Here is a 57,671-nt window from a genome sequence, read left to right as displayed (position 1 = left end):
AGAGATTAAAACTCTTATATAGCGTTTCTTTGAGTAATCCACTTAGACAAACATTTGAAGAATAAATAATTCGAGATTTTTAATGCAGCTTTATCAAACCCAAGCACAGTCATTAGTAGAACTTACAGAAGATCCTTTTCGTTTGGAAAGAGAAATTCAAACCCTGTTTGAAAACAATCTTTACAGTTTTACAGGTCTGGAATTCATCAAGTCTGAATTCACCATTAAAAATAACCGTATTGATACACTGGCTTTCGATCCCGAAAGTCAGGCCTTCGTAATTATCGAATACAAGCGTGAACGCAATTATAGCGTGATTGATCAAGGCGTTTCTTATCTGAATCTGATGCTCGACTATAAGGCAGATTTTATCGTTGAGTACAATGAGAGCCAGAGCAAACAGCTTAAACGTCAGGATGTGGATTGGTCACAGAGCCGAATCATCTTTGTTTCACCGAGCTTTACCGACTTTCAAAAGCAGTCTACCAACTTTAAAGATTTAGGCATTGAGCTGTGGGAAATCAAACGTTATCAAGGCGGAATTGTTTCAGTCAATCCATTGCAGAAAGCCAAATCAGCGCCTTCAATCAAGCAAGTGCAAAAGGTTGAGTCTGAAGATATTCAAAAGATTGCCAAAGAAATCCAGCAATATGATGAAGCCTATCACTTGGCGGAGAAGTCCGATGACATCAAAGAGCTATATGAGCAATTCAGGGACTCAATTCTGGGCTTAACCACCGATTTAGATATTCATCCCAAGAAAATGTATATCGCCTTCCGTAAGGGTAAGCGTAACTATGTCTATATGAGTATTGGGACAAAGCAAATTCGCATCTGGCTGAATATGCCTTTTAATCAACTGGATGACCCGAAACAGCTCGCGAAAGATGTGACCAATATTGGACATTGGGGAAATGGTGATTGTGAGGTGATCGTCTCAGATACAGAAAATTTAGAATATATCTTGAGTTTAATTAAACAAACATTGAAGTGAATAATTTAAGATTTTAGAGGGAAAGGAAATGACAGTACAAAGCGAATATCAACTTGAAAATGAACTGATCGGCCAACTGCAACAATTAGGTTATGCCTCAGTCACGCTCAAGGATGAAAGCCAACTACTGTCTAACCTAAAAACCCAAGTCGAACGTGCCAATGGACTTGCGCCACTGTCAGAAACTGAATGGAAACAAGTCATCAGTTTTTTAAACACAGGCACAGTGTTTGAGCGAGCCAAGAATCTGCGTGATCTGTTCCCAGTCAAATTTGATGATGGCAGCAGCAAGCACATCTTTTTCCTGTCCGATGATCCTAGCAAGAATATTTATCAAGTCACCAATCAGATTACGATAGATCACCGCGACTATAACGGCCGTACCAGCCGTTTTGATGTGACCTTGTTGGTCAATGGTCTGCCGCTTGTACAGATCGAGCTGAAAAAGCGCGGCATGGAAATTGCTGAAGCCTTCAATCAGACTCAGCGTTATACCCGTGAAGCCTATTGGGCTGGACAGGGCCTGTTTAGTTTTATTCAGCTTTTTGTGATTAGTAATGGTGCCAATACCCGTTATTACTCCAACGGCACCACAGGCATCGAGTTTGCCTTTCCGTGGGCGGATGTTGCCAACAAACATATCAATGAAATTGTTGATTTTGCTGATGCATTTTTAAATCATCAGCATCTTACAGACATGCTGACCCAGTACATGGTGATGTTGGAAACTACCAAAAGCCTGATGGTGCTGCGTCCCTATCAGATTTATGCAGTACAGAAAATTGTGGAGCATGTGCAAAACTCCAATCAGAACGGCTATATCTGGCACACTACAGGTTCAGGCAAGACCCTGACCTCGTTTAAAGCCAGCCAGATCATCATGCAAATGCCGGACGTGGAAAAAGTCCTGTTTGTGGTGGACAGGAACGACCTGGACACGCAAACCTCACGCGAATTTAATGCCTTTAAAGCCGAAAGTGTCGACAGCACCGATAGCACGCATACTTTGGTCAAGCAGCTGGATCAACGCCATGACAAACTGATTGTCACCACCATCCAGAAGCTAAACCGGGCCATCAGCACGGATCGCTATCTGGAATACATTGATTATCTCAAAGACCAGAAAGTGGTGTTTATCTTTGATGAATGTCATCGCAGCCAGTTTGGTGAGACCCATCAGAATATCAAGAAGTTCTTTGGCAATGCCCAGATGTTTGGCTTTACCGGAACGCCAATTTTTGAGGAAAATAGCCAGTCTAAAGCCGGCCTGAAACTCACTACAGATTACCTGTTCAATGAATGCCTGCACCAATATGTGATCGTGGATGCCATCCGTGATCGTAACGTACTGCAATTCCAGATTGATTACCGGGGTAAATATACGGCTAAGGGTATGCAGCACAACCTCGACTATGATGATGAGGTCGAAGGCATTGATACCCGGGAACTCTACGACAATCCACAGCGCCTGGAAATGATTGCCCGCTATATTGTCGAGACGCATGATACCAAAACCCGTAATCGTGAATTCACGGCGATGTTCTGTGTCAGTTCGGTCGATATGTTGACCCAGTACTATGAACTGTTTGAAAAGATTCAGGCTGAGAAACAGCAACAGGATGAAGAGCAGGGCAGGTTATTTAAGCCGCTGACGATTGCGACGATTTTCTCCTATGCCGCCAATGAAGCCGTGCCGGTGGATGAACAGAACGGGCTGATCCATGAAGAAGCGGCAGATATCCCGAGCCAGATCAATCCGTCCAGCCGTGACAAGCTGGATCGCTATATTGCCCAGTATAACCAGCAGTTTAAAACCAATTACAATTCTGGCGACCAGTTCTATGCCTATTACCGCGACATTGCCGATCGGGTCAAAAAGAAACAGATTGATATCCTGCTTGTGGTGAATATGTTTCTGACCGGTTTTGATTCCAAGCCCTTAAATACCCTGTATGTCGACAAGAACCTGAAATACCATGGCCTGATTCAGGCCTTCTCGCGAACCAACCGCGTCTTTAACGACAAAAAACCTTTCGGCAACATCATCTGTTTCCGTAACCTGAAACGCGCCACTGATGAAGCACTGGCATTATTTTCCAATAAAGAAGCGCAAAAAGTGGTACTGGTGCCAAGTTATGAAGAAATTCAGCAGGACTATGAAGTGGCAGTACAGAAGCTACTAAATATTACCCCTGATTATCAAAGTGTCGACGAACTCATCACTGAAGATCAGCAGCTGGCGTTCATTAAAGCCTTTCGAGAAGTGATGCGTTACAACGCCCAGCTGCAAACCTTTATTGAATATGATCAGGACCAGACTGCACTGGATAAACAGCATTTTGCCAACTTTGCGTCCAAGTATGCCGATCTATGTCGTGATGTACGCAAGACCACTAAAAAAGAAAAAGTATCGGTACTGGACGATGTCGATTTTCAGCTGGACTTACTGCACAGTGACCGGATCAATGTTGGTTATATCATCAACCTGCTACAACTGGCTGTGAATAGTGATGATGAAGACAAACGTAAGAAGTATGAAGCTCAGGTCTATGACCTGATTGGCAATGAAATCACCCTGTATGACAAGCAGGCGCTGATCCAGAAGTTTATTGAAGAAAACCTGCCCAAGATGATCAATGGCCAGAGCGTACAAACGGCCTTTGCTCAGTTCTGGGATGCTGAAAAAGAACAGGCCTATCAGTACCTCTGTACAGAAGAAAACCTGAAACCAGAAGCAATGAAGCAAGTTCTGGAACATTACGAGTTCACCAAACGTTTACCACGTAAGGAAGAATTGAAAGACTTGCTGAACTTTAAAGTGAAGCTGTTTGAACGGGAAAATGTGTTGAGTAATCTGCTGGTCAAGACCCGAAAGCTGATTGAAAAGTTTTATGTGGGGTTTTAACAGCAGCCCGTGAAGTGATCCAATAATCTAGAGCTAGAAGAGACTATTCATTTTGAAACTGCTTCAAATGATTTTGGACTTCTCATATCAGGTTACATCTGAAAAACACATATATTTTATATTGCGAATATGCGTATATTCATATATAAAGCTATGATTCATTGATAAGAGTAAAGCTCATGGATCAAATGCCAAAAGTCCAAATTTATCATAATCCAGCCTGTGGTACCTCACGCAATACGCTGGCTTTAATTCGCAATGCGGGAATTGAGCCTGAAGTGATCGAATATCTAGTTACGCCTCCTTCTCGTGATGAGCTGATTCAACTGATTTCTGATGCAGGTTTATCGGTAAGAGATGCGCTCCGTAAAAATGTCGATCCCTATACCGAGCTGAATCTAGATGATGCCGGCTGGAGCGATGAGAAACTGCTTGATGCCATGCTGCAACATCCGATCCTGATCAACCGCCCGTTGGTGGTTACCGAGCTTGGAACCCGATTATGCCGCCCATCGGAAGTGGTACTGGATATTCTGCCTTCGCCACAATTAAAAGCCTTTGCCAAAGAAGACGGTGAAATCATCGTGGATCAACAGGGCAATCGGGTAAAATAAAGTGTCCCCCCTACGAAAAAGCTTCAACTTGATTGGAGCTTTTTTATCTGAAAAACACATGGACGATGATCCATATCATTTACATACTGAATGAAATAGGTTCTTGAAGGATAAAGGAATTGGATCATCAGCAGGCAGTTTCCCCGTATCAGGTTTTGACAGAGAGTACCATTTTTCAAATCTTACACAGGCTACCGACTGGAAACTGTTGCGCAGGTCAATGGTTCAAAAATCTGCCGATGAGTGCATCGACCTGATCTCATCCCCCTAAAACCAGGAGCTTTAAATGGAAAGCATAATCGCGATTTTTGCCTGGCTGAATGATGTGCTGCTTAAAATGACCTGGCTCTCGGAAGGCGTGCGCTGGCTGGTCGAAAATGTCTTCGGTTTATAGGTGGTGACCCGGCTCGGTGGCAGTATTCACTTCTTTATTTATGATGTTTTTAAGATCTTTATTCTGCTCTCAGTCCTGATCTATAGCCTGTCGTATATCCAGAGTTATTTTCCGCCTGAACGCACCCGGCAGATTCTGGGACGCATGACCGGGATCAAAGCCAATATCATGGGGGCCTTGCTCGGCACCATTACCCCATTTTGTTCCTGTTCTTCCATTCCGCTGTTTATCGGTTTTACCCGTGCCGGACTGCCTGTGGGGGTGACCTTTTCCTTTCTGATTTCATCTCCCTTAGTCGATCTGGCTTCGATTATTTTATTGGCCAGTATTTTTAACTGGAAAATTGCCATGATCTATGTGGTTCTTGGTCTGATTTTGGCAGTTATTGGTGGATCACTCATCAGCTTTTTCAAAATGGAAAAGTATGTCGCTGAATTTGTTACGCAAAATAGTACAGCTCAGGGTGATGAAGATTTTAAAATGTCTGCGAAAGAGTGCCGGGAATTTGCCTGGGAACAGGTGGTGGAAATCTTTAGCAAGGTCTGGATGTATGTGTTGATTGGCGTAGGGATTGGCGCGGCAATTCATAACTGGATTCCTGAACAGTGGATTACCGCCTTGCTTGGTCAGGATCACTGGTATTCCGTACTGATTGCTACAATCATAGGCATACCGATGTATGCAGATATTTTTGGCACTTTGCCGATTGCAGAAGCTTTGGTGGTGAAAGGTGTGGGGTTGGGGACGGTATTGGCCTTTATGATGGCGGTAACAGCACTTTCCCTGCCATCCCTGATCCTGTTAAAACAGGTGGTGAAAACCCGCTTATTGAGCCTGTTTATAGGGATCGTTTTTGTGGGAATCTTGATTATTGGCTATAGCCTGAATACTTTGGGTGACTGGTTTTTATAAAATGTATGGAGAATAAAAGATGAAAATTAAAGTTTTGGGTACAGGCTGCCGTAAATGTAAGGCCCTGTTGGCTGCAACTGAAGAAGCAGTGAAAAGCACCGGTGTCAAAGCGGACATTGAGTATGTCACGGATATGATGCAGATTGCCGAAACCGGACTGTTAAGCACACCGGGTCTGATGATTGACAGTAAAATCGTATCGAGTGGTAAAATTCTGGAAGCTCAGGCTATCGCGGAACTGATCGAGAAAAATAAATAACTTCAAAATTAAAGTTGTAGCGAAGAAAAGCAGTGGTTCAAGTCGCTGGTTTTTCTATATTGGAAGAAGAGGGAAACTGTTAAATCCAGCGCTTTCTGGCTGTGATATCCTGATCCAGATATAATTTTTCACTTGTACTATTTACTATATATATGGATATGTATATATTTGCATAATAGAAGGGGAGCAGCTATGGACCACGTTCAGTTTTTTAAATGTTTATCTGATGAAACACGTCTCAGTATTGTCCTGCTGATTGCGGAAAATAAAGAGCAATGCGTCTGTGATCTGACCGATAAACTGCAGTTAAGCCAACCAAAAATTTCACGGCATTTGGCCTTGTTGCGGTCTTGCGGTCTGCTCAACGATCGTCGGCAAAGCCAGTGGGTGTACTACAGCCTCAATCCGCAATTACCGGCCTGGTGCTTTGAAATTCTGGACGTACTGAAACGTAGTGACGTTCCGGTTTTATTTGATTCTTCCGCTCTATCGATTCAGAGCCATTGCGAGTAAGTTTTCATGAAATTTTTGTTTTTATGCACGGGGAACAGTTGCCGCAGCATTCTATCTGAAGTGTTGTTCAATAGCCGTGCGCCAGAAGGCTGGGTCGCTTACAGTGCTGGCAGCAAACCTTCCGGTCAGGTGCATCCCTTGACGCTTGAAACCCTGCACAATCTGGGCTTGTCGACTAAAGGCTTATCCAGCAAGACGATTGATGCCTGTGAACAGTATCAGCCAGACGTGGTGATTACCGTCTGTGATGCGGCTGCACAGGAAGCGTGTCCTCTTTATCTTGGCGGAGCGATCAAGGCGCACTGGGGCCTGTCTGATCCGTCACATTTAGAGGTGGATAAAGAAGAAAAAATGCAAGCCTTTATGAACACTGTTGAACATATCAATCGTCGCCTGGATACTTTGTTTAAACTTAACGTAGATGAACTTTCTCGCTCACAATTGATTGCAGCGATTAATCAAATTTCGAATGTTGAGTAAGTCACATGTCTGAAAAACGCATGTCCTTTTTAGATCGCAACCTGACGCTGTGGATTTTTATTGCCATGGCGTTAGGCATCGCAATAGGAAACTTTTTTCCTCAAGCATCGGTTGCTCTGGATCAATTCAGTATTAATTCAGTCAATATTCCAATCGCGATTGGTCTGATTCTGATGATGTATCCACCCCTGGCAAAAGTGGATTATGCGACCTTGCCACAAGTGTTTAAGGATAAAAAAACCCTGACGCTATCTTTAATTCAAAACTGGTTGATTGCTCCGGTACTGATGTTTGCGTTGGCTGTGATTTTTTTGCATAGCTATCCAGAGTATATGACAGGCGTGATCCTGATTGGTTTAGCTCGATGTATCGCCATGGTACTGGTGTGGAATGGTCTGGCCTGTGGTGATAACCAATATGTTGCAGCATTGGTGGCGTTTAACAGTATTTTCCAGATTTTATTCTTCAGTACCTACGCCTGGTTATTCCTGACCTTCCTTCCGCCATATTTTGGTATTGAAGCTCAAGTGATCAATGTTAGCTTCTGGACCATTACCCATGCTGTTCTGATTTATCTTGGAATTCCGTTCTTATTGGGTTTCTTAACGCGCTTAATTTTGGTGAAACAAAAAGGCGTGGAATGGTATCAAACCAGGTTCATTCCAAAAATCAGCCCGCTGAGTTTAATGGCTTTGCTGTTTACGATTTTGGCCATGTTTAGCTTAAAAGGGGGTGATGTTGTGAGTCTTCCACTGGAAGTTTTACGCATCGCGATTCCTTTAATCATTTACTTTGTGGCCATGTTCTTTATTAGCTTCTTTATGAGTAAATGGATGGGCAATGATTATCCAAAAACTGCTGCAATCTCATTTACTGCGGCTGGAAATAATTTTGAATTATCACTTGCAGTCGCCATTGCAACTTTTGGTATTGCTTCGCCGGTTGCTTTTACCACGATTATTGGGCCATTGGTTGAAGTACCTGTGTTAATTGCTTTAGTGAGTGTTTCACTGTGGCTAAGAAAGAAATATTTTAAAGAGGCTTGATATGATGAACCTGCCTAACGTAGATCCAAATCTTATTGAACAACCCACCTTTGAAAAAGTCCAAGCCAAAGAACTAGCTCATCCTCCTCGGATTTTACTGCTCTATGGGTCTAATCGGGAACGTTCTTACAGTCGCCTTGCAGTTCTTGAAGCTGGTCGAATCCTTGAATATTTTGGGGCAGAAGTAAAAATCTTTCATCCTAAAGGGCTTCCTTTACCTGAAGATGCGGATACTGAGCATCCAAAAGTAAAAGAGTTGCATGAACTTTTAGCATGGTCAGAAGGCATGGTGTGGTGTTCACCGGAACGACATGGTTCTATGAGTTCCATCTTTAAATCCCAGATTGACTGGATTCCACTGGCAGGGGGCGCAATTCGTGCCACTCAAGGAAAAACCCTTGCCTTGATGCAAGTCAGTGGGGGATCACAGTCCTTTAACAGTCTGAACCAGATGCGTGTTTTGGGGCGTTGGATGCGGATGATCACGATTCCAAATCAGTCTTCAATTCCAAAAGCATTCCTGGAATTTGAAGAAGATGGACGAATGAAGCCATCAGCATTCTATGACCGGATTGTGGATGTGATGGAAGAACTGTATAAATTTACCTTGCTGACTCGTGGTCAAAGCAAATACCTGACAGATCGTTATTCAGAACGCAAGGAATCGGCTGAAGAGCTTTCCAAACGGGTAAATCAGCGCAGTTTGTAAGACTGAATTTGCTTGATCAGGCTGTCCGGTCAATCAGAGAAATCAGCAGAAACCCGCTGAAAAAGCGGGATGCTGCATCAAGAACGACAGAAAAATGCAAGGGGAAAAGGCTTTGGACATAAAACAGATCGAAACAGATGTGATCATCATCGGTGCTGGACAGGCCGGTTTGTCCACGGCTTATTTCTTAAAGCGCAAGAATATTCCGTTTATCATCCTGGATGATCAGCCTCAGCCTGGAGGTGCCTGGCAGCATGCCTGGGAGTCCTTGCGTCTTTTCTCCCCCAATAGCTGGAGTTCGCTGTCGGGCTGGATGATGCCGGCGACCGAACAGACCTATCCGACCCGCAATGAGGTGATCGATTATTTGACCGCCTATGAGCAGCGCTATCACTTTCCTGTAGTTCGTCCGGTGCATGTGGAGCGCGTGGAAAACAAAGGGACATATTTAGAGGTCTATGCCGGGGAACAATCCTGGAAAGCCAAAGCGGTGGTAAGCGCTACAGGGACATGGAGCCAACCATTTATTCCCGAGTATGCAGGTCGTGAGCATTTTCAGGGTATACAACTTCATTCAGCAGATTATAAAAATGCTGAGTTATTTAAAAACAAGAAAGTCATGATCGTGGGTAGTGGCAACTCCGGTGCGCAAATCCTGGCCGAGGTTTCCCAGGTAGCTGAAACGCTTTGGATCACCCAGACACCGCCGCAATTTCTGGCAGATGATGTTGATGGCCGTGTCCTGTTCTTAAGGGCGACCGAGCGTTTGAAAGCCCAGCAGCAAGGTAGAAAGATCGAGCAGCCCATTGGTGGTCTGGGCGATATTGTCATGATTGATTCAGTCAAAGAGGCACGTGAGCGAGGCGTTTTACAGAGCAAGCGTCCATTTTCGGCTTTTACCGAACATGGCGTGATGTGGGAAGATGGCAGCACCGCGCAAGTGGATGCAGTGATCTGGTGTACCGGATTTAAGGCGGCGCTGAATCATCTTAGCAGCCTCGGGATTATCCAGCAGGACCAGACCATCGCAGTGAAGGATGGCCGCTCGGTTCAGCTGCCGAATTTATGGCTGGTCGGTTATGGGGAATGGACCGGTGCTGCTTCGGCGACGCTGGTCGGAGTTTCCCGGACATCCAGGGCAGTGGCCGATGAAATCGCTGCGTTTTTAGATTGAAATGACTTGATCCTGCTTCAAACGAAAAAATTGAGTGAATAGCATCTGCCTGCAACAAGTATCATATCCTATGGTCTGATGCTCGCGATGATCTGGCTACCTTTTAATCAGGTAACTTATGCCCACAATGCGGGCAGAAGAAATACTTGTTTTTTTCCTGCTCGAGTTGTTCTTTCTTGCGCTCATGAATAAGCTCTAACAGGATATCCTGCATTTGCTCTGTGCTCAGCCCGACTTCTTTACGTAAAGTTTCAATTTTTTCTTGATCTTCAATCAAGTCAATTTCTGCGTCATCAAGCAGTTCACGAAATCTTAATTCCAGCTTGTGTTTGCGTTGTCTCAGCTCATTGGCCAGGCCATTGGCCAGAATACCCGCAGGAAGTGCTGCCAGACCTACCCCTAAAATGGTAATTAAAGCCCCCAGAAAGCGGCCTAAGGGGGTGATTGGTGTCACATCGCCATAGCCGACTGTGGTCAGCGTCACCACCGCCCACCACATGGACGCAGGGATGGAGCTAAAGACTTCCGGTTGTGCCTTGTTTTCAACCACATATACCCCAGCCGCCGCAATGATGATCATGATCAGCAGGATAAAAATAACTGCCTGAAATGAGCCTTTTTCGCGCTTGATCACCCGCAATAAAATCTGCAGGGAGACAAAATAACGGGTTAATTTGAGTAATCTGAATAATCGAAGGATTCGCAGGTAGCGTAAATCCAGATGTACAAAGAAATTAATATAGGCCGGGAGAATTGCCAACAGGTCAATGATGGCACCGCCACTGCGGATCCATAACCATCGGTTTTTCCATGCTCCTTCAAAGGGGTCTTTTTCCGCAATGGCCCAAAATCTTAATAAATATTCCAGGGTAAAAATAAAGATCGAGAATAATTCAAAGGCATCAAACAGCAGCTGATAGGATTGATAGAGGTCATTGATCGATTCAAGTAAAACGGCAGCAGTATTCCCAATAATCAATACGATCAGAAATATATTGATGACGCGACTTAAGATGCTTTCGTGTTCTTCATTATGCAAATTGTCGTAAATAAATCTGTGAAGCTTATACCAGGCCTTGAATTCCATAACAGTGCATTACGGTGCGATAAGATGCTTTGAGTTTAGCGCAAGCCTGGGCATCGAAAGGAAATTTTTAAAAAATTAATCACAACTGTGGAGCGGTGATTATCCTGGATTTTTAGGGCTAAAGTGAGTGTGCACGACTCTAAAATCCCCAAAGCGTTCTGGTAAATCTCGCTACGGAATACCTGAACGATACCGATACAATACTGTTTCAACAATTTCCCAACCTTGGCAAGGTCACCGAGATTCATTACATCAAGTGATAATAATTATAAGCATATGATTTAAAAGGTAGTATATGAGTCTTTATGAATTAAAGTTTTGATCAATTTAGATCATTTAATGTTGTTTTGGTCACTTTTTTTAGATTTTTTATTTTATAAAAGTCACCTAGATTTTGGTTTCAATAAATTTAATTTAAAATAAAAATTTATCATATGGTAAAAATTTATATATCATCAAGTTGAACTGTACCAAGATTGTCGGAGAGGCACTGTTGCAAATAGAGATTTGAGTCGATGATGTTCCCTTTAAAAAGTGCTTAGAGACCGGAAACCCTGTTGATTAGACACACTTCACCCTGAGGCTGACCATAATAGAATGACGATGGTTGTCCTTTACGTAGTGCACGCATGACTTCAATACTTTTAAAAGTTTTACCATTCACTACTTTTGTTAATTTCTTCATTAATCCAGTTTAAAAAATGGTTCACTTTCATAATGTTTTCATGCGTGCGAGGATAAACTAAGTGATGAGCAGATATCGCTATAGAGAAATCATCAGAAAATACTTTAACCAACTTTCCTGATTCCAAATAATTCTGAGTAAGTATGTTGCTTTCTAAAACAAATCCTAGGCCATGCGTGGCTGCTTCAAGTGACATGTAAGAGCGATCAAAACTAAAAGTATAAGGAAATTCAGGAATACTTAGGCCTTGGTGTGCAAACCATTGAGGCCATGTCACCAGAGTGGATTTTGATAAAATTAGCTCTTTTTTTAATAAATCTTTGGGCTTAAATACTGGACTACGTTCAAGTAATTTTGGCGATGCAAGAACTTCTAATTTTTCACTCCGAACCGTTCTAATTTCGACACCTGTCCAATTCGAAATACCATGACGAATATCAATATCAATTTTATCACGCGTAAAATGAAGATTTTCATAAGAACAGGACAAGTTCACCTGAATGAGAGGGTATTTTTCTTTAAATGATTCAAGGCGTGGCATTAGCCACAATAGGCCAAAACTTGGAGAAGAATGGATATATAAGCTATCTTTTGGACTGTTATTTGATGCTTGTTCAGTAGCTAATACAAGGCTATGCAGGATATTAGTAACTTCTTGATAATAACGCTCCCCAGAAGGAGTTAATGTAACACCTCTTGCACCACGTATAAATAGACTTTGACCAATCATTTCTTCTAGTTTTGCTATTTGATGACTGACAGCAGATGGTGTAAGGCTCAAAACCTCTGCTGCTTTTGCCACACTTCCTAATCGAGCAGTTTGTTCAAACGCTTGTAAGGTTTTTATTGCAGGCACTTGGTTGTAATTTTTTTCACTATTATTCATTTAAAATTCCATTTTTCTTTCGAATATTAACTAAAAATATCATAGGCATGAATATTATTCATGCCTAGTTGAGTTTAACCTTATTGCTGCTCACTGTGAAAAAAGAGAATCTAGCGATGAATAAATATGTTGAAGAAAAGAGGAATAGACATGTTACTACAAGGAAAAGTAGCGTTAATCACAGGTGCAGCATCTGAACGTGGTATTGGTCGTGCAACAGCGGAAGTCTTTGCACAGCAAGGCGCCAAAGTAATTATTGTTGATCTAGATCTCGCGCAAAGCCAGCATACGGCTAAAGCATTGGGTGAAGGTCATTTAGGTCTAGCAGCAAATGTTGCTAATGAAGAACAAGCATACGCTGCTGTGGAACAAGCCCTTCAACACTACGGAAAAATTGATATTTTGGTCAATAACGCAGGCATTACCCAACCTGTAAAAACATTAGATATCAAGCGCAATGATTATGACCGTATTTTGGATGTCAGTCTGCGTGGAACGCTCATTATGTCTCAGGCTGTAATTCCCTCAATGAAAGAAAACGGTGGAGGAAGTATTGTGTGTTTATCATCCGTTTCGGCACAACGAGGTGGTGGTATTTTTGGAGGTCCACATTACAGTGCTGCCAAAGCTGGGGTTTTAGGATTAGGTAAAGCGATGGCACGTGAATTTGGTGCAGATAATATTCGTGTGAATTCACTTACACCAGGTCTGATTCAAACAGATATTACTGGTGGTCTAATGCAGGATGATCGTCGTCATGACATTCTTGCAGGTATTCCACTTGGTCGCTTAGGTAATGCTCAAGATGTTGCAAATGCAGCATTATTCTTAGCCAGTGATCTATCAGCCTATTTAACAGGTGTAACTTTAGATGTAAATGGCGGAATGCTGATTCACTAAAACTCAGTATTAGTATTAAAAAATTTGAAATAGAGACATGGCCACGAGAGGATATTGTGGCCCAATGTAAAGGGACTCGCATGATGGATACCGTATTTTCATCTGATACAGATGCTATTCGTAAATCTGCATATCGAAAAATTGCATTTCGGTTGATGCCATTTTTAATGCTTTGTTATTTTTGTGCTTACCTAGACCGTGTAAATGTTGGTTTTGCAAAACTTCAAATGATGAGTGATTTACAGTTCAGTGAAGCTGTTTATGGACTTGGCGCAGGTATTTTCTTTATAGGATATTTCTTATGTGAAGTACCCAGCAATATTGTGCTGCATAAAGTTGGTGCTCGACGTTGGATTGCTCGGATCATGATTACATGGGGTATTTTGTCAGGCTGTTTTGCATTTGTTGAAACAGAGTGGCAATTCTATACCTTACGCTTCTTACTTGGTGTTGCTGAAGCTGGATTAGCGCCAGGTCTATTACTTTATCTTACATATTGGTTCCCCTCTTATCGTCGGGCCCGTATGACTGTGCTTTGGTTTATTGCGATTCCAATTTCAGGAATGATCGGTGGGCCTCTATCTGGCTTAATCATGGACCAAATGAACAATGTGCAAGGGTGGCATGGTTGGCAATGGATGTTTGTACTTGAAGCTATACCTACAGTGGTTGTTGGTTTGTTAGTCCTCGCAGTTCTTAAAGATTCTGTTCAAGATGCACATTGGTTAACAAGTGCTGAAAAGAATTTAGTTCAACAAGAAATTTCACAAGATAATCAGCAGAAAGAAGGGCATAGCAGTATTAAAGACTTCATTAGTGATAAACGCTTGTGGTTACTTGCTGGAATCTACTTTTGTGTCGTAATGGGACAATATGCAATTACTTTCTGGTTGCCGACATTAATTCGTAACTCGGGTATTAGTGACAACTGGCATATTGGCTTGTTGACCAGCCTGCCTTATATGTGTGCCATAGTTGTAATGCTGTTAGCAGGCCGTAGCGGAGATCACTTTAGAGAGCGTCGCTGGCATTTAATTATTCCTATGTGTGCTGGTGCAATTGCACTGACCTTCGCAACATTGTTTGCCTCAAATCTAACCCTATCGCTGATTTGTTTATGTATTGCGGCATCGGGTGTACTCACTGCATCTTCTTTGTTTTGGATGTTGCCAACCAACTTTTTAGGTGGTGTTTCAGCCGCTGCTGGTATTGCTGGAATCAATAGTTTTGCCAATCTCGCTGGATTTTGTTCTCCATTTCTCATCGGCTGGATTACGACTAATACAGGTTCTAATGCCATAGGTATGTTCTTAATCACAGCAGTTTTACTTGTCGGTGCCACACTGGTAACGCGCGTTCCAGCAAAACTTGTTAATCGTTAATAAGAGAAGTTAATCATGTCAAATATTAATAAAGAAGCTCGTATTGCTGAACTACAGCAACGTGCCTATAACATTCGTCAACATGCGTTACGTATGGGACAAGTACAGGGCCAAGGTTATGTTGGGCAGGCCTTAGGTGCAGCTGATCTACTTGCAGTTTCTTATTTTCATGCAATGAAATATCAGCCTGAGAATCCTGAGTGGGAAGGACGAGATCGCTTTTATCTTTCAATAGGTCATTATGCAATTGCTTTATATGCAGCTTTGATCGAAGCAAAAGTTATTCCACTTCAAGAACTAGAAACTTATGGTTCTGATGACAGTCGTTTACCTATGTCAGGCATGGCAACGTATACCCCTGGTATGGAAATCACAGGTGGTTCATTGGGTCATGGTTTAGGCATTGCGGTAGGTGCTTGCCTCGGATTAAAGCAAAAGAAATCAGAATCTTTTGTTTATAACTTCCTATCAGACGGTGAGCTGAATGAGGGCTCGACATGGGAAGCTGTCATGTCAGCTTCACATTGGAAATTAGATAATCTCATCGCAATTATTGATGTGAATAATCAGCAAGCCGATGGGCATTCAAGTGAAATTCTAGCTTTTGAACCGATTGTAGATCGTTGGCAGTCTTTTGGTTGGTATACCCAACGCGTAGATGGCAACAATATGGAAGCTTTACTTGATGCTTTCGATCAAGCGAAAAGTCACGAAGGAACATGCCCAAGGGTCATTATTTGCGATACCAAAATGGGTAAAGGTGTTTCATTTTTAGAAAGCCGTGAAAAAACACATTTTATTCGCGTGGATGAACGTGAATGGGATGAAGCTTTAAATATATTAACCCATTACGGCAAATAAGGAGTCTAGATCCATGAGCCAATTAGCGAACTCTCCTAAGAAAAAATTAAAAACGTCTGCCATGATTGCTTCTATTGCTGCAGAAGGGCAACCAACCAAGTCTGCACCATTTGGACATGCTTTAAATGCACTAGCGAAAGAGCGTGATGATATTGTTGGATTATCAGCAGATCTATCCAAATATACAGATTTACATATTTTCGCGAATCAAAATCCAGACAAGTTCTTTCAAATGGGAATGGCCGAACAACTCTTGATGAGCGCTGCTGCTGGATTAGCTCGAGAAGGTTTCGTTCCTTTTGCCACGACTTATGCTGTTTTTGCTTCACGCCGAGCTTACGATTTTATCTGTATGGCGATTGCCGAAGATAATCTAAATGTGAAAATTGTAGCAGCCCTTCCTGGTTTAACTACAGGATATGGACCAAGTCACCAAGCAACAGAAGACATTGCCATTTTCCGTGGAATGCCAAATCTAATGATCATTGATCCATGTGATGCCTTGGAAATTGAACAGGCTATTCCGCAGATTGCTGCTCATCAAGGTCCTGTTTATATGCGCTTGTTGCGTGGTCAAGTTCCATTGGTACTGGATAAATATAACTACCAATTTAAATTGGGTAAGGCCCAAGTCATTAAGCCTGGTAAAGACCTATTGATTATTTCTACCGGATTACTGACCATGCGTGCGCTTGAGGCAGCGGAAGAGCTAGAAAAAGAAGGCGTAGAGGTTTCTGTATTACATGTACCTACGATTAAACCATTAGATGAACAGACCATTTTAGACGAAGTAGCTAAAGGAGGTCGTCCAGTTTTAACTGCTGAGAATCATTCTGTGGTTGGAGGCTTAGGTGAAGCAGTTGGAACCTTGCTATTAAGAAATGGGCAACATCCACGTTTTGATATGATTGGTTTACCTGATGCATTTTTAGATGCAGGCGCATTACCAACACTACATGATCGTTATGGTATTTCTACAGAAGCCGTTAAAGCAAAAATTAAAAATCACTTAACCTAAGAGAGTCCAACTCTGTTAGTGAATTGAGCATGGTGTATGACAGGAGTCCCGCCATGCTGCAATTTTATCACACCACTTTTAATCCAATTTAATCATTCAAAATAGCTTATTCAATTAGCTGTTTAGGGAAACTTATATTCAAAATTTGCAGGGATTGTGCAATGAAAAAAAGTAATTTTTTATGTCTTATTAGTGTACTTATTGGAACAAATACAGCTTGTTTTGCTGAGAACTTATTTGATGTAAATCGGACAAATTTAACAGGGGATTGGGATGGCAAACGAACAGCTTTAGCAGATAAAGGAATCAAATTTGATGCTAGTTCCAATCTCGATATTGCTTATTTAGCAGATGGTGGATATGCCCCACGACAAGACCCAACATATGTTAGCCAGTTTTCACTCGGTTCAACTTTAGATTTAGAAAAATTGATAAATGTAGACGGGGTGAGTGTCAGAGTATTAATTATGGCAAGACAAGGGCAAAGTGTATCAGTAGAGCAGATTTCCGATCCGCAAGCACCGCAATTGGCCAATGTACAGGCAAATTATGGTCGGGGTAATTCGGGTACAAGGCTTGCAGAACTGTCGATTGAAAAGAATTTCAGTAACGCAGTTACCAGTATTCGAGTTGGGCGTTTTGCCATGGGAACCTATTTCAATGTGATGTCTTGTGACTTTCAAAATAATTCTTTTTGTGGTGCACAAATGGGGAAATGGCAAGGCAATAAATGGATTAATGCACCTGTAAGCCAGTGGGCAGTAATGTCTAAATATAGTTTTAATCCTGAAGCTTTTATTCAATTTGGTGTATTCGAATATAACCCAAAAAACTTGGAAGAAAACGAAGGATGGAATCTAGATACAAAAGATGCAGACGGTTTTAATATTCCTGTCGAGTTGGTATGGCAGCCTAAAAACGCAGTTAATGACTTGCCTGGAATATATCGTATAGGAGCATTTTATAATACTTCTGATGAGGCCGATAATCAAAAGGACATCGTAACAGGAGAGTCTGAAGATAATACATATGGAGTATGGGGAGGAGTAGAACAGCAGTTATCGTCTAGGAATTTACCAAATCAAGGATTATATGGATTCATGAACTTCAGTTTCCATAATAAAACTACGAATAAAATTGGAAATATGCAACAAGTTGGTTTGAAATATATTGGTCTTTTAGATACCCATGCAAATGATATTTTTGGATTAGCAATAAACAGAATAAGTGTTAGCGACCGATTCCGTGCAAACTATTCAAATATTAATGAAGATGCTGAATATAATTTCGAAATTAATTACTCCTACTTCCCTGTTAAATGGTTAATGCTACGACCAAATATGCAGTACATCATCCATCCAGGTGCAACCAATTATATAAATAACGCTTTAGTACTAGGCTTCAGTTCGAAAATTATTTTTTAAAAATTAATGAATTGTTATTTCAGCTTTTGAAATACGAACTTTTCCTTTACTAGCTAAAAAAATATTTAGCGCCAAACTACGAATATCTTTAATAAGATTATGAATATATTACGAAATAAATGGGTATATAAATGATTAAGCCTATCCAGAAAATACTTATTGCTAATCGTGGCGAGATCGCGATTCGAGTCATGCGTGCTGCCTCAGAAATGGGCATCCGTACAGTTGCAATTTATGCAGAAGAAGATAAATTTGCCCTGCATCGCTTTAAATCGGATGAAGCTTATCAGGTAGGGGCAGGGAAAAAACCAATCGCTGCCTATCTGGATATTGAAGATATTATCCGTATTGCAGTTGAGGCAGGGGTAGATGCTATCCACCCAGGTTATGGCTTCCTGTCTGAAAACCCTGAGTTTGCAGAGGCTTGTAGCCAAGCTGGCATTCGCTTTATCGGTCCAAAACCAGAAGTAATGCGTCAGTTAGGCAATAAAGTGATGGCCCGTAAGGTTGCAATGGTTGCATGTGTGCCAGTTATTCCTGCTACAGCAGCACTACCTGAATGCATTGAAGACTGTCAGTTACTGGCAGCTGAGGTAGGCTATCCACTCATGCTCAAAGCGAGCTGGGGCGGTGGAGGTCGTGGCATGCGCGTGGTTGAACATGAGAAGGAACTCGAAGATGCAATTACTGTTGCACGTCGTGAAGCCAAATCTGCGTTTGGCAATGACGAAGTTTATCTAGAGAAACTGATTCGCCATGCCCGTCATGTAGAAGTGCAGATATTAGGTGATACCCATAGCAATATTGTGCATCTATTTGAACGAGATTGCACTGTCCAACGACGTAATCAGAAGGTGGTTGAGCGTGCGCCTGCACCTTATTTGTCCGAAGCCCAACGTAATAAAATATGTGAGGCCGCTTTAAGATTGGCTCGCGCAGTAAATTATACTCACGCCGGTACGGTCGAGTTCTTAATGGATGCTGAAACAGAAAACTTCTATTTTATTGAAGTTAACCCGCGTATTCAGGTGGAGCATACAGTCACAGAAGAAATTACTGGCATTGATATTGTTAAAGCACAAATTCGGGTGACTGAAGGTGCCGCGATTGGAGATGGTAGCAGTTTTATTCCACCCCAGGAGCAAATTAAACTGTTAGGCCATGCATTACAATGCCGTCTCACCACCGAAGACCCTAAAAATGGCTTTATGCCGGACTATGGACGTTTGACCGCATTTCGTAGCGCAACTGGTTTTGGGGTACGGGTAGACAGTGGTACTGCCTATACTGGTGCAGTCATTACGCCTTATTATGATTCATTACTGGCTAAGGTAACGGTTCGTGGTGCAAGTGCGGATGAAGCTAATGCCCGTATGCTACGAGCATTACAAGAGTTTCGTATTCGTGGTGTTTCAAATAATTTGGCATTTCTAGAAAATGTGGTGACACATCCTCTATTTACACAAGGTACCTGTACTACCCGATTTATTGATACCACTCCTGAATTATTTAACCTTAAACCTAAGCAGGACCGTGCGACAAAGTTATTAGAGTTTTTAGGTGACATTACCGTCAATGGGCAACCTGAACTTAAAGGACGTCCGCTTCCTGAGACAGTTCCAGCTCCAGCACAGTTACCAATATTTAACTTGAATCAGAATATTCCAAGCGGAACCCGAGACCAGTTTAAATTACTGGGTGCAGAAGGGTTCTCAAATTGGATGCTAGATCAAAAGCGTGTATTGGTTACTGATACCACTATGCGTGATGCCCACCAGTCCTTATTTGCAACACGAATGCGGACCGCAGATATGTTGGCTATTGCACCTTATTACTCCCAGATGGCCAGTGAGCTATTTTCACTAGAGTGCTGGGGGGGCGCAACCTTTGATGTGTCGATGCGTTTTTTAAAAGAAGATCCGTGGGAACGTTTAGCTAGACTTCGTGAAGCAGTGCCGAACATTTTATTTCAAATGTTGCTTCGCTCATCTAATGCCGTGGGTTATACCAACTATCCAGATAATGTGGTTCGCCACTTTATTGCACAGGCAGCACAAGGTGGAATCGATTTATTTCGTGTATTCGATTCGCTAAATGCAGTTGATAACATGCGGGTTGCTATTGATGCGGTTCGAGAGTCGGGCATGTTGTGTGAAACAGCAATCTGTTATACCAGCGATATCTTTGACAATAACCGCAGATATAACCTCAACTACTATGTTGATATGGCAAAGCAGCTACAAAAGGCAGGAGCCAATATCCTGGCTATTAAAGATATGGCGGGGATATGCAAACCAGCCGCAGCACGTGAGCTGGTCAAAGCATTGAAAGAAGAAACCGGACTGCCAGTTCATTTTCATACCCATGACACCAGTGGTATTGCAGCAGCCAGTATTTTGTCAGCAATTGAGGCAGGCGTAGATGCTGTTGATACTGCCATGGATGCCATGAGCGGTCTCACTTCACAACCAAGCATGGGCTCTGTGGTTGCGGCCTTACAAAATACAGATCGGGACACAGGACTTAACCCTAACAACCTGCAACAGCTTTCGACATACTGGGAAGGTGTGCGCCATATCTATAAGCCGTTTGAGGCGGATATGCGTGCTGGTACAGCTGATGTCTATCATCATGAAATGCCGGGTGGACAATATACTAACTTGCGTGAACAAGCTCGTTCAATGGGTATTGAAGAGCGCTGGACGGAAGTATCTGATGCCTATGCACAAGTTAACTTATTGTTCGGTGACATTGTTAAAGTCACTCCAACCTCTAAAGTGGTGGGTGATATGGCCTTATATATGGTATCGAACAATCTTAGTCCACAAGATATTGAAGATTCTGAACTTGAAATTGATTTCCCTGAGTCGGTGGTTTCCCTGTTTAAGGGGGAGCTAGGCATACCAGTACATGGTTTTCCAGAAAAGTTACAGAACAAGGTATTAAAAGGTGCAGCCCCGTTAAATGACCGTCTTGGTGCAGTTATGCCACCAGCCGATCTGGCGGGTAAAAAAGCAATGCTTGAGAATATGTTTGGGAAACTAGTCACTGAACAAGAATTGGCGTCATACCTGATGTATCCAAAAGTCTTTACCGACTTTATGCAGCACGAAATGAAATATGGCACGGTCTCAAGTATTCCATCTTCAGCGTTCTTTTATGGTCTAAAAGAGCAAAGTCCAGTCGAAATCGAACTTGAACGCGGTAAAGTACTCGAAATAAAACTGTTGGGCCGCTCAGAAGCCAAGGATGGAGTGATTGATCTGTTTGTAGAGCTGAACGGCCAGTTACGTCTGGTTCAGATTAAACAGGCAAGCCAAAAAGAATCGACGGCTCATTCAAAGGCAGACCCGAAGAATCCAAAACATATCGGTGCTTCGATGCCGGGCATGATTAGTACAGTACCTGTAAAACTTGGTCAGTCTGTCAGGAAAGGTGAAACCTTATTTACCATTGAAGCAATGAAAATGGAGATTGTGATTAAAGCTGATCAGGACTGTGTGGTTCAGGAAGTTTTAATGGGTGTGGGTAATCAGGTTAAAAATATGGATTTAGTTTTAATATTAAATTAAAAGATTTAGTTATAATTTTGGCACTGTTGCAAATAGAGATTTGAGTCGATGATGTTCCCTTAAAAAGTTCTTAGAGATCGAAAAATCTGTTGATTAGATGTATTAATTCAGACTTGATCGGACATAGCTCTTGAAAAATAGGAAGTTACCCATTTTGATGTGTGCTGAAAAAACAGGACACTTCGACTTGGGAGATTCTATGCAGCCAATTTAAAAAAGTCCTCTGCTGTTTGATTTGGTGTTTTAAAATCCAGTCCTTTCTGAACTCTCTGCTGATTATAAAATAGCTCTATGTATTTTGTAATATCTGCTTTAGCTTCCTCTCTTGTTTGATAGTTGCGATGATGAACCAATTCATTTTTTAATATTCCCCAAAAGCTCTCAATCGGTGCATTATCGTAACAATCACCGCGTTTAGTCATTGAACCCTGAAATCCATATTTTTCAAGTATATTCCGATATTCATGACTGCAATATTGACTACCCCTATCTGAATGAACGATCAAGCCTTCAGTTGGCTCATGATTGCCAATAGCCATACTCAGTGCATTACAAACAAGCTGTGACGTCATACGCTCATTTAAGCTATAGCCATCCAACCTTTGGAGGATATGGATGAAATACATCGTGGTCTGGTCACTGATGTATTTGGGTATGATGATATTGAAGAAGATGAAACACCATTGGAGCCGTTATTTACATTTTTTTTGGCAGAACAATCCGATTTAATTCGAGGTTTTTATGCCTCTAAGTCTGTTTCTCAGCATCTTGAAGCTGCAAATGTTGGTTTGGTTTGGACCAAATGGAAATTGTCATTAAATTCGATCCAAGAAGTATTTAGATTATGTCGACCATGTGAGGCTGATACTAGCTTAATTCTACGCGCAAAATTAGCTTTAATATTGAGTTTACTTACAGGACGTTCGGTGAGTGAGTTAACAGCGCCGTATTTTAGTCAAAATACTGATCAGAACAATATTGCTGATCAGTATGATCAACACACTGATCAGCATAATATTACTATTCTGTATGATCATACTTTATCTGCATATGTATTGAGTGTTTTCGCAGGTACACCAACACTCAAAATAAAGCCAGAAGAATCTAAATTTCATGTGCCATGGACCAAGAGACTACATTTAGTTTTACCAAATGAGCTCAATAATTTGGTGAGTCAAGTAAAAAATCTTGCGATTAAAACCCGTCAACTCGCAGTTGAGCGCGAAGTGAAAACACTTATTAATAGTGTGCCTAAAGAATTAGAAATAAGCCTCAAAAGTATTAAAGATGTTCTTCCGCAGTTGTTATATCAGCATAGCCAAGGTGATTTAGCTGTCGTTAAAGCAGTGACGAATGCATCAGGTCTGAATTATGATAACTTGATTCATTATGCATCTTTTGATCAAAAGAAACTTGAACAGTTATGGGCGGATTGTTTAAGAACGATAAAAATTGATATTCCTGAATATATACACTCTTCTAGTGAACGTGTGGGTAGCCCGACAGGGATCAAGATTGCTGAAATACAAAATGAAATTACACGCATAAAAACAACGATAAATCAGGCTGCCGAACAGAAAGATTGGCAGATGCTCTTTGATAACTTAACGTTGTATACAGAATTATGGATGAATCTTGCCACTGCAGGAAGAGGGATTAAGCAACCATTTTCAAAGTGGATCAGTCAGCAAAGTTGGGCATTGATTCAAGATAAACATCGTCCAGATGAATCAACCGATCGCTATGTGCCATTGACGGGAGCGTTGATCAGACAGATTCAAATTTTACGTGCTTTGATGAGAATGCTAGGACATCAAGTTGAACCACGTGTTGATTTATCATCTTATGCTGTGCAACTTTGTGATCCTCTTCAGATTGAAGGATTAGTCAGAAATTGGGCACGGAAGCTGGTTCGCTCTGATGATAATCAGTTATCTGGACGGTTCAAGGATGCTGGACTTGGGCACTGGGTGCGCGGTCGTTATCCATGGGATATGTTATCAGTATTTCCTGTATCAACATTTAAACAACAGTGGCTTGATGTACAAGAAAACTTGCAAAAACAGTTAGGTTTCGAATGTCTTGATGTTTTTGATTTTTTAGCAACCCAGAATATTCCAACATTTGTTTTAACCCAGGAAACTAAAACAGTTCAGGCAGAGATGAAGCCGAGAATACAATATTCAGAAAATGACGTGGAAGAATGGCTGAAAAACTCTGAGTATGAGCCCTATTGTCAGTTGATTTTTGAAGGAAATCCTGAGCCTCAAGTATCTTTAGAGCTTGGACATGTATTGGCTTCTAATTTAGCTAAAAATTCAAAGATTGATTTGCCACAAGCGATCAAGGCATATTGTGCTTATATTCGTGATAAAACTAAAATTCCTTTATTCGTTCAGCTTCCTCAACAAGCGAATCGCACATGGCTGACATCTGAAAATAATTTTAGTATCTGGTGTTATATTGAACAGAACTTACTTGCTCTTATTCAGAGAGATTTAGAACATTTACCTGAATATCAAAATTGTGATATTGAAATAGGACGTTTGCTGGTTGTACTGTCCCTGTATTCGCAACTGTGCCGAGTAAGCCATTTACAAGCGATGTTGGAGTTTATTGCTTCTGATCAACATATAGTCGCTATGGGGAATAGTCGGCTCGTTGAACTGACAGTGAATAATGATAGATCTGTGACAAAGATACGCCGTACAGTACTGTTAAGTCCTTATGTCTCGACGTTAATTTTAGTAGACCGACAGTATCTACAGCCCCGATTAAAAGAGATTTTAGCACAGCCAAGAAATCAACAAAGAACGGCTTGGCAAAAGTGTTTTAATACATATTTAAAACAAATAGGGGTTAAGTCAACTCTATCGTTAGCTCAATGGTTGAAAGCTTTACAGCAAAATGTGATGTTAAATAGCACTCCGCTGATTGCAGGTTATATATCAGGCCAAGTCCTGACTGAAGATCTTTCAATAAATGAATTATTACGCTTATTCGAATATGAAAAATTAACCACAAATTTAGATAGCACTGAGCCAGAAAGTGAAATAGGAATAGAAGATGAGCAACTCCATTTGTCTGATATTTTAGCGATGATTCAGCAACTAAAAGGTGAATCTAGATCAAGTATTTGGCTTAAACAGCTTGCCAATAATAAAACGAATCACGACTCAGTCAATTTATTAACGTGCTTTGTGCGATGGCTGATTTTACGCTGTGATGCAGAAGAGTTAAGTCTACAGAATCGAAATATGATTCATCTACATTTGGCCATCGTCAGTGCAGGTATATTGGGGTTTTCAGAAGATTTAACAAAAGATAGCCAGATTGATGAAGATGTATTTCAAAAATGGATGGAGTTGACGCAAGAGCATTTTCCACACCGCAAGCATCTCGCTGCGTGGAATCGCTTTAGAGATTTTTTAATTCAGTTAAATGATAATCGTATAAAGTTACACAAGCGTACAGCGCATCAAGCAAGTGCTAAAGTTTTTTCAAAAAATGAAGTGCAGCAGATCGTTCAAATATTACAATCTGTAGAATCTGGGGTGAATGATGCTGCTTTACGTCTAGAGATTCAGCGTCATTTTCGTTTATCTGCAGCGATGGGTGTACGCCGTTCAGAGACACTTCATTTACGGCCCTTAGATATTGATGAGGATATGCTTCGAATTCGTCCTTATGGTGAGCATCAGTTAAAAACACTTGGATCAGAACGTGTTGTTCCGATGAGTTTGTTAAGTCAGACGATTCAAAAGGGATTAGAGGACATTTATAAGAATAAAAAAAAATCGATATTAATGTCTGATGAGAACAGTGAGCATAGGCCTTTTTTTAATCAAATATCTCAAATATTAAAGAAAGTCACAGGAGATGTTGATCTCAGCTTACATCATTTAAGACATACGTTTGCAAGTGCATATACTTTAAAGTGTTTGCAAACAGTGGTGGATTTTAAAGCGCTTACGATAGAACTGCCATGGCTACAAAATTGGATGCCATCGAATGAGCAATTTAATACGCTAGTAGGCAATGAAGGACAGGTTGGGCAAGGGATTAAGGCGATTAGTCGAGTGCTTGGACATTTACATGAATCGACAACATTAAAGCATTATGTTCATATCTTATTTCTGGCTACTTATGCCTATAGCATGCAACAACAGCAACCCAATTTACATACTGCATTTTTTAAGCGAGTCATGAGTCGGAGTAATTTATTCAGGCATTTCCAAGCGATTCATCAACAGAATGGTAATCTAAAATATGAGTTGAGAGATACCATCGAAAAATATGTACTCAAAAAAAGACAAAGTCAGAGGTGGGTCATCTATGCTCAAAAAAGGGGGAATTCGACGGGAAAAGTAATTAAACACGAATTATTTCAAAAGTTTGAAGATATTGAGCGGTATCTTATTTCTGGGCAGGGGCAGCCACGATTAGATATTGAGTCCTGGAAGAGAGCTTTAATTACGATGGCAAACATTCCGTCAGGTAAACGTGGTTCAAATATAGGAAGACATCCATTATCGACACAAGGAAAGTTAGCACGTTTGCCTGAATTACTAAGTGCTGTAGATTTTAATTCTGCACAAGAGATTTTAGAGCGATTTGATTATTTAGAACAAAACCAATCAGAAACTTATAATTGGTTAATAAAAAAATGGTTGTATGAAAGTAATGTAACAAAAGTATTGATGCATTTTACGGCAGAGGATGAACCTATGCTTTCAATCCTTACAGAACATCAGTTTTTTCCGATAGTGATGAAACATAATAAATATGATTATTTTAGAATTATGTCTAAACAAGCGTCATTAAGTGCCGTGCGATGGGTACTTGCGTGGTTGAGTGTACGATATTTGGTGATTAGAGATCATAATTCTGTGAATTTGTTCAAGACAGCTACGTGTGCATAAATATCATTTACCTGACTAGGAAAACTTCTTGCTGCTCATTTATCACTTAATAATAGAGACTCAGGTATTTTTTATGGATCAACAAAGCAATAAAAACATCACATTATTCCTTGCATTTGATTTGCTACTGGAAGCTGTACAACACACTTCCTTATGGAAATAGCCTAAGCAGATATCGTTCAATTTAAGGGGCCCAGGCCTTTGCTTGGCAAATCAGATTTTAACAAAGCAAAGGCCTGGGAATCCGCGAATTTGATTTTTTTCTTTGCTTTCAATTTGATCCATACGTTATCGATTTATATTTTTTATTTAAAAATGAATAAAAAAATTCTAATTTGGTTTGACCAAAGAAAAAGATACCCATATGATAATTACATTACAGCAAAATCTGTAATCGGGCGTGGAAACCCGCATCTCAACGTACTAAAGAGTCACTTTTAGTGGCTCTTTTGTGTCTGCATGGCAATGCTTTATGGCAGGCCAAGTAGGGCAGTCTATGACTGGCCGTTTCGTTGAGCGGTATTTCCACCCCTATTTGGTTTGCCACCATCTCGTGGAAAAGATGTTGGCAAATTTCACATTGATCAACGAGATTACAATATGAAAAATATCATCTTAAAAGTACCCATTTCTCTTAGGTTTCTTTTGTTAGCGCTGACCGGATATTGACGGTCATTTAATTCATCGCTTTAACTAAATTGAACTATATGCACTTTCAAATTTCGTGCTTTAGCGAATATAGGAAAGTGCTGCCTGGAGAAAACAAAAAATGGGCCAAACTCGATTACTGACGAATATCATTCAGCGTAAAGTCATGTTGCCAGAAGAAATGTCGCCTTCAATGCAGCGTGATAATTTTGAAGTGGCACTGACTGATTTTGAAAAGCATGCCATCATCAAATGTTTATTTAAAGCGGATAACCAGCGTTCTACTGAATGTTGGAGTGTGCAGGAAATTGCAAACTTTATTGAGAATTGTACAGAAGATCAAAATATCAATTTGTGTATCTTGTATTGGAAAGATATACACGGCAACATCTATATTATCGATGGGGCGCATCGTCTTTCGAGTATTTATGCTTGGGTCAAGAGATATTTTGCAGATGAACAAGCCACTCAAGCGCCTAATTTTAGCGATCAACAAAAAGAAGATATTCGTGACCTGCGAAATCATTTAGGAGATCTAGCTGACTTCCAAAAAATTTGTATTGATCCTAAATTTGCAGAACAAAAATATAAATTAGACGATATTAAAATCAGTTTCCGGCAAGTGCTTGGTACTCCAGAAGACGCAAGACGCGTATTCCAATCGATTAATTCAGATACTAAACGCCTAGATAAATATGAGGAATATCATCTAAGAAGTCGGGGAAGTGATGCATATTATGCGATCTATGCCTGTTGTTATATCAATGACAATAAATCCAATTTAGAAGAGCTTCAATATACACGTTTAAATTCGCTGATCGAGTTGGGGGAGAAGATCCATCAGCTGCTTTTCTCTACCATATTATTAGATACTGAAATGAGTCATGGCAAAAAAATTGGCTTGGTCAATGAGCTCATGAATATCATCGCGGGTGATCAGATTCATAATATCATGAGCCTGAATCAGGGTGAACGCGTTGAAAAGATCATGTCACATCTGTTTACGGTCCTTTGCAGAATGGCCACTCCTGTAAAAAATACTGGGGTTCCGAGTTTGGGCTTACATCCGTTCTTATATTTTTATAAGGACCAGCGTTTTCAGATTACTTCCTTTCTGGCATGGTTTGCTATTGTGTTTGAAATTCATGAAAGCCTGATGCAGATTCACCATCGAACCATTAGCTTTAAAGAGTTTACACGTGTCCGCCGTAGTATTGAGTTCTTGATTGCCAATTTTCCAGTGGCGACCACTGAAACGGTCGGTAAGTTCGGCAGTGGGATTAAAGGCTATGATCGGCTACAAATCGTTTATAAAGCCTTTATCTGTTTAAGCCTGGAAATGGATGTCGATTTTGAAGATGAAGAATGCCTGAACACCTTTATTTTGTCGATGTCAAAGGCTTTCAAGTACATCAACTTTAATGAGTTTTATTCTGAAAGATTTTTGGGTAATTATGATGATGGGGTTGTAGAGCATGTAGTCGGATATGTTGAATCGATTAGCCCGATCTCTCGATCAAAGCCCAAGGCCTTTTCAGCATTAACCAAAAATTTGCTTAAGCACAATTTTCTGGTGGGTAATCATAACTTTTGCCCCATTTGTGATGGATTAATCTATCTCGATTCTACTGAATCGGATCATCGGATTGCCAAAGCCGCAGGTGGCCAAGGGGTGCTAGAGAATGGTCTGCTGGTTCATCCACTCTGTAATAGAATGAAATCAGATCTGAGCCTGGAAGAGATTAGAGCGGATTTGTTTGGTGAATTACTGTATTAATCAGCAGAGTGATGAACTCATTTTCTCAAGTGTGTTAATTAATGATAAATCACATGATTTAACTTTTGATATATTCAGCCAGTGTAGCTTTTTTTAATTAAGTGCAGAATCATAGCTAGAAGCTAGCTGTAGTTTCTGAATGACCGTCAAGGTCCTTAGTTTTGCCCATTGATCCTTCTCTGGGCATTTTTTTTGATCAAAAATCATGTGTAGATGCCCTAGAATAAACCTTTTAGCATTTCATAAGCAATCAAGATTAAGCCTGACACCATCAGCACCACAAAAATGAGTTCCACTCTAGTTAACATAGTAATTCCATTTACTTTTCACTCAATTTATATGACAAATAAGTCGTAGCAGCAATGACATAACATGACATAGAAAATAATCAAAAAGACAGAATTTGGATTATCTCATCGATGAAAACCTATCAAATTTCGTCTAAAGAGTAGACCTGGTATCTTGGAGCTTGTCGTGATTAGCGTCTCTAAACTGCTATAACAGCAGTTTAGAATTTTAAATATTTCACATGAACTAGAAACTTTCCTTTTAATTAAATATATTTTAACTTAGTATCTAAACTTTGATAGAATTAATTAAAACTTTAGAGTTTAAGTGGAAACAATGAGAAAAACTAATATTCGACGTGATGGTTACTTAAAATTTCTGAATACATGGCAAGACCGTGATGTCATTAAAGTACTTTCAGGTGTGCGTCGCTCTGGAAAATCCACCTTATTGGCGATGTTTCAACAAGACCTAAAAGCACAGGGTGTACAAGCCGAAAACATCATTGCCATCAACTTCGAATTTATGGAATTTGAAGAACTCACCGATTACCGTAAACTACATGATTATGTATTGTCCAAAGTTGATAAAAGTAAAAAAAACTATGTGTTTTTAGATGAAATACAACATGTTACAAATTTTGAGAAAGTAGTCGACTCTTTATATGTTCGGGATTATATCGATTTATATATTACAGGCTCAAATGCATTCTTTCTAAGTGGAGAACTTGCGACTTTACTTACAGGACGCTATATCGAGCAACATGTTCTACCTCTGTCATTCCAAGAATTTAAACAGTGGCATATTGAAAATAATCCGATCATCCAACAATTATCCAATCGTGATTTGTATGCCATGTATACGCACAGTAGTTTCCCTTATACGCTTGCCATGACTAGCCAGCAGGAAACTTATGATTACTTGCAAGCGGTCTATGCCAGTGTAATGTTTAAAGATGTTATTCCCCGTTTGAATACTGCCGATATTAACTCTCTCGAGCGTGTCGCAAGATATTTGGCAAGCGTGACAGGCTCACCTATTTCCATCAATAAAATTAAAAATACCTTTGTTTCAAGTGGGGTTAAAATTTCATTTGAAACAGTAAAACGCTATATTCAGGGCTTACAGGACAGTTTGTTATTTTATAGTGCCGCACAATTTAAAGTACGCGGGCGTGAGTTATTACAATCCTCTGAAAAATACTATTTAGTTGATGTCGGATTGCGCCGGATTATGTTGCCTGATGCTAATGCTGATCAAGGTCATATCTTAGAAAATGTGATTTATCTTGAGCTTGTCAGACGAGGTTATACGGTCTATGTAGGGCGGGTTGATGAATATGAAATTGATTTTGTTGCTGTCGATACTTTACAGAATTTAACTTATTATCAGGTGGCATTAGAAACGCTCAATGAGGAGACACTCAGCCGAGAGTTACGTCCATTACAGAAAATTTCTGATTCGTATCCCAAGTATTTGCTTACCTTAGACACGATAGGGACTGAAGCGAATTATAATGGTATTGTAAAAATGAGTGCTCTCGATTGGTTGCTATCTGAAAATAAGTAAAGTGGAGTCTACTTAGGTTAGTTAAAACACACTCTGTTTCGGCCATTATTTTTAGCTTGGTATAAACGTTGATCTGCGGTTTCTAAAGCACTCATTAACTGGGACTCTGCATCTATTTTGGCGGCCCCAAAACTTGCAGTCACTCGAATCTGATGAACAAAAAGGTGCCCTTCAATCTTTTTACGTAAGCGTTCCAGCAAAACAAAAGAAGATTCTTGATCTGCACTTTGCAATAATACAATAAATTCTTCTCCGCCAAATCTGCCGGCAATATCACCTTGCCGAATGTTGGATTTTAATAGATTTGCAATTTCCAATAGGATGTTGTCCCCGACCACATGCCCCCAGGTATCATTGATCTCCTTAAAACTATCAAGGTCACACATCACCAGATAGACTTCACCGTGCTGCAATTCATTAAACAAATCTTTGGTTTTTTCTAAAAAACCATTGCGGTTATACAGCTTGGTTAAAGAATCTCTCAACCTTTCTTCGTTAATGATATCAAACCGTTCTTTTACCGCTACCGCTGAAACTATAATTGCAAACCACAGGCTGAGGAACAGATTGACAGCAATCATGGTCATCCACCATGTTGTTGTTGCCAAGGCGACGTTTTGCACATTTTGAAAATATATAATGACAATTGAGGTTCTAAGCACCCCATAAGCAAATAAGAGAAAATAACTCGCACATAAAAGCATTTCTAAGGCGTAGGTTTTTTTAAATAAAACATAGATTTTTGGAAGTGCTAAAGCTTCCAAGCATAAAATCATAATATTAATGGTGACGATGCGGGGCCACAACTGTTCATCGACATGGGTAAAATATAACAGTGACCCCATACCCACTACAATCAAAGTGCTTGCTACAAATATATTTGATTTTGAATTGGCTTTTAACAGCATGCCATGGGCAACGGCCCAAGCACCACCTAAATAAAAAAGTGCCAGCCATGGCGCGGTCAGCCTCAGTTGAGCATTACTCATCAGTGTCTGTGCGGCTAATCCTATGGATGGAAAAATGCAAGCCAAGCCCATCCAGAATAAATATTTAGGCGCTTGAAAGCCTAGATGCGTAGCAATAAAAACAGCACCTATCAGACTTAAACAAATCGGATAAGCTAATAAAAAATATTGGATATCTGGTAGATGCACGTCTTGTATGACCATCCAAAGCTGTGTGATTTTTATTCTAAATTGTTTAGAAAGAATTAGCTAATCATTCTTATTTTTAACTTAAGCTACGAAATACTGTCCGCTAAAAAATCATTGCACCGACAATAAAACACAACACCCCAAAAGCGATCCAAAGCCAGACAGTTGATCTGGATGTCTCCATACTTGGGCGATGCAATCGTGGTGGTTGCTGAGATGTATTCTGTGGGGTATTCGGGCTATTTGTATAGGGGTGATGTTTGGAATAAGAGAGTCCTGTTCCTGGAATGCCCACGCTGGTTCGAGTGCCTTTTTTACCAATATTTAGAGAAGCACCGGGTTTGCCAATGCTCGCACTGCTGATGCCCTTATGCGTCAGATTAATTTTTAATCCGGGTAGCAGTTTAATACTCTTGTGAAATCTAAAGCCCATATTTCCCCCATTTGCAAAACCAGTTCGCTGTGTATTTTAGTTGATATAGCTAAATACTAAATAAATCACCACAGTGATCTTTAAATAATTTATCACTATCTGCAACTCTAAATTTATTTCGAACAGATTTCACTCTAGACCACATTTTTTCGATTGGATTTAAATCAGGACTATATTGGGGTAACCAAACTAAATAATGACCTACTTTTTTCAGGAGTTCTTGTAATTTTTGACCTTTATGAAAAGAAGCATTATCCATAATTAAAACACTTTTTTTCTTTAATTTTGGTAATAAATCGTGTTCAATCCACCCTTCAAACACTTAGGTCGTAATCGTGCATTCAAAAGGACAAAGATGGCGTACAGATCATGAAAGACTACATGGCCTCAGGATCTTTTGCCCGTAGCCGGGAACAGATGGAAGCCTCAGCTTCGATGGTTTTTGTGGGGAATATCAACCAAAGCGTTGAATCTCTGGGCAAAACCAGCCATCTGTTGGCACCTTTCCCTGAAGCCATGATCGATTCAGCATTCTTCGATCGTTTTCATGCTTATATCCCCGGCTGGGAAATTCCGAAGATGCGCCCGGAGTTTTTCACCAACCGTTATGGATTGATCGTTGATTATCTGGCTGAATTCTTCCGGGAAATGCGCAAGCGTAGCTTTGCAGATTCCATTGAGAAGTACTTCAAACTCGGTAACAACCTGAATCAGCGTGATGTGATCGCCGTTCGCAAGACGGTTTCCGGATTGATGAAGCTACTCTACCCACACGGTCAGTTTAATAAAGAAGATGTACGCCAGTGTCTGGAATATGCGTTGCAGGTGCGCCGTCGTATCAAAGAGCCGCTGAAGAAAATTGGTGGCATGGAATTCTATGATGTTCATTTCAGCTATATCGATAATGATACCTTAGAAGAACATTTTGTATCGGTAAAAGAGCAGGGTGGTGGTGGACTGATTCCCGAAGGTCCAGCCAAGCCAGGTTTCTTATATACCATCGGGCTCAGTAATAAAGGCATGCCGAGGTTATACCGCTTAGAACTTCAAGTCACCAAAGGTTCAGGAAAGCTGGCGACATCAGGCTTATGGAATTCAAGTAGTGCCAAGGAGCAGGACAAAATTGCATTTGACTACTTCAAGGCCAATGCATCCCGGATCTCGGGTGGCAGTAAGGTGCTGGAACATGACTTCCACTTACATGTGGTGGAATTACAGAATACCGGCCCGCTCAGCCATCTTGCTCTGCCAAGTTTAGTGGCTTTTGCTTCTGGCCTGTTAGGACGATCGGTACAAAGTCAGATGGTGGTACTGGGTGATATGAGCTTGGGTGGTTCTGTGACACCGGTGGAAAGTATTGCTGAGTGTCTTCAGGTGGCTTTTGATGCGGGTGCCAAGAAGGTTGCTTTGCCAATGAGTAGTGCGGCAGATATCCCAATGATTCCTGTGGAACTGTTTATCAACTTCCAGACCAACTTCTATGCGGATCCTGTGGATGCGGTATTTAAAGCTTTGGGTGTGGATTGAAGGTAGTCGTATTTTAAGATGATGAAATGGCTCTTTATAAATATTTAACAATATCAATAGATTGATGAATAAAATAACTGAGCCATTTTTTTAAATAGGGTGAAATTTTGCTGCCTGGAAAAGCGATGGTATTTGATAGAGATGAGAGCAAGTGAATAAAGTTGTTAAAAAACAAATCGCTTTTTTGATTGTCCTGGTTTGTGGTGTCGGCTTCTATAATTATAAGACGACACAACCACGGCAACAGCCTGATGAATCAATACAGCGAGCTCAACAAAGAGAAGCGGAGTTTATGCAAAGAAGGGCTGAATATATTGCGAAACATGGTGAACCCAGTGCTGTTGCGCAGAAAATGGATGAGGCATTTGCTCACAAGAATGGTACCCAGCTCATTGAACCACCCTCTACAATCCTTAAGGACTGAATAAATTGACGATTCAATTGCTCGATCAAGCAGGGCAGCCAGACATTGGCTCATTTTAGGCGCTTGGAGCGAGGAATCCATCAATCTGCTGTAATTCAAACCGTCCGCTTCGACACTCACAAAAGTGCGTATTCTAAAAGCGGAAATTTTTACTTTGGAGCAACCGGACATTTCTATTTGGGGCTGACACCCGAATTTTGTATATGAGGGTTTATGTTAAATAAAAGATATTTATTATTTCTTCAAAAGTAAAAAACTACCTAACAGGCTAATGCTGATCAGTTAAGAATTTCAGAACTAAAATTATGTTCAATAACACATAAAATTAGATCAATTAAAATTCAAAAATAAGGAAATTTAGATTTATTTTTAATCTAAATTTCCTTAACTGACTGGCATTAACCTAACAGGCGGTTTTTTATCACATACTGCTAATTATCAGTATTTAAAGCTATAAAATTTGGCGGTTTATCTATGACTTGCATATGGGAAAAAATCATCATTCCCGAAATTAAAAACATCAATATTGTTATTACAGAACTATATAATCGCATTCATTATTTATCAATCTAACTCAACTCTACATATTACCTTATATTGTTACATTTACAATAAAAATATGATTTTACTGAATTTTTTAATTAATTTAATCTTATTTTATTAGTTTAATAAATATACATATAAGAAAACTTGATTTTTACTATTTTTAGTGTATAGTTAAGTTAACTAGAAAAAAGTCTTGTTCCGGTAAATCTTCTTTAAGTATCGCAGTTTTAGTCATAATCCTTCGTTTTTTCAGATTTTAAGTCGCTTCTTTATTATTTCAAAGTTATTAATCAGTCAATAAAATGACTAAAAAATTATTAAAAATTAGTAGGATATATTATGTCAAACTCAAATGTTGTTAAAGGTACTGTTAAGTGGTTTAACGAAACTAAAGGTTTTGGTTTCATTCAACAAGAATCAGGTCCAGACGTTTTTGCTCATTTCAGCGAAATCGCGAATTCAGGTTTCAAGACCTTATTTGAAGGCCAGCAAGTTGAATTCAGTGTAGCTCAAGGTCAAAAAGGACCGAATGCTGTAAATATTGTTGCTATCTAAGTAATAATAAGCAGTAATAAAAAGCACTCATTAGTGCTTTTTTTATACTTTAAAATGTTTTCAAAATTGAAAAAATTTCTAAAAAATAGGATATAAGTTGTTAAAAATAAATGATTTAATTGCAAAATCTAAAAATGGTACTGAAATTATTGTTTCATTAATTCCTCTACATAAAATGCAAAATACACGTCAAGGTTTAAAACAAATTGAAGTCGGTAAAAGAGTTCTACTGGAATCTGGAATCGAGGTTGATTTAAATTTGGATGGTCGTACATTTTACACTTCTCTAAATCAGCTATTTAAATTAAATGATAAAGTTGTGTATCAATAAAAATAATAAACATCAATGGTTTATGTGGACTTTCCACTGCAATTTTTTTTAAGGGGATATATATGTTTAAACAGACTCTCAGCATCAAAGACCAGTTTGGCGTTAAATACGCTATTCAAGCTACTGTGGATCATGATTTTGCCACCACCCAATCTCATTCGAATATAAAACATATCACCGTCGATGGTGAAGATATTCGACCTAGTTTTGAAATGCTTTTTCAAAGTACTTTAAGTGGAAAAATATTCAAAATCATCTAGAAATATAATTTCTATAAAATCCATAGTCTGGATCAAATATCAGAACCTGCTCGCTATTATGCGGGTTTTTTTATAGCTCATATTTATATTTGTAAGCCTCTGCTTATGCGAAACGAGAGTTCACAGCTCTCGTTTTTTTTGTTCTAAAACTGCTAAAATTCTTATACGCCATTGACGTACTTAAACCTATTTTATTTATTGAAAACAGTATTTTTACCAAGCAAATCAAAGAGCTTGTGAGTGATGAAAGGTATCGTCAGCTCCAGCAAGATCTCTTGGTATAGCCTGATCAGGGCGATTGAATCAAAAAATGGTGGTGGAATTCGTAAAGCACCTTGTGCTCAAGGCAATAATGGTAAAAGTGGCGGTATCCGGGTGATCTATAAAGCGTACAAAATAGCCTAAATTTTATCCACAGCAATTGGGGATAGTTTTCGCCCTGGAAGAGCTGATAACTTTGGGGAAATTCCAAAATTGAGCATTTTTTAATCTATTGGGACTTACGCACTATTATTTATAGATTCTCTGTGGCAGCAGATGATTTTTATCGACGCAGATTCAAATCCCAAGTGCGACACATTTGTAGTTAGTTGAAAAAGTTAGGTGAACCGTACCGGGTTTGTCGGAGGCGAATTTCGAGTAATTTATGGGACAGTTTTGTCACTGCTTTTAAAATTATAAGCAATCGATTGGTAAGTTCTTTACTGTAGGTATTGAAGGTAATAATTGCAGAATCAGGCATCGGCTCAGGCGTGGATTTAGGAGAAGCTGTAATTTTTCGAAAAAGTTAGAAAACCACTTTAAGGCTTTCGATTTAACCTTCTTCCACATCAATAATGGCTGCATTTAATCCCAGCATACTTTTTGAAACACCACCACTTCAATTCAAACAAATTTTAAGAAAAAATCTAAAAAAATTCTCTTTAGAATCTATAGGAAAAACCTAATAAGAATCAAGAATATATACTAAATGATAAAATTTTAAATATTAATGGAATGACTTTAAATTCACTTTTATAACTAAGCAAAGCCACAATTAATCAGAAATTATGATAAGATCAGCTTTCTTAAAAAATGTATTTTTTATAAAGATGAATTGCTTAGGTAATTTTTACTGTCTTTAGCACATTTTATTATTTTTTCTTTTTTTTAATTCACATCCTATTTTGAACAGATTTTTAATCGCTCAATTTAGGATTGTATTTGCTTATCTTTATAATGCTTATATTTCAAATCCTAAATTGTGACACTCAAAATTGGAGAGGTAATTAAGAACTCAAAACTAATGGAGATAGCAATGGATCGAATTGCAATTATTGGTGCTGGCCCAAGTGGCATGGCCCAATTAAGAGCGTTTCAGTCAGCAAAGGCCAAAGGTCTACAAGTTCCTGAAATTGTATGTTTCGAAAAACAAAATGATTGGGGCGGGCTATGGAACTATACTTGGCGCACTGGTATAGATGAACATGGGGAACCTGTCCACGGCAGTATGTACCGCTATTTATGGTCAAATGGCCCCAAAGAAGCGCTAGAATTTGCCGATTATACTTTTGATGAACATTTCAAAAAACCAATCGCTTCATATCCACCACGTGCAGTACTGTGGGATTACATCAAAGGCCGTGCAGAAAAAGCACAGGTCAAAGATTTAGTTCGTTTCAATAGTGCCGTTCAGCATATTGCCTATGATGAAACAACGCAAAAATTCACGGTAGATGTCGAAGATTATGCACAACAACAGCATTATTCAGAACAATTTGATTATGTTGTCGTTGCATCTGGACACTTCTCTACCCCACGCGTTCCTGTTTATGAAGGCTTTGATCAATTCCATGGTCGCATTTTACACGCACACGACTTCCGTGATGCGCTGGAATTTAAAGGCAAGTCTGTGTTATTGGTGGGCAGCAGCTACTCTGCCGAAGACATTGGTTCGCAATGTTATAAATACGGTGCTAAGCAAATTTACAGTTGCTATCGTAGTAAAGCCATGGGCTTTAAATGGCCTAAAAACTGGTCTGAAAAGCCACAATTACTGCGTGTAGATGAAAATACTGCTTATTTTAGTGATGGAACATCTGCCAAAATTGATGCCATTATTTTATGCACAGGCTATTTGCACCACTTCCCATTTATTGAAGATAACCTACGCCTCAGAACACATAACTGCCTTTATCCGCAGGGTTTATATCAGGGTGTGGTGTGGGAAAAGAATCCTCGCTTGTTCTACTTGGGCATGCAAGATCAATGGTACACCTTCAATATGTTCGATGCGCAAGCATGGTTTGTCCGTGATGTGATTTTGGGCAAAATTGCTTTACCAAGCACGGCAGAAATGCAGAGCCATACGCAGACCTTACATCAAAAAGAGCAGCGCCTATTGAACGATGAACAATCTGCCCGCTTCCAAGGTGACTACATCAAACGCCTGATTGCGCAGACGGACTATCCATCATTCAATATTGATGCAGTGCATGATATTTTCATGCAATGGAAAAAGCATAAAAAAGAAAACATTATGGGCTTTAGAGATAAAGTCTATCGCTCAGTAATGACTGGAAAAATGGCTAAGCCACATCACACGCCATGGTTATATGCGCTAGATGATTCTTTAGAAAACTATTTGGAAGATGAAGCACAACGTGAAGCGATGTAAGGCTTAATCACAAAAAGCCACACAATACGCAGCAAAATAGCCAACAAGCCCCATAAGTTATGGTCATGGGGTTTGTTGTTTGGACTGCCACCACTCTCCGAGACAAATAAGGCCGTACAGCCTTTACGACGTAACAACCCTGATGAACATGAACCTCTCGAAGCAAAGAAAGAAATCCTTTGCCTTAAAGCACCGAACGTTTCAATTGCTTCGGTCGCTTTGCAACATGGATTGAATACAAATCTTGTATCCAAATGGATTCGCTTAATTGATGGTAAGCCAGGGAATGATCGCTCACCACTACCGAATAAACCTGCATTTATTGCCTTATCTTGCTCTGCACCATTAGATCCTACTCCTACTGACATGTTAACGGTTCAAATTACTTTACCCCACTCAAAAGCAGAAATTGGCTTGAAATGGCAAGTATCAGAAATATCTGCTTTAGCAGAATTACTCAAGGCACTTGCAACATGATCCATATCGATGAAATCTGGCTCTCTACCCAGCCGATGGACATGCGTGCGGGTATGGATACTGCCATGGCTCAGGTGCTGAGAGCCTTTGGCTCGATCAAACTGCATTGCGCCTACCTGTTCTGTAATAAGCGTGGCCATCGCATGAAAGTGCTGGTGCATGATGGATTGGGCATCTGGCTGTGTGCCCGGCGGCTGGAACAGGGTAAATTTCACTGGGCTCAGATTCACCAGGGTGAAACCGTAGCCCTCAGCCCAGAGCAGTTGCAGGCACTGATCCAGGGTTTACCCTGGCAGAGAATTGGACGACAGCAGGTGGTGACGATGCTCTAAACCAGGCTCGTACATTCTGCTATTCTCCAAACGTTCTATTTCATTCTCTTCATGACCTCAGGCATACTGCGGTCATGAAAACGCTGCCTGATTTAAACCAACTGACCCATGAGCAACTGCTGGAATTTACCCGGCAATTGGCGATGCAGCATCAGTCTTTGGCACAATCAAATCAGCAATTAGATGCCAAAGTTCAACATCTGGAAGTCACCAATCAACAATTAGATGGCAAAGTTCAACATCTGGAAGCATGCAACCAACATCTCTCTATTCTCACTCAAAAATACGAGCATGAACTGGCTCTGTTTAAAAAGCATAAATTCGGCAGTAAAAACGAACATCTCACCGCAAAACAAATCCATCTATGGGACGAAGCAGTCGAAGAGGATATCGCAGCCGTTGATCTGGAACTGGAACGGCTGAATGCAGATAAAACTGATGCAGCGACACAGAAAGCCACAGTCAACAAACCTAAACGTCGACTGCTGCCAGATCATCTACACACCCTCCGTATTGAGCATGAACCTGCATCAACCCAATGCAGTTGTGGCTGCCAGTTACGTCGTATCGGCGAAGATATCAGTGAAAAACTGAATTTCAGACCGGCACAGTTCTATAAGGAACAGCATGTGCGTGGTAAATGGGTCTGTGATCAGTGTGACACTCTGACTCAGCAAGCGATGCCAGCCTATGTGATTGATAAAGGCATTGCTTCACCTGAATTGCTTAGCCATGTGCTGGTGTCAAAGTATGCCGATCATTTGCCTTTGTACCGTCAACGTCAAATCTTTCTACGCGCAGGTGTTGATCTGTCCAGATCAACGTTATCTGACTGGATTGGCCGCTGTGGGGTGGAACTGGAACCTCTGGCCAATGCCTTAAAACAGGTGGTGTTGCAACAGCGGGTGATCCATGCCGATGAAACGCCGGTCACCATCATGCGGATGGGTGAGAATGAGAAAAAACCGAAGAAAGGTTATGTCTGGGCCTATGCCACCACACAGTACAATCCAGTTCAAGCGGTGATCTATGACTTTCAGGATAGCCGTTCAGGTCAGCATGCTGAAGCGTTCCTGAATGGCTGGCAGGGCCATCTGGTCTGTGATGATTACAGTGGTTATAAAGCACGCTTTAAATCAGGCCAGGTCATTGAGGTGGGCTGCATGGCACATGCACGTCGTAAATTCCATGAACTGCATGTGACCGGGAAAAGTCAGATCGCTGAACAGGCATTAGTGCTGATTCAGAAACTGTATGCCATAGAAGCAGAACTCAGGAAAAAGACCGATGGTACAGCAGAACATCGCCGCGAATACCGGCAACAGCATAGCCAACCGGTGATGCAACAACTGTATGAATGGCTCAACCAACATTATCTGGCGGTGCCATCGAGTTCTCCAACTGCCAAGGCGATCAATTACAGCCTAAAACGTTGGCAGGCACTCTGCCGCTATCTGGATGATGGCAATTTGCCTATAGATATGAGCAGCATTGCTGCGCAAGGGATTGAAAATCAGATGCGCCCCTGGGCGTTGGGACGTAAGAACTGGCTGTTTGCTGGCTCGCTGCGCAGCGGCCAACGAGCTGCCAATATCATGACTTTAATCCAGTCAGCAAAGCTGAATGGACTGGATCCGTATGCCTATTTAAGTGATGTGCTGAAAAGGCTGCCGACGCATAAAGTCACCCAAATAGAAGAATTACTGCCACACCGCTGGAAATCCGACCAAAATTAAAAAATAGGCATGGGATTCAGCGGACGCTTACATATCACTGATATTCGGGGCTGCTCATCCGCAAAGTTTAATCAGACTTTGCACAAAGCCAGTGACCATACGTAAAGACAGACGGAATAAGGATTTAATCATTAAGCAGCATTGGATGGCTGCGTCGGAGTAGGTTTGATTTCGCCCTTGTTTGCCTTTTGATGGGGCATACCATTGCGTAGCAAGATCAAACCAAATGGCAATATTTCCGCGATGAATGAGTGCTCGGTTATATGCGGACCAATTGGTTGTGCGATAAATTTTATGTGTATGCTTCTTCATTTGAAAAATATATTGCTGAAAAAGCCCTTAAGAACAGCTTTGTGCAACAAAGCCGTTCAAGATTGTTATGATCTTTTTTGACAGAGAACAAATTTTCCCTGATCAAGCAAATAACTTTAAAATTTTCTTAGTGAGCAAGATGGCCAATACTTATTAGAAGAAAAATCTTTTGTTTATGATGCTGAAAATGATCAATTTCTAGAATCGGATATACAGGCATTTTATTCCCTTTTGTCTGCAATTCTAGACTGGCAAGACCCGCCTTTTAAAGGCAGTTTTCCTATGTAATAACATCGATAAATCAGAATTAGGATTGTAAATTTTTCACCCACCGAATTTTTTTGTGCTAGCTGTTATAATGCGCCAAATTGCTGCCAAGTCTCATCATTATGTAAAGAGTCATAATAATTTTGCAGTTCTACTAAATCATAATATTGAATATAAGCTAATAGCAATAGGCCGAGGATCAGTCCAACTTTAAGACAACTAAGTCTATTTGGCTTTCTATATAAATTATCTATTCCAAAAGCAGTTAGAATTAAAGAAGGAACCAATACAATTGTTTTTAAATGGTTTAGAAAGTGAATTCCATGTGTATACAATAACCCAATAATAAGCAAAACTATCCCTAAACTGGTGTAAATACGGTCATGCAGAGAAGTGCGTAACGCGAAATTACATTGAAAAGCTAAAATAAAAGTTGCAAATAAATAAAAACCAGTTCCACCAATAATGAACGTATAAATTGCATTGAATAGGCAATAAGCCAACAACACTGATAGTGCGAAAGAATAGAGTTTGGTATAGAGAATGTGTGAAAAGGTGAAAATCTGTTTCATAATTTGCTCTATTGAAAACTCACATCCTATTAAAAGAGGATTTGAAGCTTAACATACTATTCACTTTTTGCCACTGGGGCATGTTTTTTTTAGTGTTGGAGATGGCTTGAATAAATGTCGCGTACGAGTAGAGCTTAGACCACAGATTATTAAACACAGCGTCCCTCCAATAAGTACTGCTGGCACCACAGAAAAATAGCGCGTCATCAGGCTCATGTGTAGGGCACCGAGCTGATTGCCTGAAGTGACTAATATGCCATTTAAAGCCGCTACACGCCCTAATAGTGCTTTTGGGGGGAGTTGCTGTAATAAAGTTTGTCGAATGACCATGCTAATGCTATCAAAGGCACCGATTAAAACAAGGAAGAAGACTGAGAGCCAAACATGGGAGGATAGTGCAAAGGCTAAAATACATAAAGCAATTGCAAAACTACTATAGAGCATATTTCTCCATGCATTTTGCATCGGAGAATAACAGGTCAACATCAACATCATGATACAGGCGCCAATAGCTGGTGCAGCTCTGAGTATACCTAAGCCTTCAACACCAAGATGCAGGATATCGTGTGCAAAAATAGGCAGTAAGATAATGACACTACAAAAAAGCATGACGCTGAGATCCAGCAACATACTCCAAAACATTAGTGGATGTTTAAAAATAAACAAATAGGCTTCTTTCAAACTTTTGCTCAAATGCTGTTTATGTGGGCTAGGGAATTGACGAGGACTTAATCTGAATAAGCAGATGCTACCCACGCAACACAAGAAAAAAACAATAAAGAGGGTCTTTTCAAGCCCAAGTTGGCCGAGTAAAAGTCCTGCGCATAAAGGCGCTAAAATGCCGCCTATTTGCCAAATGAGCGCGGTCCATGTGGCTGCATTGCTATAGGCTGACTCGGGGGTTAGAAAAGGGCGTAATGAATTAAATGATGGGCTGTAAATGCCTCTAAGTATGCCTAAGCAAAAGATGAGGCTATAAATGCCGCATAAAAGTGTATTTTGTTGAATGTGCTGTTGTTGGTACTGAGAAAAAAGAACAATAAATAATAATGGAATTAAAGTGCTACAGCTAAAACTCCACTGCACAATTTTTTGTCGGTTATAGCGATCAGCCCAGTCGCCACTGATCAGGGAGAGGCAAATAAAGGGGAGTAACTCAATTAAGGCAATCATGCCAAGGCTGAGTGGATTTTGAGTGAGTTGATAGATACTATAGGCAATGACGACTTCTTGAATCATGATGGTTAGAATTAAGCACAACTGATTGACACTCAGAAGTGAAAAATCACGTGAACGAAAAGCCAAAAAAGCATCGGAATGGAAAAGCGACATAAACAGAATAGTTTCAAATATGAATTAAAAAAGGATGGCGCAAAGTCCATCCTTTTTAGGGTTTAAAGCAGATTACTGTGCTTTTGCTACCGCAATAGTTTCGTCATTTGCAGCTTTAGCCATAGGTGTATATTTCAAACCAAGGGTTGTGCTGGTGTATTGGCGAACTTGGTCAAGAAGCACAGGATTAGTGCTGAGTTCTTGTTGGTACGATTTTACAATTTCATGTAATTTCGGATTCCATTTACCTGCTACTTGCTGAGGGAATGCTTTTTCAAGCAAGCTCAACATAATATAAGGGGAAGTTGAAGCACCAGGAGATGCACCTAATAGGGCAGTCACAGCACCATCTTGTGATGCAAAAATCTCGGTACCAAATTGCAAGCTTGCAGGTTTGCCTGGTTCTTTCTTAATGATTTGAACACGTTGACCACCTTGATTCATGCGCCAGTCTTCTGGTTTTGCATCAGGATAGTATTTTTTCAACTCATTAAAACGGTCTTCATCGGTCATCATGACTTGGCTAACTAAGTATTTCACCAAATCAAGATTTTCCATACCCACAGCGGTCATTGGTAAAACGTTGTTCTTAGTGGTTGATTTCAATAAATCAAGCTGAGAACCTTGTTTTAAGAACTTGTTTGAATAAGTTGCAAATGGACCAAACAACACATATTTTTTACCGTCGATATAACGTGTATCAATATGTGGAACAGACATTGGCGGTGCGCCTAATTCAGCACGACCATAAACTTTTGCAGTATGACCTTCAGTGACTTTTGGGTTGTCGGTCATTAAGAACACGCCACCTACAGGGAAGCCAGCATATTGCTTCGCTTCTGGTAAGCCTGTCATTTGTAAAAGTTTAACCGCTGCACCGCCTGCACCAATAAAGACAAAGCGCGTTTTCACGTGATCTGTTTTCCCTGTAGTGAGGTTTTTAAATGCAACAGTCCACGTTTTATCATCGTTTTGGCTAATGCCAGTCACTTCAGTCGATGTTTGTAACTGGAAATTAGATTGTTTTTTAAGGTGATCGACCAATTGAGTGGTGATCGAACCATAGTTCACATCCGAACCTACATCCATGCGTGTTGCAGCTACTTTTTGTGCAGCATCACGGCCATTCATCACCAATGGGGCCCATTGTTTAATTTCAGCAGGATCCTCAGAGAATTTCATGCCATAAAACATTGGGTTTTTAACCATTGCAGCGTAACGTTTTTCGAGGAAATTCACGTTATCGCCCCAAACGAAAGCAATGTGCGGTACAGGGTTGATGAAACTATTTGGTCGTCCCAAAACACCTTCTTTGACTTGATAAGACCAGAACTGTTTTGCAACTTCAAATTGTTCAGCCACTTTTGCAGCTTTGGTAATGTCCATTTTCCCATCTTTTTCAGAGGTGTAGTTCATTTCCATAAAGCCAGAGTGACCTGTGCCAGCATTATTGAAGCCGTTAGAGCTTTCTTGTGCAACTTTGTCTAGGCGTTCATACATGCGAATTTGCCAGTTTGGCTCAAGTTCACTAAGATATGTGCCTAGGGTTGCACTCATGATGCCCCCACCAACTAAGACTGCGTCAACGACAGGCTCATTGCTGGTGTTTTGAATTTTCTTAGACGCGATAGGTCTAAATAAAAAGATTAGTGCTGCAATAATAAGCAGAACGATGAATACCAATAGGTATTTTAAAAATTTGTTCATGCGATTATGACCATGGAGGGCAGGTTTGGATCGCTTTATAGCGAAGACAAGAATAACAATTATGGTGATAGGAACACTTGTAAAGAATTAGCTTAGAGAATTGAAGTAATACTCAAAATTACAAGTATGCAAAGATTAACGTTCGAAGCTATCACACATTTTTGATTGATGGATATTTTAGACTAAATACATATTGACTTAGTAATTTTTATTGTAAATGAACATGATTAAAATATAAATACCAATGATGTTGGTTTTTATTGGTTTTTATTGGTTTTTATTTTAATTCAATATCTGGGTTAAAAAATCAGATGTTGAATATTTATACAAATACTCAGTAATTTATGAAAAAGAAGCTTATAACTTGTTTCAAGATTACTTTCCAACGGCTTTATTGCACAAAGATTTGAAAGGCAAAGCGCCCCTAATTGAGCCAAATTTAAGGTGAACCGTACCGGGTTTGTCGGAGAGTCAATATTCTGAGAGACTATCCCGATGACAAAATTAAAATATACCCCTGAAATCAGAGAAAGAGCGGTTCAATTATTGATTGAATCTGAAAAAGATTATCCTTCTACTTGGGCTGCAATCACAGCAATTGCGCCTAAGATTGGTTGTACTCCTGAAACACTTCGTGCCTGGCATCAAAAGCATTTAGATCAGCAAAATCCTATTAAAGTACAACAGATATCTGATCAAGAAAAAATGAAGCAAATGGAACGTGAAATTAAAGAATTAAAGCGTGCCAATGAAATTCTACGTAAAGCAGCCGCTTTTTTCGCCCAGGCGGAGCTCGACCGCCCACACAAATAATGGTGGATTTCATCCATAACAATAAAGACTTATATAGTGTTGATGCGATTTGTAGGATTTTACCGATCGCAGCTTCAACCTATTACCGGACCCTAGATCTCTGCGAAAATCCAGAACATCGAGCAAAGCGAGATTTACATGACTTGCATCATGCTGAGGAGATTAAACGAATTTGGAAGGAAAGTTCAGGTCGATATGGTGTACGTAAAGTCTAGCAAAAACTGAAACGTGAAGGCTATATTATTGCACGCTGTACTGTTGCTCGATTGATGCAGAAGCTAGATATACAAGGTGTTTGGCTAGGTAAGAACAAACAAACCACCCGTAGCCGAGATGACCAAAAACGAGCACCTGACTTGGTGAAACGGAATTTTAGAGCTGATCATCCTGACCAACTGTGGGTCAGTGACTTTACGTATATTCAAACAAATTCAGGCTGGGTCTATACCGCCTTTATTATTGATGTGTTCTCACGAGCAATTGTTGGCTGGAAAGTATCTACACGAATGAATACAGATATGGTGCTCGATGCATTAGAGCAAGCATTGCATGATCGAGGCATGCCAAAGAATGTGATTCATCATTCCGACAGAGGTGTGCAATATCTTTCCATTCGCTATACCAATCGTTTAGAAGCAGCAAATTTACGAGCATCAGTCGGTACAACTGGTGATTCATACGATAATGCTCTGGCTGAAACGGTGAATGGCTTATACAAAACAGAGGTGATTGAATATCTAAAAGCAGATTGGCAAGGTTTAGCAGATGTACAACTTGCGACACTAAACTGGGTAGATTGGTTCAATAAAAAGCGTGTACACAGTGCACTGGGTTATGTATCGCCTTTTGAGTTTGAAGCAATGTACTATGATAAGATTAACCCGTTAGGTCAGGTGGCCTAACTTAAATAAAAAAGTCTCCGACAAACCCGGTACGGTTCATTTCGTATTCGCTATTTCCATAAGGTTACCCTAATTCTTGTATCGCTCCTGACATAATAACATAACTAATAAGTAACCATGAATCATAGAGCAGAAATGTGAATAGTCATAACATGGGGTTACACTTCAAATGCCAATTTAAGACTTGCAAAATTAATGGTTAATTAATTGGTTACTAAGGACTAGCCAATCTAAATATAAATTTTATTTAACAATTACTTATAGAAATATGTGATGCGTATGATACGCATCATATGAATATCGCTTAAATTTGCTATAATTGAATTGAGCAGTGTCATTGTGGTTAGGTTAAAAATTCATGAGTCTTACTGAAATTAAGGTACGTCAAGCTAAACCAAAGGAAAAAATCTATTTTCTGGCAGATGATGACGGCTTAAGTTTGAAGGTAGAACCAAACGGACGTAAATCTTGGAGTTACCGCTATTCACTTGCAGGGACAAATAAACGTCCTCGCATGAAGTTGGGTGAATATCCTGTAATGTCCTTGAAAGAGGCCAGATCAGTCCGGGATGAATATAAATTTAATGATTATCAAAATAAACTGCTGCATAAAAAAGACATCAAAACTTTTCAGGATATTTGTGAAGAGTGGTTAGAATTTAAAATTAAAAATTCCTTTGAAGATGAACCACGATGCGGTGTAATTCAGCTTGCAAAAAAATGTTTAGATCAGGATATTTATCCAAATATTGGACTAACGCCATTTATTGAAGTTAAAAGATATGATCTGGTTAAGGTTATTAAAAATATAGAATCTAGAAATGTAAAAGAACCTGTAAAGAAAGCTTACAGTTATTTAAATCAGATTTATGATTATGCTGTAGCAATGGGGTATTGTGAATATAATATTGCAAATGGGCTTCATAAAATATTAGTTAATAATAAGATTAAGAAAAATTATCCTCATTTGAACTCAGATGAACTATCTAATTTCTTAGCTAGATTGAATCAGATTAATACAGATCCTATCATTAAAAAAGCCCTATTATTTAAGTTATATACAGGCGTACGTGGTGGAGAATTACTGCTTTCTGAACCACATCACTTCGATCTGGATAAAAGAATATGGAAAATACCAGCCTTACATATTAAACAATATAGAAGAAAAGTTATTTTAGGTCATGATATTCCTGAATTTTTAGTTCCACTATCTGATCAAGCACTTGAAGTTGTGAAATCAGCACTCGCTTGGTCTCATGGCGAAAAATATGTATTTTCTAGCCCCCGTAATAATCATAAACCTATTCATTTTAACACCCTGAACTTGATTATTAGAAAAATGGGATATACTAAAAATGAACTATCATCTCATGGTTTACGCTCAACATTTAGTACCATATTAAATGAATCTGGTTTATTTCAATCAAATTGGATTGAAGCACAGCTATCTCATACTGATAAAAATAAAACCCGTGCAAGTTATAATCATGCAGAATATTTCAATCAGCGCGTGGAAATGATGCAATGGTGGGGAGATTTTATTGATAGTTGTACTGTATAGTTAATGGTTATGAAATCCAAGTTTTAATTAGAATATATTAGTAAATATATAAAATTAGATTCAAGCATTATTAAGACTGAAATATTGTAAAGTAAACTACTTATATTCTGTATTATTTATTTTATACGATTTATAAGAGCCTTAGTTTTTTAATATATTAACCATGATCTATTGACAGAAAACTAGTAAAGTAAATGCCCGCTGAAACTAATTATCCGTGATTTGAGTTATTTAATGCTCTAGTAAAACAGCATTAAATAACCCGATCACGGCATCGAGTGTGGTCAGATCTATGATGAAACTCGGCTAACCAAAAATATTGTATTGGAACTAAAATGCCCTATAGATGGCAGTATAGGGCATCTAAATTACTGAACGTTAACTACGATCTTGCCGATTTGGGCATTTGTTTCCATGTATTTATGAGCTTCTTGGATATTCTCAAAATTAAAGACTTGGTCAATTAAAGGTGATAACTGACCTGACTCCAAACCACGATAAACAAATTGTTTTGCCTGTTCTAGCGCATTGGAATCAGTGGTAATTTCAAAGAGCTCATAACCACGTAATGTTAAATGTTTGCCTAAAACATCCATAACACTCATTTGGATATCACGTGTATCAAGCGCACCATATTGGAAGAATGTACCTTGTTTAGCCATAGCTTGCATGATTTTACCTACAGCTGGACCACCTACAGGATCAAACACCATATTTACCCCCTGGTGATTGGTAATACGATTCAATTCATTTACTAAATCTTGCTCCTCAGTAGCGATCACATATTTAGCCCCTAGATCTATCAGTTGCTGCTTTTTAGCACTAGTACGAGTTAATGCGATTGGGGTAGCGCCTAACATATTAGCAATTTGAATTGCTGCCACGCCAACACTGCTAGATGCAGCACCAATAACAACATATTGGTCTTTCTGTAAGTTGCCAAAATGTACTAATGCACCATAAGCCGTCACAAACATCATCCAGCTTGCAGCCGCTTGTTGGAATGTCAAATCTTTAGGATGTTTTACAACAGCATGGACTGGCAGATTGATGAGTTCTGCGTATGTACCATATTCATCAAAACCAAAAGATGGAATGACACTCACTGCATCGCCAATACTAAACTCTGAAACACCTTCGCCAATCGCTGTAACGATACCTGCGGCTTCATAGCCAAGTACAGAAGGAAAAGTGGGTTCAATCACATAATTACCGGTACGGTACATGATTTCAGCCCGATTTAAGCCGATCGCATGGACTGCCATTTGTACTTCACGTGCTTTGGGAGCAGGAATTTCTAGATCTTCAATTTGTAGGACCTCAGCACCACCGATAGCACGCATCACCACAGTTTTAGACATGTTTCTTTTCCATATGTTTAACAGATGGAATTAGCATAGTGGTTCAAACAGATCAGATAAATAAACAATCTATTTATAGATTGGTTCTATTTTTTATCACAATCTCTTGCAAATATCCTTTCAATCCAATCTATAAAGACTTGCATACGTGCAGGTAAATGTTCACGGTGAGTGTAGAGCAAAGAAATAGGTTTAGGCATATTTTGATAAGTTGATAACACTTCAATGAGTTGGCCATTCTCGAGATACGGCTGTATTGCATGACGAACCCCTTGAATTAAGCCCAAACCATGTAAGGCTGCGCTTAAAAATGATTCTGAATCATTGACTAAAATACTTGAATCCAATTTATATTCTTCAAGTTTCTGATTCACAATAAATTGCCAATTCATAACCTTACGTTGTTTACCGCTAAAATAATTGATGGCTTGATGGTGTTTTAGATCATCTAAGGTATGCGGTGTGCCATATTTTTTTAAATAAGAAGGGGCAGCACAAGTGATCATTTCAACTTGTCCAAGTGATTTTGCAATGAGGGTTGAGTCATCTAAGTAGCCGAGTCGAATTGCAAAATCGACACCTTGATCAATGAGATCCACTAAGGAATCAGAGGATTCTAGAATCAACTCGATATTTGGATATTGTTGTTTAAACTCTGCCAAATGAGGAATCAGAATGGCTTTGGCAATGGTGATAGGTACGTTGATGCGCAGTTTACCCGATATATTTTGAGTCTGTAGATTTGGCTGAAAGCTATTAAAAATAGCATCGAAGTCTTTAAGGAGTTGCAATGCTTTGTGATAGAAAGCTTCACCTTCTAAAGTCATGCTGACTTTACGGGTGGTTCTATTGAGTAATCTCACCCCCAATTCATGTTCAAGCTGTTTGATGGCTTTGGAAATCAGTGGACGATGCACACCCAATGTCTCAGCAGTGTGAGTAAAGCTTTGGGTTTCAACCACACGCACATATATCTGTAACTTCTGCAAATGATCCATTTAATTTTGCCATTCATTGAATATCGAAATTATAACAAATGGCTGATTTAAAGGTCTTATTCGAACGACATGATGTTTAGCCGTCCGATCAGGGATGGTCATGAATACAGAAAAAAATTAATCTTCAATCAGGTCAATTTTGAATGATAAAAAATATTTCACCTGCTTATGCAATGAACTTTACCCAAAGTTTAACTATATTGATTACGATATTGGCTCGGTGTAACGTTAAACCAACGCTTAAATGCGCGTCTAAAGTTAGAACTGTCATGATAGTTTAATAGCGTTGCAATCGCATCGACAGATAAAGTACTGTCTGTTAAATAACGACGTGCTTGCTCCGACAAAATTGCATCTCGAATCTCCCTAAAGCTTGTGCCATCTGCGGCAAGTTGACGTGCCAATGTCCGTTTACTCATAAACAATGCCGCTGCAATTTGGTCTTCACTCAGTTCATGTAGCGAACTCGACAGCATCATTTTTTTTATCATATACACATAGCTTTGCTTGCCCGGTTTGAGCTGCTGTAGCATGCTTTCGCATTGTTGCATCGCGAGTAAATAACTGTCTTGATTGGCCGAGGCATTCGGAATGTGACATAGACTGAAAGGAAAGGTGGCTTTGATTGCAGGTGCGGAAAAAGAATAAGCGCCCGATAAATACTGCGCATAGGCTTGGTTATAGTCGGGTTCTGCGTGCGCAAAACAGATTTGAGCGTCATGGAGAGGGCGTCCAACAATAAATTCAGCACACTCAAATAAAATCACGGCACAGGTTTCAGCCAATAGACGATGTACCTGTTCAGACAGTTGAAAATCAAAATACAGTGATATATTGACTGAATGTTCGGTGTATTCAAGATTTAAACGTGCAAAGCTGATACGGGTGGGAATAAATTCCTGAAATGCTTTCAGTGCTATCAATAAATTTGGGCTACTGTTGACCAAGAATCCCATGGCACCATGTACTGAATAGCCACCGATTTTGTAGACACTCTTTAGTTTAATATTTTAATACGCTAGTTAAGCGTAAACTAGAATATGGAGATCTTAAGTTTCTCTCGGCAATTTAAATGAAAAGAAACGGGAGTTAATAGTATGAGTCAAGACCCTAAAAAATGTCCTGTTACCCACCTGACTACTGAAGCTGGTGCCCCTGTGGTCGACAATCAGAACAGTATGACGGCAGGTGCGCGTGGACCTTTACTTGCCCAGGATTTATGGCTGAATGAAAAACTGGCCAACTTTGTCCGTGAAGTGATTCCAGAGCGTCGTATGCATGCCAAAGGTTCAGGTGCTTTCGGTACCTTTACCGTGACCAATGATATTACCCAATATAGCCGCGCTAAAATTTTCTCTGAAGTCGGCAAAAAAACCGAAATGTTTGCGCGTTTCTCAACGGTGGCGGGTGAACGTGGTGCGGCCGATGCAGAACGTGATATTCGCGTTTTGCCCTGAAATTCTATACTGAAGAAGGCAACTGGGATCTAGTTGGCAACAATACTCCGGTATTTTTCCTGCGGGATGCCCGCAAGTTCCCTGACCTGAATAAAGCAGTCAAACGTGACCCGAAAACCAACAAGCGCAGTGCCACCAATAACTGGGATTTCTGGACATTATTGCCTGAAGCCTTGCATCAGGTGACCATTGTCATGTCGGATCGCGGTATTCCTGCTGGCTACCGTCATATGCATGGTTTTGGCAGCCATACCTTCAGTTTTATCAATGCCCAAAATGAACGCTTCTGGGTGAAATTCCATATGCGTACCCAGCAAGGCATCCAGAACCTGACCGATGCTGAAGCAGCAGACTTGATTGCCAAAGACCGTGAAAGCAGCCAGACCGACCTGTTTGATGCCATCGAACGTAGCGACTATCCAAAATGGAAAATGTACGTTCAAGTCATGCCAGAACTGGAAGCCGAAACAGTGCCTTATCATCCATTTGACCTGACCAAAGTCTGGCCGAAGGGCGATTATCCACTGATTGAAGTCGGTGAATTTGAGCTGAACCGCAATCCGGAAAACTATTTCCAGGATGTAGAACAGGCAGCCTTTGCACCTAGTAATCTTGTACCGGGCATCAGCTACTCACCGGACCGTATGTTACAGGCACGTTTAGTGAACTATGCCGACGCAGCGCGTTACCGTGTTGGTGTAAATCATTCACAGGTTCCGGTCAATGCTGCCGCTGCCCTGTAAACTCTAATCGTCGTGATGGTCAGGGCCGCATGGATGGCAACTATGGTTCATTGCCACATTATGAACCGAACAGTTTTAACCAGTGGCAGGAACAACCTCAGTTTAAAGAACCAGCATTAAAGATTACCGGTGATGCTGATTTCTGGGACTTCCGTGAAGATGACAATGATTACTTCAGCCAGCCACGTGCCCTGTTCAATTTGATGAATGATGAGCAGAAACAGGCCCTGTTTAATAACACGGCCGCAGCGATGGGTGATGCGCTAGATTTCATCAAATACCGTCATATCCGCAACTGTTATGCTTGCGATCCAGCTTATGGGCAAGGCGTTGCTAAGGCCTTAGGTATGACTGTAGCAGATGCTCAAGCGGCACGTGAAACAGATCCTGCTAAAGGTTTGCCAAGCTTTCTTTAATTTATTTTACTTTCTCTTCCTCTTTTAAGGGGGAGAGGAGGTAAACTATGGAATATAGCATAAGAAGGTGAAAACCTTATGCCATAAATTCTCTATTAAGGATCATAAAGAAAAACTAAGATTTCTCTTTCAGAATTTGTGAAAAAATTTTAACTTTTTCTAATGTGGCGTCTACACCTTGCTTAAAAAAGGTATCCACCAGTGCCGAACCGATCACCACCAGATCAACTTTATTGGCTAAGGCTTTCACATGACTTTCATCTTTAATCCCAAAGCCAATAGCAATCGGGATATTAAAAATTGGTTTGATTTCAGCAATCTTTTTTTCAAGATTGGTCAGATTTAAAGTACCGCCGGTGAGACCATTTTCCGCAACATGATATAAAAATCCTGTCGCACTGGCTGAGATTTGTTTCAATCGCTCAACTGGAGTAGTGGGTGCGCTCATTGCAATTAAATGCATATTTTTTTCATTTAATATCTGTTTAAATTTTTCCCGATATTCATAAGGGGCATCTAGGATCAGAATCCCCTCAATCAAATTTTCGGTATCCGCAACCAGCTTCTCGAAACCATATTGTATGATCGGGTTTAAATAGGTCATTAAAATAATCGGGGTGGTTTCATCCTGTAAACGGATAGCTTTCACGAGCTCAATGGTTCGATGCACGGTCTGACCAGAAGCGAGTGCTCTAACATGAGCAGCCTGGATGGTCTCTCCATCGGCCACAGGATCAGAAAATGGGATGCCCACTTCGATGATATCAGCTCCAGCTTGACCCAATTGACTAAATAGACGATAACTTTCATTAAAATCAGGATCTCCGGCAGTAAAATAACAGACTAAACCACTGCGATTTTCCTGTTTTAATTGCATTAGTTTTTGATCTAAACGGTTCATGCGCGTGCTCCTGCAAGATACTTTTTGACTGTGTCTAAGTCTTTGTCACCTCGACCGCTTAAATTGATGATAATTGTCTGTTCCGGATGCATTTCTTTCGCAAGTTTGATGGCATAGGCAATAGCATGAGAACTTTCCAGCGCTGGGATAATGCCCTCTTGCTGGCTCAGTAGTTGAAAGGCATGTACAGCCTCTTCATCTTTGACTGCTGCATAAGTCACGCGGCTTGTTTCAAACAGGATGCAATGCTCAGGGCCAACCCCAGGGTAATCCAGTCCTGCGGATATGGAATGTCCCTCTAGAATTTGCCCGTCTGAATCTTGCAGTAAGTAAGTCAAATTACCATGCAAGACGCCGACTCGACCTTTGGAAATCGAGGCAGCATGTTCATGACTATCAGTGCCTTTCCCGCCAGCTTCAATTCCAAACATTTTGACATTGGTATCCTCTAGAAAGGGGTGCATGAGTCCTAATGCATTGGAACCCCCACCGACACAAGCAACCAAAGCATCTGGGAGTTTATTTTCTTTAAGAAGAATCTGGTTTCTGGCTTCGATGCCAATAATTTTCTGGAACTCTCTCACAATAGTCGGGTAGGGATGCGGGCCAGCACCAGTTCCTAGCAGATAGTAAGTCGTGTCGACATGACTGATCCAGTCACGTAAGGCTTCATTCATAGCATCTTTCAGGGTTCCACGGCCTTTTTTTACGCCTTGTACTTCAGCACCAAGTAATTTCATACGTTCAACATTCGGTTGCTGACGTTGAATATCTGTTTTACCCATATAGATCGTGCATTTCATCTTAAAGAGTGCACAGACGATTGCTGTGGCAACACCATGCTGTCCTGCACCTGTTTCAGCAATGATTCTGGTTTTACCCATGAATTTAGCCAATAATATTTGCCCCACACAGTTATTGATCTTATGGGCGCCGGTATGGTTCAAATCTTCTCGCTTGAGATATATTTTGGCTCCCCCTGCGTAGGAAGTTAGATTTTTTGCATAGAATAGCGGGCTAGGGCGACCCACGAAGTCGGTTAAAATCTGTCGATATTCAGCCCAAAATTCAGGTTGATTCCGTATGGTATTAAAGGCTTGTTCTAAATCTTGTAGAGCTGGCATCAGGCTTTCAGGCATATAGCAGCCACCAAATTTACCGAAAAAACCACCTTGATCAGGACCCTGACCGATATAAGGAGTTGTCATTGTCTTTCTCTTAAAATTTCAACATTGATTGGATCTTAAAAGATTTCCATTTTCCTGATAATTGATATATTTTTGATTTATGATGTTAGAAAAATTTACAGCATGAAACGTAGAACCTTACCGCCCTTAAATTCACTTAAAGCATTTGAAGCGGTCGCTAGACATCAAAGCTTCAGCTTGGCTGCGGAAGAACTGTGTGTCACTCATAGTGCAATCAGCCATCAAATCAAACAGCTCGAAGAATGGTTGGATAAAAAATTATTTATTCGGCATTCATCAACGATTACTCTCACTCAGGATACAGAAGACTTATCCCGTCTTTGTACTCACTTCTTCAATGAGCTGGAAGAATGTGTATTTGAATTAACTCACAAAGCGTCAGAAGTAGAAATCGTAATCGGTGCCTCTCATAGCTTTATGGCGAACTGGTTAATTCCACGACTGGAAAAACTAGAGAGCCTTTATCCTAATATCTCTATTAAATTGATGACCTGTAACGACCTAAAGCTACTGGAAAAAGAAAAAATTGATATTTTTATCAATAGTTTGAATGTAGATGAAATGCTGCCTAAGTTTTTGGATAAATTTCTTTTATTTCCGGACAACATGGGACCAGTTTGTAAAGGTGAAAGCTATGCTCTCACTAGTATTCATGATCTTTTTGAGCACCCATTACTTCACACTTATTCCAATAAGAATGCCTGGCAGATCTGGTTTGAACGATCCCATCTAAACCTTGAGACTAAATCGAATGATCGATATTTTGATCGTCTCAATTTAATGATAGAGGCGGCTGTTTCAGGATTGGGGATTGCTATAGCGCCCCAGATTTTGGTAGAAAAGGAAATATTAAGTGGCAGAATTATTGCGCCGTTTGAATTTACCTATTGCAACTTTGACTTCTATGCAATCGTTAGGAAAAATAATTCAAATCAAGAGATTATCAATATTGTAAATTGGTTACAGACCCAATGTTGAGAGGATCCCAATCAAAAGCCATTTCTATCGCTTCTTATTCTCAAGTGAAAATACCCTATCTTTAGTGTGAAAGAGGACTCCACCCGACAGTCAGGGTGGAGGTGAATTTCACGAATTTTTTTGGTGTTTTTTCAGTGCAATATGATAGAATAATTTGCATTAAGTTTCTGTATCTAAATAGCTTTAATGCGAAATGAAGATCAACAAAGTGTACAAATTTAGGCTTGAGCCTAATGCAGAGCAGGAGCTTGTTTTAAACAAGTTGCTTGGCTCTGCACGTTTTGTTTGGAATCAAATTTTAGCTGTATCATTTGAGATGCTTGCTAGAAATGAGCGAATCAACAAAGTTAATTTAGTCAATAAAATTCCTGAATTACGCAAAAAACCTGAATGTGCTTTTTTAGAAAACAGCTCGAATGGCGTTTCACTTCAACAAAAAGTCCGTGATCTTGGTGATGCTTGGGCTAAATTTTTTGATAAAAAAGAACAAGCCAAGTTAAAGCAAAAACCATTCAAAGCGAAGAAGCCAAAATTCTTTAAATTGACCGATGGCAGTGAAATTCAGCTTAGACCACTCATGCCAAGATTTAAAAAGAAATCTGATGGTTATGATTCAATCCGTATTGTTCAATTTGGCAGATATTGTTGGGTTAAAGGTAATCAGGTTAAGTTGCCTAATGACATTGGCGT

41 protein-coding genes, 12 pseudogenes and 1 other annotated feature (2 of these 54 cut by a window edge) are annotated in these 57,671 nt (G+C 40.1%); of the genes and pseudogenes, 36 read left to right on the top strand and 17 right to left on the bottom strand.

Annotated elements, in window-relative coordinates; all coding sequences use genetic code 11:
- The 11 genes and pseudogenes from LOZ91_RS09340 to LOZ91_RS09290 all read left to right on the top strand — a co-directional run.
- Positions 1-65 carry the end of an HNH endonuclease gene (locus LOZ91_RS09340; protein WP_244783084.1) on the top strand. It extends 787 nt beyond the left edge of the window, so only the last 65 of its 852 coding nucleotides appear in the window; its start codon lies off the left edge, out of view; its stop codon occupies positions 63-65.
- A gap of 17 nt (positions 66-82) precedes the next feature.
- Complete coding sequence (locus LOZ91_RS09335; protein WP_244783083.1) at positions 83-994, top strand: DUF5655 domain-containing protein; 912 nt, start codon at positions 83-85, stop codon at positions 992-994.
- A gap of 28 nt (positions 995-1,022) precedes the next feature.
- Positions 1,023-3,899: a type I restriction endonuclease subunit R gene (locus LOZ91_RS09330; protein WP_244783082.1), complete on the top strand. Its 2,877-nt coding sequence runs from the start codon at positions 1,023-1,025 to the stop codon at positions 3,897-3,899.
- A gap of 179 nt (positions 3,900-4,078) precedes the next feature.
- A complete protein-coding gene (gene arsC / locus LOZ91_RS09325) occupies positions 4,079-4,513 on the top strand; it encodes an arsenate reductase (glutaredoxin) (RefSeq protein WP_005093706.1) in 435 nt (144 codons plus the stop codon).
- Positions 4,514-4,799: 286 nt separating this feature from the next.
- A pseudogene (locus LOZ91_RS09320) lies at positions 4,800-5,819 on the top strand (permease).
- A gap of 19 nt (positions 5,820-5,838) precedes the next feature.
- Positions 5,839-6,078, top strand: a complete 240-nt coding sequence (locus LOZ91_RS09315) for a thioredoxin family protein (protein ID WP_005093701.1) — start codon at positions 5,839-5,841, stop codon at positions 6,076-6,078.
- 192 nt (positions 6,079-6,270) lie between these two features.
- Positions 6,271-6,591 carry a metalloregulator ArsR/SmtB family transcription factor gene (locus tag LOZ91_RS09310; protein WP_005093699.1) on the top strand — a complete coding sequence of 107 codons (321 nt, stop codon included), beginning with the start codon at positions 6,271-6,273 and terminating at the stop codon, positions 6,589-6,591.
- 6 nt (positions 6,592-6,597) lie between these two features.
- Positions 6,598-7,071, top strand: coding sequence for an arsenate reductase ArsC (locus LOZ91_RS09305; protein WP_074382687.1), 474 nt, complete (start codon positions 6,598-6,600; stop codon positions 7,069-7,071).
- 5 nt (positions 7,072-7,076) lie between these two features.
- Positions 7,077-8,117: an ACR3 family arsenite efflux transporter gene (gene arsB, locus LOZ91_RS09300; protein ID WP_005093695.1), complete on the top strand. Its 1,041-nt coding sequence runs from the start codon at positions 7,077-7,079 to the stop codon at positions 8,115-8,117.
- A 4-nt stretch (positions 8,118-8,121) separates the two neighbouring features.
- Entirely contained in the window at positions 8,122-8,826 is a 705-nt protein-coding gene (gene arsH, locus LOZ91_RS09295; protein ID WP_035337425.1) for an arsenical resistance protein ArsH, read from the top strand.
- A 94-nt stretch (positions 8,827-8,920) separates the two neighbouring features.
- Entirely contained in the window at positions 8,921-10,000 is a 1,080-nt protein-coding gene (locus LOZ91_RS09290; protein ID WP_005093691.1) for an ArsO family NAD(P)H-dependent flavin-containing monooxygenase, read from the top strand.
- A 103-nt stretch (positions 10,001-10,103) separates the two neighbouring features.
- Here LOZ91_RS09290 and LOZ91_RS09285 read toward each other — a convergent pair whose 3' ends face one another.
- From LOZ91_RS09285 to LOZ91_RS09275, 3 genes and pseudogenes are all read right to left on the bottom strand, one after another.
- Positions 10,104-11,087 (bottom strand): ion transporter, encoded by a 984-nt coding sequence (locus tag LOZ91_RS09285; protein ID WP_244783080.1) that lies wholly within the window; start codon positions 11,085-11,087, stop codon positions 10,104-10,106.
- 538 nt (positions 11,088-11,625) lie between these two features.
- Positions 11,626-11,739 (bottom strand): annotated as a pseudogene (locus LOZ91_RS09280) (IS6 family transposase); the annotation flags it as partial.
- Position 11,740: 1 nt separating this feature from the next.
- Positions 11,741-12,628, bottom strand: coding sequence for a LysR substrate-binding domain-containing protein (locus LOZ91_RS09275; protein WP_244783094.1), 888 nt, complete (start codon positions 12,626-12,628; stop codon positions 11,741-11,743).
- Between the two features lie 180 nt (positions 12,629-12,808).
- Between LOZ91_RS09275 and LOZ91_RS09270 the strand changes: the two genes are divergently transcribed.
- The 6 genes from LOZ91_RS09270 to LOZ91_RS09245 all read left to right on the top strand — a co-directional run bounded on the left by LOZ91_RS09270 (position 12,809) and on the right by LOZ91_RS09245 (position 21,815).
- Entirely contained in the window at positions 12,809-13,558 is a 750-nt protein-coding gene (locus LOZ91_RS09270) for an SDR family NAD(P)-dependent oxidoreductase (protein ID WP_100535583.1), read from the top strand.
- 83 nt (positions 13,559-13,641) lie between these two features.
- Positions 13,642-14,940, top strand: a complete 1,299-nt coding sequence (locus tag LOZ91_RS09265; RefSeq protein WP_213064372.1) for an MFS transporter — start codon at positions 13,642-13,644, stop codon at positions 14,938-14,940.
- A 15-nt stretch (positions 14,941-14,955) separates the two neighbouring features.
- Positions 14,956-15,801: a transketolase gene (locus LOZ91_RS09260; RefSeq protein WP_100535581.1), complete on the top strand. Its 846-nt coding sequence runs from the start codon at positions 14,956-14,958 to the stop codon at positions 15,799-15,801.
- Between the two features lie 13 nt (positions 15,802-15,814).
- On the top strand, positions 15,815-16,819 hold the full coding sequence (locus LOZ91_RS09255) for a transketolase C-terminal domain-containing protein (RefSeq protein WP_100535580.1): 1,005 nt from the start codon (positions 15,815-15,817) through the stop codon (positions 16,817-16,819).
- Positions 16,820-16,980: 161 nt separating this feature from the next.
- Positions 16,981-18,243, top strand: coding sequence for a carbohydrate porin (locus LOZ91_RS09250; protein WP_100535579.1), 1,263 nt, complete (start codon positions 16,981-16,983; stop codon positions 18,241-18,243).
- Positions 18,244-18,374: 131 nt separating this feature from the next.
- Positions 18,375-21,815: a pyruvate carboxylase gene (locus tag LOZ91_RS09245; protein WP_244783079.1), complete on the top strand. Its 3,441-nt coding sequence runs from the start codon at positions 18,375-18,377 to the stop codon at positions 21,813-21,815.
- A 197-nt stretch (positions 21,816-22,012) separates the two neighbouring features.
- On the opposite strand, the pseudogene LOZ91_RS09240 reads toward LOZ91_RS09245, so the two are convergent.
- A pseudogene (locus LOZ91_RS09240) lies at positions 22,013-22,420 on the bottom strand (IS3 family transposase); the annotation flags it as partial.
- Positions 22,421-22,426: 6 nt separating this feature from the next.
- Between LOZ91_RS09240 and LOZ91_RS09235 the strand changes: the two are divergent.
- Entirely contained in the window at positions 22,427-26,737 is a 4,311-nt protein-coding gene (locus LOZ91_RS09235; protein WP_244783078.1) for a tyrosine-type recombinase/integrase, read from the top strand.
- Here the strand turns inward: LOZ91_RS09235 and LOZ91_RS09230 are convergent.
- A pseudogene (locus tag LOZ91_RS09230) lies at positions 26,695-26,790 on the bottom strand (IS5/IS1182 family transposase); the annotation flags it as partial. The gene LOZ91_RS09235 and the pseudogene LOZ91_RS09230 overlap by 43 nt on opposite strands.
- A 716-nt stretch (positions 26,791-27,506) precedes the next feature.
- Between LOZ91_RS09230 and LOZ91_RS09225 the strand changes: the two are divergent.
- A complete protein-coding gene (locus LOZ91_RS09225; protein ID WP_244783077.1) occupies positions 27,507-29,162 on the top strand; it encodes an HNH endonuclease signature motif containing protein in 1,656 nt (551 codons plus the stop codon).
- Positions 29,163-29,786: 624 nt separating this feature from the next.
- Positions 29,787-31,019, top strand: coding sequence for an ATP-binding protein (locus tag LOZ91_RS09220; protein WP_244783076.1), 1,233 nt, complete (start codon positions 29,787-29,789; stop codon positions 31,017-31,019).
- Positions 31,020-31,036: 17 nt separating this feature from the next.
- Here the strand turns inward: LOZ91_RS09220 and LOZ91_RS09215 are convergent, their stop codons facing one another.
- The 3 genes from LOZ91_RS09215 to LOZ91_RS09205 all read right to left on the bottom strand — a co-directional run bounded on the left by LOZ91_RS09215 (position 31,037) and on the right by LOZ91_RS09205 (position 32,931).
- On the bottom strand, positions 31,037-32,176 hold the full coding sequence (locus tag LOZ91_RS09215; protein ID WP_244783075.1) for a GGDEF domain-containing protein: 1,140 nt from the start codon (positions 32,174-32,176) through the stop codon (positions 31,037-31,039).
- Positions 32,177-32,279: 103 nt separating this feature from the next.
- Positions 32,280-32,609 carry a DUF4236 domain-containing protein gene (locus LOZ91_RS09210; RefSeq protein ID WP_100329896.1) on the bottom strand — a complete coding sequence of 110 codons (330 nt, stop codon included), beginning with the start codon at positions 32,607-32,609 and terminating at the stop codon, positions 32,280-32,282.
- A 49-nt stretch (positions 32,610-32,658) separates the two neighbouring features.
- The gene (locus tag LOZ91_RS09205; RefSeq protein ID WP_159138990.1) at positions 32,659-32,931 is read right to left on the bottom strand and encodes a transposase; all 273 of its coding nucleotides are present in this window, start codon (positions 32,929-32,931) and stop codon (positions 32,659-32,661) included.
- Positions 32,932-32,954: 23 nt separating this feature from the next.
- Here LOZ91_RS09205 and LOZ91_RS09200 point away from each other — a divergent pair.
- From LOZ91_RS09200 to LOZ91_RS09150, 11 genes and pseudogenes are all read left to right on the top strand, one after another.
- Positions 32,955-34,136 (top strand): annotated as a pseudogene (locus LOZ91_RS09200) (BREX system Lon protease-like protein BrxL); the annotation flags it as partial.
- 151 nt (positions 34,137-34,287) lie between these two features.
- Positions 34,288-34,560 carry a hypothetical protein gene (locus LOZ91_RS09195; protein ID WP_005093629.1) on the top strand — a complete coding sequence of 91 codons (273 nt, stop codon included), beginning with the start codon at positions 34,288-34,290 and terminating at the stop codon, positions 34,558-34,560.
- An 885-nt stretch (positions 34,561-35,445) separates the two neighbouring features.
- Positions 35,446-35,661, top strand: coding sequence for a cold-shock protein (locus LOZ91_RS09190; protein ID WP_005093626.1), 216 nt, complete (start codon positions 35,446-35,448; stop codon positions 35,659-35,661).
- Positions 35,662-35,758: 97 nt separating this feature from the next.
- Positions 35,759-35,992: a hypothetical protein gene (locus LOZ91_RS09185; protein ID WP_005093624.1), complete on the top strand. Its 234-nt coding sequence runs from the start codon at positions 35,759-35,761 to the stop codon at positions 35,990-35,992.
- A gap of 62 nt (positions 35,993-36,054) precedes the next feature.
- Positions 36,055-36,252, top strand: a complete 198-nt coding sequence (locus LOZ91_RS09180; RefSeq protein WP_074382686.1) for a hypothetical protein — start codon at positions 36,055-36,057, stop codon at positions 36,250-36,252.
- A 188-nt stretch (positions 36,253-36,440) separates the two neighbouring features.
- A pseudogene (locus tag LOZ91_RS09175) lies at positions 36,441-36,636 on the top strand (hypothetical protein); the annotation flags it as partial.
- Between the two features lie 245 nt (positions 36,637-36,881).
- Positions 36,882-37,102: pseudogene (locus tag LOZ91_RS09170) on the top strand (IS1 family transposase); the annotation flags it as partial.
- Between the two features lie 447 nt (positions 37,103-37,549).
- Positions 37,550-38,908: an NAD(P)/FAD-dependent oxidoreductase gene (locus LOZ91_RS09165; RefSeq protein WP_074382685.1), complete on the top strand. Its 1,359-nt coding sequence runs from the start codon at positions 37,550-37,552 to the stop codon at positions 38,906-38,908.
- 72 nt (positions 38,909-38,980) lie between these two features.
- Positions 38,981-39,385 (top strand): IS66 family insertion sequence element accessory protein TnpB, encoded by a 405-nt coding sequence (locus tag LOZ91_RS09160; protein WP_227523651.1) that lies wholly within the window; start codon positions 38,981-38,983, stop codon positions 39,383-39,385.
- A complete protein-coding gene (tnpB, locus tag LOZ91_RS09155; RefSeq protein WP_100329899.1) occupies positions 39,328-39,717 on the top strand; it encodes an IS66 family insertion sequence element accessory protein TnpB in 390 nt (129 codons plus the stop codon). Before LOZ91_RS09160 ends, tnpB begins: the two co-directional genes overlap by 58 nt.
- A 74-nt stretch (positions 39,718-39,791) precedes the next feature.
- Positions 39,792-41,453: an IS66 family transposase gene (locus tag LOZ91_RS09150; RefSeq protein ID WP_244783074.1), complete on the top strand. Its 1,662-nt coding sequence runs from the start codon at positions 39,792-39,794 to the stop codon at positions 41,451-41,453.
- Positions 41,454-41,510: 57 nt separating this feature from the next.
- On the opposite strand, the pseudogene LOZ91_RS09145 reads toward LOZ91_RS09150, so the two are convergent.
- The 4 genes and pseudogenes from LOZ91_RS09145 to mqo all read right to left on the bottom strand — a co-directional run.
- Positions 41,511-41,765 (bottom strand): annotated as a pseudogene (locus LOZ91_RS09145) (transposase); the annotation flags it as partial.
- A 353-nt stretch (positions 41,766-42,118) separates the two neighbouring features.
- A complete protein-coding gene (locus tag LOZ91_RS09140; RefSeq protein WP_035337386.1) occupies positions 42,119-42,604 on the bottom strand; it encodes a hypothetical protein in 486 nt (161 codons plus the stop codon).
- A gap of 56 nt (positions 42,605-42,660) precedes the next feature.
- A pseudogene (locus tag LOZ91_RS09135) lies at positions 42,661-43,936 on the bottom strand (MFS transporter).
- 72 nt (positions 43,937-44,008) lie between these two features.
- A complete protein-coding gene (gene mqo / locus LOZ91_RS09130) occupies positions 44,009-45,643 on the bottom strand; it encodes a malate dehydrogenase (quinone) (protein ID WP_005093636.1) in 1,635 nt (544 codons plus the stop codon).
- 495 nt (positions 45,644-46,138) lie between these two features.
- On the opposite strand from mqo, the pseudogene LOZ91_RS09125 reads away from it, so the two are divergent.
- Positions 46,139-47,358, top strand: a pseudogene (locus tag LOZ91_RS09125) (IS3 family transposase).
- Positions 46,414-46,531 (top strand) — a sequence feature (AL1L pseudoknot). (Overlaps the previous pseudogene by 118 nt.)
- Positions 47,359-47,716: 358 nt before the next feature.
- Complete coding sequence (locus LOZ91_RS09120) at positions 47,717-48,919, top strand: integrase arm-type DNA-binding domain-containing protein (protein ID WP_180001899.1); 1,203 nt, start codon at positions 47,717-47,719, stop codon at positions 48,917-48,919.
- Between the two features lie 368 nt (positions 48,920-49,287).
- Here the strand turns inward: LOZ91_RS09120 and LOZ91_RS09115 are convergent, their stop codons facing one another.
- The 3 genes from LOZ91_RS09115 to LOZ91_RS09105 all read right to left on the bottom strand — a co-directional run bounded on the left by LOZ91_RS09115 (position 49,288) and on the right by LOZ91_RS09105 (position 52,234).
- Positions 49,288-50,280, bottom strand: coding sequence for a zinc-dependent alcohol dehydrogenase family protein (locus LOZ91_RS09115; protein WP_100535563.1), 993 nt, complete (start codon positions 50,278-50,280; stop codon positions 49,288-49,290).
- Between the two features lie 86 nt (positions 50,281-50,366).
- On the bottom strand, positions 50,367-51,278 hold the full coding sequence (locus tag LOZ91_RS09110) for a LysR family transcriptional regulator (protein WP_100535562.1): 912 nt from the start codon (positions 51,276-51,278) through the stop codon (positions 50,367-50,369).
- A 191-nt stretch (positions 51,279-51,469) separates the two neighbouring features.
- Positions 51,470-52,234 (bottom strand): AraC family transcriptional regulator, encoded by a 765-nt coding sequence (locus tag LOZ91_RS09105; protein WP_244783073.1) that lies wholly within the window; start codon positions 52,232-52,234, stop codon positions 51,470-51,472.
- A gap of 141 nt (positions 52,235-52,375) precedes the next feature.
- Between LOZ91_RS09105 and LOZ91_RS09100 the strand changes: the two are divergent.
- Positions 52,376-53,894, top strand: a pseudogene (locus LOZ91_RS09100) (catalase).
- A 115-nt stretch (positions 53,895-54,009) separates the two neighbouring features.
- Here LOZ91_RS09100 and trpA read toward each other — a convergent pair.
- Together trpA and trpB are read right to left on the bottom strand one after the other, a co-directional pair.
- Positions 54,010-54,795: a tryptophan synthase subunit alpha gene (gene trpA, locus LOZ91_RS09095; RefSeq protein ID WP_180000711.1), complete on the bottom strand. Its 786-nt coding sequence runs from the start codon at positions 54,793-54,795 to the stop codon at positions 54,010-54,012.
- Positions 54,792-56,003 carry a tryptophan synthase subunit beta gene (gene trpB, locus LOZ91_RS09090; protein WP_100535558.1) on the bottom strand — a complete coding sequence of 404 codons (1,212 nt, stop codon included), beginning with the start codon at positions 56,001-56,003 and terminating at the stop codon, positions 54,792-54,794. The genes trpA and trpB overlap by 4 nt, the downstream gene beginning before the upstream one ends.
- A gap of 102 nt (positions 56,004-56,105) precedes the next feature.
- Here trpB and LOZ91_RS09085 point away from each other — a divergent pair, with 102 nt between their 5' ends.
- Both LOZ91_RS09085 and LOZ91_RS09080 read left to right on the top strand, forming a co-directional pair.
- Positions 56,106-56,981 (top strand): LysR substrate-binding domain-containing protein, encoded by an 876-nt coding sequence (locus LOZ91_RS09085; RefSeq protein ID WP_244783072.1) that lies wholly within the window; start codon positions 56,106-56,108, stop codon positions 56,979-56,981.
- Between the two features lie 193 nt (positions 56,982-57,174).
- Positions 57,175-57,671: pseudogene (locus LOZ91_RS09080) on the top strand (transposase) (its annotated part continues 532 nt past the right edge of the window); the annotation flags it as partial.

The organism is Acinetobacter sp. F-1 (assembly GCF_022869025.1).
Taxonomy (GTDB): Bacteria; Pseudomonadota; Gammaproteobacteria; order Pseudomonadales; family Moraxellaceae; genus Acinetobacter; species Acinetobacter pseudolwoffii.
This window is presented reverse-complemented; position numbering and strand designations above follow the sequence as displayed.

Bases quoted from the DNA above. Each gene is read 5' to 3' on its own strand.
- LOZ91_RS09110 (WP_100535562.1), bottom strand. From the start codon at position 51,278: ATGGATCATTTGCAGAAGTTACAGATATATGTGCGTGTGGTTGAAACC.
- LOZ91_RS09245 (WP_244783079.1), top strand. From the start codon at position 18,375: ATGATTAAGCCTATCCAGAAAATACTTATTGCTAATCGTGGCGAGATC.
- LOZ91_RS09115 (WP_100535563.1), bottom strand. From the start codon at position 50,280: ATGTCTAAAACTGTGGTGATGCGTGCTATCGGTGGTGCTGAGGTCCTA.
- LOZ91_RS09315 (WP_005093701.1), top strand. From the start codon at position 5,839: ATGAAAATTAAAGTTTTGGGTACAGGCTGCCGTAAATGTAAGGCCCTG.
- LOZ91_RS09270 (WP_100535583.1), top strand. From the start codon at position 12,809: ATGTTACTACAAGGAAAAGTAGCGTTAATCACAGGTGCAGCATCTGAA.
- LOZ91_RS09085 (WP_244783072.1), top strand. From the start codon at position 56,106: ATGAAACGTAGAACCTTACCGCCCTTAAATTCACTTAAAGCATTTGAA.
- LOZ91_RS09255 (WP_100535580.1), top strand. From the start codon at position 15,815: ATGAGCCAATTAGCGAACTCTCCTAAGAAAAAATTAAAAACGTCTGCC.
- LOZ91_RS09140 (WP_035337386.1), bottom strand. From the start codon at position 42,604: ATGAAACAGATTTTCACCTTTTCACACATTCTCTATACCAAACTCTAT.
- LOZ91_RS09190 (WP_005093626.1), top strand. From the start codon at position 35,446: ATGTCAAACTCAAATGTTGTTAAAGGTACTGTTAAGTGGTTTAACGAA.
- arsB (WP_005093695.1), top strand. From the start codon at position 7,077: ATGTCTGAAAAACGCATGTCCTTTTTAGATCGCAACCTGACGCTGTGG.
- arsC (WP_005093706.1), top strand. From the start codon at position 4,079: ATGGATCAAATGCCAAAAGTCCAAATTTATCATAATCCAGCCTGTGGT.
- LOZ91_RS09310 (WP_005093699.1), top strand. From the start codon at position 6,271: ATGGACCACGTTCAGTTTTTTAAATGTTTATCTGATGAAACACGTCTC.
- LOZ91_RS09265 (WP_213064372.1), top strand. From the start codon at position 13,642: ATGGATACCGTATTTTCATCTGATACAGATGCTATTCGTAAATCTGCA.
- trpB (WP_100535558.1), bottom strand. From the start codon at position 56,003: ATGACAACTCCTTATATCGGTCAGGGTCCTGATCAAGGTGGTTTTTTC.
- LOZ91_RS09260 (WP_100535581.1), top strand. From the start codon at position 14,956: ATGTCAAATATTAATAAAGAAGCTCGTATTGCTGAACTACAGCAACGT.
- LOZ91_RS09290 (WP_005093691.1), top strand. From the start codon at position 8,921: ATGCAAGGGGAAAAGGCTTTGGACATAAAACAGATCGAAACAGATGTG.
- tnpB (WP_100329899.1), top strand. From the start codon at position 39,328: ATGGCAAGTATCAGAAATATCTGCTTTAGCAGAATTACTCAAGGCACT.
- arsH (WP_035337425.1), top strand. From the start codon at position 8,122: ATGAACCTGCCTAACGTAGATCCAAATCTTATTGAACAACCCACCTTT.
- LOZ91_RS09210 (WP_100329896.1), bottom strand. From the start codon at position 32,609: ATGGGCTTTAGATTTCACAAGAGTATTAAACTGCTACCCGGATTAAAA.
- LOZ91_RS09180 (WP_074382686.1), top strand. From the start codon at position 36,055: ATGTTTAAACAGACTCTCAGCATCAAAGACCAGTTTGGCGTTAAATAC.
- LOZ91_RS09150 (WP_244783074.1), top strand. From the start codon at position 39,792: ATGAAAACGCTGCCTGATTTAAACCAACTGACCCATGAGCAACTGCTG.
- LOZ91_RS09235 (WP_244783078.1), top strand. From the start codon at position 22,427: ATGGATGAAATACATCGTGGTCTGGTCACTGATGTATTTGGGTATGAT.
- LOZ91_RS09105 (WP_244783073.1), bottom strand. From the start codon at position 52,234: ATGGGATTCTTGGTCAACAGTAGCCCAAATTTATTGATAGCACTGAAA.
- LOZ91_RS09220 (WP_244783076.1), top strand. From the start codon at position 29,787: ATGAGAAAAACTAATATTCGACGTGATGGTTACTTAAAATTTCTGAAT.
- mqo (WP_005093636.1), bottom strand. From the start codon at position 45,643: ATGAACAAATTTTTAAAATACCTATTGGTATTCATCGTTCTGCTTATT.
- LOZ91_RS09330 (WP_244783082.1), top strand. From the start codon at position 1,023: ATGACAGTACAAAGCGAATATCAACTTGAAAATGAACTGATCGGCCAA.
- LOZ91_RS09120 (WP_180001899.1), top strand. From the start codon at position 47,717: ATGAGTCTTACTGAAATTAAGGTACGTCAAGCTAAACCAAAGGAAAAA.
- LOZ91_RS09165 (WP_074382685.1), top strand. From the start codon at position 37,550: ATGGATCGAATTGCAATTATTGGTGCTGGCCCAAGTGGCATGGCCCAA.
- LOZ91_RS09225 (WP_244783077.1), top strand. From the start codon at position 27,507: ATGGGCCAAACTCGATTACTGACGAATATCATTCAGCGTAAAGTCATG.
- LOZ91_RS09305 (WP_074382687.1), top strand. From the start codon at position 6,598: ATGAAATTTTTGTTTTTATGCACGGGGAACAGTTGCCGCAGCATTCTA.
- LOZ91_RS09250 (WP_100535579.1), top strand. From the start codon at position 16,981: ATGAAAAAAAGTAATTTTTTATGTCTTATTAGTGTACTTATTGGAACA.
- LOZ91_RS09335 (WP_244783083.1), top strand. From the start codon at position 83: ATGCAGCTTTATCAAACCCAAGCACAGTCATTAGTAGAACTTACAGAA.
- trpA (WP_180000711.1), bottom strand. From the start codon at position 54,795: ATGAACCGTTTAGATCAAAAACTAATGCAATTAAAACAGGAAAATCGC.
- LOZ91_RS09285 (WP_244783080.1), bottom strand. From the start codon at position 11,087: ATGGAATTCAAGGCCTGGTATAAGCTTCACAGATTTATTTACGACAAT.